Annotated in this window: 49 protein-coding genes, 1 other RNA gene and 2 pseudogenes (1 of these 52 running past the window's edge); 13 read left to right on the top strand and 39 right to left on the bottom strand. The window is 37.4% G+C overall.

Annotated elements, in window-relative coordinates:
* The 10 genes from dnaX to H4J52_RS19345 form a co-directional block, all read right to left on the bottom strand.
* On the bottom strand, nucleotides 1-700 hold the 5' portion of the coding sequence (gene dnaX / locus H4J52_RS19385; protein ID WP_182225406.1) for a DNA polymerase III subunit gamma/tau. It extends 1,373 nt beyond the left edge of the window; the window shows 700 of its 2,073 coding nt (coding positions 1-700); it begins with the start codon at nucleotides 698-700; its stop codon lies off the left edge, out of view.
* Between the two features lie 8 nt (nucleotides 701-708).
* Nucleotides 709-1,260, bottom strand: coding sequence for an adenine phosphoribosyltransferase (apt, locus tag H4J52_RS19380; protein ID WP_404851850.1), 552 nt, complete (start codon nucleotides 1,258-1,260; stop codon nucleotides 709-711).
* A 55-nt stretch (nucleotides 1,261-1,315) separates the two neighbouring features.
* Nucleotides 1,316-1,699, bottom strand: a complete 384-nt coding sequence (locus tag H4J52_RS19375) for a response regulator (RefSeq protein WP_182180208.1) — start codon at nucleotides 1,697-1,699, stop codon at nucleotides 1,316-1,318.
* Between the two features lie 40 nt (nucleotides 1,700-1,739).
* Nucleotides 1,740-1,865: a hypothetical protein gene (locus H4J52_RS20200; protein WP_259366550.1), complete on the bottom strand. Its 126-nt coding sequence runs from the start codon at nucleotides 1,863-1,865 to the stop codon at nucleotides 1,740-1,742.
* 190 nt (nucleotides 1,866-2,055) lie between these two features.
* A complete protein-coding gene (locus H4J52_RS19370) occupies nucleotides 2,056-3,327 on the bottom strand; it encodes a lipopolysaccharide assembly protein LapB (RefSeq protein WP_182180206.1) in 1,272 nt (423 codons plus the stop codon).
* A gap of 5 nt (nucleotides 3,328-3,332) precedes the next feature.
* Nucleotides 3,333-3,947: an energy transducer TonB gene (locus H4J52_RS19365; RefSeq protein ID WP_182180204.1), complete on the bottom strand. Its 615-nt coding sequence runs from the start codon at nucleotides 3,945-3,947 to the stop codon at nucleotides 3,333-3,335.
* Nucleotides 3,948-3,950: 3 nt separating this feature from the next.
* Nucleotides 3,951-4,352: a biopolymer transporter ExbD gene (locus tag H4J52_RS19360; protein WP_182180202.1), complete on the bottom strand. Its 402-nt coding sequence runs from the start codon at nucleotides 4,350-4,352 to the stop codon at nucleotides 3,951-3,953.
* A 12-nt stretch (nucleotides 4,353-4,364) separates the two neighbouring features.
* The gene (locus H4J52_RS19355; protein WP_182180200.1) at nucleotides 4,365-4,889 is read right to left on the bottom strand and encodes a MotA/TolQ/ExbB proton channel family protein; all 525 of its coding nucleotides are present in this window, start codon (nucleotides 4,887-4,889) and stop codon (nucleotides 4,365-4,367) included.
* Entirely contained in the window at nucleotides 4,889-6,232 is a 1,344-nt protein-coding gene (locus H4J52_RS19350; protein ID WP_182180198.1) for a MotA/TolQ/ExbB proton channel family protein, read from the bottom strand. The genes H4J52_RS19355 and H4J52_RS19350 overlap by 1 nt, the downstream gene beginning before the upstream one ends.
* Nucleotides 6,232-7,011, bottom strand: coding sequence for a DUF3450 domain-containing protein (locus H4J52_RS19345; protein WP_182180196.1), 780 nt, complete (start codon nucleotides 7,009-7,011; stop codon nucleotides 6,232-6,234). The genes H4J52_RS19350 and H4J52_RS19345 overlap by 1 nt, the downstream gene beginning before the upstream one ends.
* 447 nt (nucleotides 7,012-7,458) lie before the next feature.
* On the opposite strand from H4J52_RS19345, the gene H4J52_RS19340 reads away from it, so the two are divergent.
* From H4J52_RS19340 to H4J52_RS19330, 3 genes are all read left to right on the top strand, one after another.
* Nucleotides 7,459-8,244 (top strand): TSUP family transporter, encoded by a 786-nt coding sequence (locus H4J52_RS19340; RefSeq protein ID WP_182180194.1) that lies wholly within the window; start codon nucleotides 7,459-7,461, stop codon nucleotides 8,242-8,244.
* A 21-nt stretch (nucleotides 8,245-8,265) separates the two neighbouring features.
* The gene (gene priC / locus H4J52_RS19335) at nucleotides 8,266-8,871 is read left to right on the top strand and encodes a primosomal replication protein PriC (RefSeq protein WP_182180192.1); all 606 of its coding nucleotides are present in this window, start codon (nucleotides 8,266-8,268) and stop codon (nucleotides 8,869-8,871) included.
* Between the two features lie 98 nt (nucleotides 8,872-8,969).
* Nucleotides 8,970-9,233 (top strand): late competence development ComFB family protein, encoded by a 264-nt coding sequence (locus tag H4J52_RS19330; protein ID WP_182180190.1) that lies wholly within the window; start codon nucleotides 8,970-8,972, stop codon nucleotides 9,231-9,233.
* 381 nt (nucleotides 9,234-9,614) lie between these two features.
* Here the strand turns inward: H4J52_RS19330 and H4J52_RS19325 are convergent.
* The 12 genes and pseudogenes from H4J52_RS19325 to pspA all read right to left on the bottom strand — a co-directional run.
* Nucleotides 9,615-9,854: pseudogene (locus tag H4J52_RS19325) on the bottom strand (flagellar brake protein); the annotation flags it as partial.
* 510 nt (nucleotides 9,855-10,364) lie between these two features.
* Nucleotides 10,365-10,461, bottom strand: an RNA gene (ffs, locus tag H4J52_RS19320) — signal recognition particle sRNA small type.
* A gap of 149 nt (nucleotides 10,462-10,610) precedes the next feature.
* Nucleotides 10,611-11,468, bottom strand: a complete 858-nt coding sequence (locus H4J52_RS19315; RefSeq protein ID WP_182180188.1) for a DUF3014 domain-containing protein — start codon at nucleotides 11,466-11,468, stop codon at nucleotides 10,611-10,613.
* A gap of 147 nt (nucleotides 11,469-11,615) precedes the next feature.
* Complete coding sequence (maiA, locus tag H4J52_RS19310; protein WP_182180186.1) at nucleotides 11,616-12,269, bottom strand: maleylacetoacetate isomerase; 654 nt, start codon at nucleotides 12,267-12,269, stop codon at nucleotides 11,616-11,618.
* Between the two features lie 35 nt (nucleotides 12,270-12,304).
* Entirely contained in the window at nucleotides 12,305-13,855 is a 1,551-nt protein-coding gene (gene tyrR / locus H4J52_RS19305; protein WP_182180184.1) for a transcriptional regulator TyrR, read from the bottom strand.
* 112 nt (nucleotides 13,856-13,967) lie between these two features.
* A complete protein-coding gene (locus H4J52_RS19300; RefSeq protein ID WP_182180182.1) occupies nucleotides 13,968-14,306 on the bottom strand; it encodes a 4a-hydroxytetrahydrobiopterin dehydratase in 339 nt (112 codons plus the stop codon).
* Nucleotides 14,307-14,315: 9 nt separating this feature from the next.
* Nucleotides 14,316-15,128, bottom strand: coding sequence for a phenylalanine 4-monooxygenase (gene phhA, locus H4J52_RS19295; protein WP_182180180.1), 813 nt, complete (start codon nucleotides 15,126-15,128; stop codon nucleotides 14,316-14,318).
* Between the two features lie 230 nt (nucleotides 15,129-15,358).
* Nucleotides 15,359-16,402, bottom strand: a complete 1,044-nt coding sequence (locus H4J52_RS19290; RefSeq protein WP_182225405.1) for a YcjF family protein — start codon at nucleotides 16,400-16,402, stop codon at nucleotides 15,359-15,361.
* Between the two features lie 60 nt (nucleotides 16,403-16,462).
* On the bottom strand, nucleotides 16,463-17,893 hold the full coding sequence (locus tag H4J52_RS19285) for a YcjX family protein (RefSeq protein WP_182180176.1): 1,431 nt from the start codon (nucleotides 17,891-17,893) through the stop codon (nucleotides 16,463-16,465).
* A gap of 225 nt (nucleotides 17,894-18,118) precedes the next feature.
* Nucleotides 18,119-18,565 carry an envelope stress response membrane protein PspC gene (gene pspC / locus H4J52_RS19280; RefSeq protein WP_182180174.1) on the bottom strand — a complete coding sequence of 149 codons (447 nt, stop codon included), beginning with the start codon at nucleotides 18,563-18,565 and terminating at the stop codon, nucleotides 18,119-18,121.
* Nucleotides 18,562-18,774 carry an envelope stress response membrane protein PspB gene (gene pspB / locus H4J52_RS19275; RefSeq protein ID WP_182180172.1) on the bottom strand — a complete coding sequence of 71 codons (213 nt, stop codon included), beginning with the start codon at nucleotides 18,772-18,774 and terminating at the stop codon, nucleotides 18,562-18,564. Before pspB ends, pspC begins: the two co-directional genes overlap by 4 nt.
* 52 nt (nucleotides 18,775-18,826) lie before the next feature.
* Nucleotides 18,827-19,498 (bottom strand): phage shock protein PspA, encoded by a 672-nt coding sequence (gene pspA / locus H4J52_RS19270; protein WP_182180170.1) that lies wholly within the window; start codon nucleotides 19,496-19,498, stop codon nucleotides 18,827-18,829.
* 191 nt (nucleotides 19,499-19,689) lie between these two features.
* On the opposite strand from pspA, the gene pspF reads away from it, so the two are divergent.
* The 6 genes from pspF to H4J52_RS19240 are packed head-to-tail and all read left to right on the top strand — an operon-like array spanning nucleotide 19,690 to nucleotide 26,103.
* Complete coding sequence (gene pspF, locus H4J52_RS19265; protein WP_182180168.1) at nucleotides 19,690-20,781, top strand: phage shock protein operon transcriptional activator; 1,092 nt, start codon at nucleotides 19,690-19,692, stop codon at nucleotides 20,779-20,781.
* A gap of 49 nt (nucleotides 20,782-20,830) precedes the next feature.
* Nucleotides 20,831-22,417: an ABC transporter substrate-binding protein gene (locus tag H4J52_RS19260; protein ID WP_182180282.1), complete on the top strand. Its 1,587-nt coding sequence runs from the start codon at nucleotides 20,831-20,833 to the stop codon at nucleotides 22,415-22,417.
* 1 nt (nucleotide 22,418) lies between these two features.
* Nucleotides 22,419-23,447: an ABC transporter permease gene (locus H4J52_RS19255; RefSeq protein ID WP_182225404.1), complete on the top strand. Its 1,029-nt coding sequence runs from the start codon at nucleotides 22,419-22,421 to the stop codon at nucleotides 23,445-23,447.
* The gene (locus H4J52_RS19250) at nucleotides 23,437-24,330 is read left to right on the top strand and encodes an ABC transporter permease subunit (RefSeq protein ID WP_182180164.1); all 894 of its coding nucleotides are present in this window, start codon (nucleotides 23,437-23,439) and stop codon (nucleotides 24,328-24,330) included. Before H4J52_RS19255 ends, H4J52_RS19250 begins: the two co-directional genes overlap by 11 nt.
* Entirely contained in the window at nucleotides 24,330-25,319 is a 990-nt protein-coding gene (locus tag H4J52_RS19245) for an oligopeptide/dipeptide ABC transporter ATP-binding protein (RefSeq protein WP_182180162.1), read from the top strand. Before H4J52_RS19250 ends, H4J52_RS19245 begins: the two co-directional genes overlap by 1 nt.
* Nucleotide 25,320: 1 nt before the next feature.
* A complete protein-coding gene (locus tag H4J52_RS19240) occupies nucleotides 25,321-26,103 on the top strand; it encodes an ATP-binding cassette domain-containing protein (RefSeq protein ID WP_182225403.1) in 783 nt (260 codons plus the stop codon).
* Between the two features lie 94 nt (nucleotides 26,104-26,197).
* Here the strand turns inward: H4J52_RS19240 and yeiP are convergent, their stop codons facing one another.
* The 4 genes from yeiP to H4J52_RS19220 form a co-directional block, all read right to left on the bottom strand.
* Entirely contained in the window at nucleotides 26,198-26,770 is a 573-nt protein-coding gene (gene yeiP, locus H4J52_RS19235; RefSeq protein WP_182180158.1) for an elongation factor P-like protein YeiP, read from the bottom strand.
* 203 nt (nucleotides 26,771-26,973) lie between these two features.
* Complete coding sequence (locus H4J52_RS19230) at nucleotides 26,974-29,373, bottom strand: ABC transporter permease (protein ID WP_182225402.1); 2,400 nt, start codon at nucleotides 29,371-29,373, stop codon at nucleotides 26,974-26,976.
* Nucleotides 29,363-30,070 (bottom strand): ABC transporter ATP-binding protein, encoded by a 708-nt coding sequence (locus tag H4J52_RS19225; RefSeq protein ID WP_182225401.1) that lies wholly within the window; start codon nucleotides 30,068-30,070, stop codon nucleotides 29,363-29,365. Before H4J52_RS19225 ends, H4J52_RS19230 begins: the two co-directional genes overlap by 11 nt.
* Complete coding sequence (locus H4J52_RS19220) at nucleotides 30,063-31,340, bottom strand: HlyD family secretion protein (protein WP_182225400.1); 1,278 nt, start codon at nucleotides 31,338-31,340, stop codon at nucleotides 30,063-30,065. The genes H4J52_RS19225 and H4J52_RS19220 overlap by 8 nt, the downstream gene beginning before the upstream one ends.
* A 360-nt stretch (nucleotides 31,341-31,700) precedes the next feature.
* On the opposite strand from H4J52_RS19220, the gene H4J52_RS19215 reads away from it, so the two are divergent.
* Nucleotides 31,701-32,171, top strand: coding sequence for a hypothetical protein (locus H4J52_RS19215; protein WP_182225399.1), 471 nt, complete (start codon nucleotides 31,701-31,703; stop codon nucleotides 32,169-32,171).
* A gap of 203 nt (nucleotides 32,172-32,374) precedes the next feature.
* Here the strand turns inward: H4J52_RS19215 and H4J52_RS19210 are convergent, their stop codons facing one another.
* The 10 genes and pseudogenes from H4J52_RS19210 to mgtE form a co-directional block, all read right to left on the bottom strand.
* Nucleotides 32,375-33,295 carry a M14 family metallocarboxypeptidase gene (locus H4J52_RS19210; protein ID WP_182180148.1) on the bottom strand — a complete coding sequence of 307 codons (921 nt, stop codon included), beginning with the start codon at nucleotides 33,293-33,295 and terminating at the stop codon, nucleotides 32,375-32,377.
* Between the two features lie 199 nt (nucleotides 33,296-33,494).
* The gene (locus tag H4J52_RS19205; protein ID WP_182180280.1) at nucleotides 33,495-36,035 is read right to left on the bottom strand and encodes an exo 1,3/1,4-beta-D-glucan glucohydrolase; all 2,541 of its coding nucleotides are present in this window, start codon (nucleotides 36,033-36,035) and stop codon (nucleotides 33,495-33,497) included.
* A 46-nt stretch (nucleotides 36,036-36,081) separates the two neighbouring features.
* Nucleotides 36,082-37,359 (bottom strand): sugar MFS transporter, encoded by a 1,278-nt coding sequence (locus H4J52_RS19200; protein WP_182180146.1) that lies wholly within the window; start codon nucleotides 37,357-37,359, stop codon nucleotides 36,082-36,084.
* A 151-nt stretch (nucleotides 37,360-37,510) separates the two neighbouring features.
* A complete protein-coding gene (locus H4J52_RS19195) occupies nucleotides 37,511-40,486 on the bottom strand; it encodes a TonB-dependent receptor (RefSeq protein WP_182180144.1) in 2,976 nt (991 codons plus the stop codon).
* A 107-nt stretch (nucleotides 40,487-40,593) separates the two neighbouring features.
* Nucleotides 40,594-43,197, bottom strand: coding sequence for a glycoside hydrolase family 16 protein (locus tag H4J52_RS19190; protein WP_182180142.1), 2,604 nt, complete (start codon nucleotides 43,195-43,197; stop codon nucleotides 40,594-40,596).
* A 269-nt stretch (nucleotides 43,198-43,466) separates the two neighbouring features.
* The gene (locus H4J52_RS19185; RefSeq protein WP_259366553.1) at nucleotides 43,467-44,300 is read right to left on the bottom strand and encodes a LytTR family DNA-binding domain-containing protein; all 834 of its coding nucleotides are present in this window, start codon (nucleotides 44,298-44,300) and stop codon (nucleotides 43,467-43,469) included.
* 13 nt (nucleotides 44,301-44,313) lie between these two features.
* Nucleotides 44,314-45,426 (bottom strand): sensor histidine kinase, encoded by a 1,113-nt coding sequence (locus H4J52_RS19180; protein WP_182180139.1) that lies wholly within the window; start codon nucleotides 45,424-45,426, stop codon nucleotides 44,314-44,316.
* A gap of 153 nt (nucleotides 45,427-45,579) precedes the next feature.
* Nucleotides 45,580-47,334, bottom strand: a complete 1,755-nt coding sequence (locus H4J52_RS19175; RefSeq protein ID WP_182225398.1) for a nitrilase-related carbon-nitrogen hydrolase — start codon at nucleotides 47,332-47,334, stop codon at nucleotides 45,580-45,582.
* A 246-nt stretch (nucleotides 47,335-47,580) separates the two neighbouring features.
* A pseudogene (locus H4J52_RS20195) lies at nucleotides 47,581-48,362 on the bottom strand (phospholipase A).
* A gap of 342 nt (nucleotides 48,363-48,704) precedes the next feature.
* A complete protein-coding gene (mgtE, locus tag H4J52_RS19160; RefSeq protein ID WP_182225397.1) occupies nucleotides 48,705-50,060 on the bottom strand; it encodes a magnesium transporter in 1,356 nt (451 codons plus the stop codon).
* 336 nt (nucleotides 50,061-50,396) lie between these two features.
* On the opposite strand from mgtE, the gene H4J52_RS19155 reads away from it, so the two are divergent.
* The gene (locus H4J52_RS19155) at nucleotides 50,397-51,098 is read left to right on the top strand and encodes a hypothetical protein (protein WP_182225396.1); all 702 of its coding nucleotides are present in this window, start codon (nucleotides 50,397-50,399) and stop codon (nucleotides 51,096-51,098) included.
* Nucleotides 51,099-51,123: 25 nt separating this feature from the next.
* Here H4J52_RS19155 and H4J52_RS19150 read toward each other — a convergent pair whose 3' ends face one another.
* Nucleotides 51,124-52,080: an alpha/beta fold hydrolase gene (locus H4J52_RS19150; RefSeq protein WP_182180127.1), complete on the bottom strand. Its 957-nt coding sequence runs from the start codon at nucleotides 52,078-52,080 to the stop codon at nucleotides 51,124-51,126.
* A 187-nt stretch (nucleotides 52,081-52,267) separates the two neighbouring features.
* Complete coding sequence (locus tag H4J52_RS19145; RefSeq protein WP_182225395.1) at nucleotides 52,268-52,936, bottom strand: glutathione S-transferase family protein; 669 nt, start codon at nucleotides 52,934-52,936, stop codon at nucleotides 52,268-52,270.
* A gap of 177 nt (nucleotides 52,937-53,113) precedes the next feature.
* Between H4J52_RS19145 and H4J52_RS19140 the strand changes: the two genes are divergently transcribed.
* On the top strand, nucleotides 53,114-53,932 hold the full coding sequence (locus tag H4J52_RS19140) for an AraC family transcriptional regulator (protein ID WP_182225394.1): 819 nt from the start codon (nucleotides 53,114-53,116) through the stop codon (nucleotides 53,930-53,932).
* A 364-nt stretch (nucleotides 53,933-54,296) separates the two neighbouring features.
* Here H4J52_RS19140 and H4J52_RS19135 read toward each other — a convergent pair whose 3' ends face one another.
* Nucleotides 54,297-54,980: a glucosaminidase domain-containing protein gene (locus H4J52_RS19135; RefSeq protein ID WP_182180120.1), complete on the bottom strand. Its 684-nt coding sequence runs from the start codon at nucleotides 54,978-54,980 to the stop codon at nucleotides 54,297-54,299.
* 791 nt (nucleotides 54,981-55,771) lie between these two features.
* Between H4J52_RS19135 and H4J52_RS20190 the strand changes: the two genes are divergently transcribed.
* Entirely contained in the window at nucleotides 55,772-55,996 is a 225-nt protein-coding gene (locus H4J52_RS20190; RefSeq protein WP_310650000.1) for a tyrosine/phenylalanine carboxypeptidase domain-containing protein, read from the top strand.
* Nucleotides 55,997-57,671: the final 1,675 nt, after the last annotated feature.

Here is a 57,671-nt window from a genome sequence, read left to right as displayed (position 1 = left end):
AGGTAATACACCCCTGGCCTTGTGCGATACTTTGGTCAGTTAAGCTTAAACAGTCACGCATACTGCCGCGAGCGGCTTTTGCTAATAACGTTAAAGCGCCCTTTTCAACTGAAAAATTTTCTGCATCAAGTATCTGCTGAGTCTTTTGCTCTATTTGACTCACCGTTAATGCTTTTAAATGAAATTGCAAACAACGAGATAACACAGTAACAGGAAGTTTTTGTGGATCGGTTGTCGCCAAAATAAACTTCACATGCTCAGGTGGTTCTTCAAGCGTTTTCAATAACGCATTAAAACTACTGCGAGAAAGCATATGAACTTCATCAATTAAATAAACTTTATAACGGCCTCGTGTAGGCGCGTATTGTACGTTATCAAGAATTTCACGGGTATCATCAACTTTTGTTTTAGAAGCCGCATCAATTTCGAGTAAATCGATAAAACGGCCTTGGTCGATATCTTGACAAGTATCACAAACGCCACAGGGTGTTGAAGTAATGCCTTGTTCGCAGTTCAAACTTTTAGCAAAAATTCGAGCTATCGTCGTTTTGCCAACTCCACGCGTACCCGTAAATAAATAGGCATGGTGCAAACGCTGTTGTGTTAACGCATTGACTAAAACAGTAACGACATGTTCTTGACCCACTAATTCTGTAAACTTTTTAGGGCGCCATTTACGTGCTAATACTTGATAACTCATATTACTGCCTAATCGTCGTTATATTGCAATAAAGAGTGAATAGATAACCCTAGATCTGTTAAACGTTTTTCTCCGCCCAAATCAGGTAATGAAATCACAAATGCAGCATATTTCACTTCAGCCCCTAGCCCTTTAGCAAGGCTCATCGTTGCTTCAATTGTTCCACCCGTTGCAAGAAGATCATCTACTATTAAAACTTTATCGTTGCTTGTTAATGCATCTTGATGAATTTCTAACGTATCAGTACCATATTCTAATTGATAGCTTTGGCTATTCCTAGCTCTTGGAAGCTTGCCAGGTTTACGAACAGGAATAAAGCTTATCCCTAGCGCTAGGGCCAAAGGAGCACCAAAAAAGAAGCCACGTGCTTCAGTACCAATAATTTTAGTAAAGCCGTGATCTTTATATTTAGCCACGAATAAGTCTATCGTTAACTGGTAAGCAGCAGGGTTATCGAGCAAACCAGTAATATCACGAAATAAAATACCCGGTTTAGGATAGTCAGGAACAGCATGAATTGAATTTTGTAAAAGTAAAATTTGTTTGTCAGTCATCGTCAGCATATCAAAAGTATAAATTTATCAAGTCTAAAGAATAAAGCAAAAGGAGGATGATTTACAGTGAATAACGACTTGTATTGTTTTTATTTATTAGATTTACAGCACTAAGCAAAATATTTTCGTCAATTGGCTTCGCTATAATGGCTTGAAAAGAAAAGAAGCGGGTTAGCGCGATCACATCAGTTGTGTTTTGCGTCGTCATAAAAATAATAGGAATATTAGCCGTATTTGGTTTTTTAAGAAGATTTCTACTTAGTTGAATACCATTCATAACAGGCATGAGATGGTCAATAATAAACAAGTCAAACGATTGTTGTTGCGCCTTTTCAAAGGCATCTAAACCGTTTAAAGCGGTATCAATGGTATTGCCCTGTTGTTCCAGCAGTGGTCTAATAAAATCTAAGACCTTCTTTTTATCGTCAACAAGCAATATATGCATAATGTTAATTCTTCGTAATTTTTAGTTAAACAAACAGAGACTAATTTGAAAGAAGTGTAAACCAACCCATAACCATGGGTAAAAGAGGTGCAGAGAATAAAGCAATAACTGCTACCAATAAATGGCGTTTCGATGTACTGTCTTTAAAGTCTTCGTTATCTGACATTATTATTCCTGTAACTGCAAAATTATGAGGCAGTATTTTAGCCGAGAACGTAATTTATTTCTAGATAAACTTGATCTAGATCAAACAAAAACGGCTTCATTCATCCACTCCCCTCTTTTATAAGCAAAAAAATAAAACTTCAGATATAAAAAAACCAGCCAAAAGGCTGGTTTTTAAGAAAACACAAAAACTAAATAGAAACGTTCTTACGTGCCGCTGTATCTTTTATGTAATTAACCCAACCTTTAGCTGTTCTACGAGCCTTAGGGTCTTTTAATGCTCTTTGAACATAAACATAAGCTTGTTTGTATTCTCCAAGATAAAAGTAAGATTCTGCAATACTTTGATTAAGTCTACCTTCGTTTGATACACCTATTTCAATTGCTTTCTTTAAAGCAGCTATCGCTTTAGAGAACTGTTCATCTTGATTTAGCAACATACCTTGCTTGCTATAATGCTTGGATAGATTAGTCATTTTAGCTAATTCGCCATAATAACCGGCAGCTTTGCTAATATGCTGAGACGCATGCCATGTATTTGCTAGCGTGAAAACGTTCTTATCATCACGTTTAACAACACCTGAATCTATATATTTTTCCAGTAAAACCGCTGCTTTATGAGGGATTTCACTTTGCGCATATAAATTCGCAAGCATAACTATCTCGCTTTCTTTATCAAGAAAACCTTTCTTATAAGCTAATTCCAATGTTGATAAACTTTTTGGATAATTCTCAGTCATCGCATAAAATGAAGCTAACTGGGTCCAAAACAATTTAATATCAGGAAGTACTTGTACTGCAGTTTCTAAAACCCCAACACATTCCTTATACATTTTACGTTCATAGAACGCATTTAACTTAAGAACATAAGGATTCTGATTAACTTTATCACCTAATTCAGCGATAGCATTATCAGCGGCTGGAACCACTTTAGCGTACTGTTTAAGTTCTAGATTAGCCTGAGCTATTTTCATCCAAACATTGGCATCAGATTTCCCAGTAAAGTCCATCCAAGCGTCATATGCTATTAAAGCTTCTTTATAACCTTGCACTTGCATTTGCAAATCACCAATGACTTTTAATGCATCAGCTTGCTCTGTTTCGTTGAGAATATCAGGAGCAACGGCTTTATTAAGATAATCAATTGCATTTTTTTCATCACTTTTTTGAGCATACATCATACCAATAAAGCGATTTAAGAAAGCAACGTCGTAATCTTTTTTTGCATTGATGTCTAATAGCAGCACTAACGCATTATCAACATTAGAACCATCATCGACTTCAACACCGTAAGCTTCAAATGCTTTAGCTACCTTTTTACCAACAGATTGACCAACAAGCTGAGTCTTACGCTGTGGCTTTTCTACTTGGTCTGCTCCTACAGCATAAGCTGTAGAAGACAAAGGTAAATGAGCAATCGTTACTGAACCTATGATCAATATAGATATAAAAATCTTATTCATTCTGATTACCCCTTATTCATACTGAAGTCTAGTTGCACAGTTAAACCAGGACGACGCATAGCTTTACCATCAACAACTTTCGGTTTGTAACGCCATTTTTTCAAAGCACGTTTAGCCGCTTTGTCAAATATACGTCTAGGATCTGCATCCATAACCTCAACATCTTCAACACCACCGAGTTCGTTAATAGTAAATGAAAGCTTAACCCAGCCCTCTTTACCGTCACGAGCAGCCTGTTGTGGATATTTAGGGTCAATACGTACAATTGGCGATGCATCACCATCACGTCCAAAACCAGCTCCCGGAGGAGACATACCCGTATTTGCACCAGATAACTGCACACTCGGCATGTTAAAGGTTAAGCCACCTGAATTGTTATTCACTTCAGGTTCTGGAGCCTGAGGCTTAGGTGGCGTTTTTGGCGGCGGAGGCGGCGGCGGCGGTACACGCTGTCGACGTTCAGCTGCTGACTTAGGCGGCGTAGTATTAACTTCTACAACAATATTATTCAATGACTCTTGTTTCGTCATGTCTCCACTTGAAACAAGAAATGCCATAAAAGAAAATAATGCAAAAGTTACCGCTGCGCCTAGTAGTAATGAAACTAAAAAGCGAACCATAAACTACCCCTTAGCTGCAGCAATAGAGATTCTATCTATACCTGCATCTTTAATCGCATCCATCACTTTAACAACAATGCCATGTTTTGCATTTTTGTCTGCTTGAATGATAACAACATCAGTTGGTTGCTCTGCTAACAATTTTTCAATGTTTGCTGCAACACGCTCGACATCAACGCGACGTTTATCTAACCAAATTTCACCATTTTCTCTAACAGCAATAAAGATGTTAGCTGACTTTTGCTTGCTTTGGTTAGCCGCTTTAGGTTTGTTTACTTCAATACCAGCTTCTTTTACAAATGAAGTGGTTACAATGAAGAAGATCAGCATGATAAATACGATGTCAAGCATCGGTGTCATATCAATTACTGCTTCTTCGTCTTCACGAATACGTTTACGTGCCATTCGAATATCTCTCTAGTGATGAGGTAAACTGTCAACCAGTTTAGCCTTTGCTAGTTTAACTTTAGCGTCTAACCTTGAACTGAAAAACACTCCTGATAATGCAGCAACCATTCCCGCCATTGTCGGGATAGTAGCCATTGATATACCAGCAGCCATCAGACGCGGATTACCTGTTCCTTGTTGAGCCATTGTCTCAAAGACACCAATCATACCGGTGACCGTACCAAGTAAGCCAATCAGTGGACACATTGCCACTAAGGTTCTAATTGTGAGCATACGCTGCTCTAGTAATTCTGTCGCTTCGGAGATCCAAGTATCTCTAATCCGATGGGCATACCAAGATGTAGTATCTTGGCGTGCATCCCAACGATTGACGATATCGTCTTTCATTGCAGGATAAATTTTTGACAAGAACCAGTAACGTTCAATCATCATTACCCACATCAGTAAGAGAGCGAAGGCAACAACATATAAAACGTTACCACCTGTCGCAATAAAACTCCTGACAGATTCCCAAAGCTCTATCAGGAATAACATTATTTAGACTCCTTCTCAGCAATTGAGGCGATTAGTCCTGCAGTTTGCTCATCAAGCTTTTGCAATACAGACTTACTTTTACCCGCAACAACACTGTGGATTAAAATAAGAGGTAATGCACAAATTAGACCTAATGCAGTTGTTACAAGTGCAAGAGAGATGTCACCTGCCATAATTTTCGGGTCACCAGTACCAAACAACGTAATCGTTTGGAAGGTCATGATCATACCGATAACCGTACCTAATAGACCCATTAAAGGAGCAATAGCAGCGAACATCTTAATCAAGTTAATACCACGATCAATTTTTGGTGTTTCGCGTAAAATAGCTTCATCAAGTTTAAGCTCAAGTGTTTCAGCATCAACATTTCTGTTTTCGTGATAAACCTTAATTAAACGGCCTAACGGGTTATTGTCAGTTGGATTTTCAAGGTCTTTTTCTTGAGTCTTAATACGTGAGCTAACCGTACTTAAGAAAATCATACGTTCTAAAGCGATTAAGAAACCAATAACTAACAATACTGTAATTGCGTAACCAACAGTGCCACCTTGATGATAGAACTCCATAAGTACTCTTTTACGAGTTTCAAGGGCTAATATACCACCACGTGAAGGATCTATGTATAGAGGATGATGACCTGAAGTTTCTGTAAAGAAATCAGAAGCAGTGTCAGTAATGTACCCAGATGGTTGTTTAGCCAAAGGCTGAACTTGACCAACTTCATCATTGTAGTTTAAGAAACCGTTCGCAGAAACTAAGTTAAAAGTACCGATACGTGTAATAGTTTCCGTAGACGTTGAACCATCTAGGCTCGTTACATCTGAGCTAAACTGAGACACTTTACCTGATTGAGTCATTTCGGTTTGCAATGCAATCCACAATTCTTCAAGTTGCTCAAGTTCAGGAATTTCTTTTGAGTTAGCGATAACATCAAGAACTTTGCCACGACCAGGAAATTCAGCACTTACAATTGAAGTAACTACTTGACCATAAGCATCAGCGGCAGCAGCACGAGTAACGCCGAACATTTCGCCTAAAGTACCTGTAGCATTAGCGAGTTCTACAGACTTCTGTGCGAGAGTGATCTCATTAGCTGCATACTCATTAGTTAAGCGATTGTTACGAGCATTTTGATTAGCTAATTCTTTTTTAGCTTTATTCAAAAGTGCTTGTTTATCAGCACGAGCCGATGTGAATTCTGCTTCACGCTTTTTATCAAGCTTTCCTTCAGAGATTCTATCGTTTTTAACTTGCTTTAATAAATCATCCAAATCATTAGCTAGGGCTGATGTTGCTACCGTCATTGAGGCAGCAAGCATTATAAAGTTAATAAATTTTTTCATTATTTAGCTCCTGCTGCAAATACTGGTAATTTAGTTAAGTTCTTAGGTAATTGATTACGCGCCATGGCGATAGCATCTTTAATAGGTTTTAAATATTCGTCACCTAATGCTTCCCAACCGCGAGTTTCATTGTTCCAAACCCAAACATTTTTCATGTCTAGTGATTGTGCAACTAAAGAAACACGTCCCATATGAACAAAATCAGCAGTGATTACACGGTCGCCTAAATCAAGTTCACCTTGGTAAGCTGCAAAAACAGTACCGTAGTTTGCTTCAATTTCATAAGCTTCAAGTACCATGCGGAACTGTTCTGAAACTGATACGTCTGATGAACTTAATAAATCACGTAAATTTGCAACACGCTCTTTACGAGATTCAATGTTCACAGGAATATCTAATTCAACAAATTTATCTAATGTATCAATCATCTTATACATAAGAGGAACAATACCTTGCTTAGTTTTTTCAATGCCCGCGATTTGAACTTCTAATGACTTAATATTCGCGAGTTGGTCATTAACCATTAGCTGAATGTGATCATTGTACTGAGATAAAGTTTCAGCTTCATCAACCGTTAAACGATATTCACCTAAAAGTTCAATAGTTTGTTCATAAATGCTATTGATTTTTAGTTGTGATCTTTTAGAAGCTTTAAATGTAGTAGCTTCTGCTTTTTGTAGTTCTTTTAATGCATCTGCAGAAGCAAAGTTGCTTGCTGTTAATGCTAATGTGCCAATTATCGTTGAAGCGATAAGGCTTTTCTTGCTAAATTTGGACATAGTTCCCAACCAATTGCTATTGAATGTGGATAACATGGAGATGTTAACGCAAATCTAATAATCTGCCATTTTAAGTTTTTATTTCTCTAGAATAAAACCATGCAATATTCCCAGACGACAGCGTTGCTGTCAACTAGGTACATAAAAAAGGCTGCTAATTACTGGCAAATCACGTGAATAAGCCAGTTTTGTTAAACGAAATAAACATCCGGTTAAAAAGCCCCTAAAAAACCAAGGCAACTTTTTGATTAAATCGGTTAACAAACAAACACAATTCTCTGTATATATAATTGCTCCTATTAGTTTTACTAATTCATTCGTACTAAGTCAAATTTATTTATTAAAATATTCAAAATATTTAGACAAAAAATATGAATAAATTGACATATTTACTGTTAATAACCGTGCTACTATTCAGCTATAGCACTAATTTACCTATATTTAATTATGTTAATTGATTCAACTTTTAATTTTGAAATTTGGTTCACACTATGCGCCATCGGTTTCATTGCCGGACTCATCGATGCGATAGCGGGAGGTGGAGGTATGCTAACTGTCCCAACTTTACTTTCTGCTGGTTTGCCTCCTCATATTGCGTTAGGTACAAATAAACTAGCTGCTTCTTTTGGCTCACTGACAGCCTCAGTAACGTTTTATCGTAAAAAGCTATTTGATCCCTATTTCTGGCGACTTTCTATTTTATACACCGCAATAGGTGCTGTTTTAGGGACCTTAGCTGTTGGATACTTATCAAATGATTTTCTTGAAAAATCTATACCCATACTTATTGTGATTACGGCTATTTATACTTTGCTTTCAAAAACAGTTGTGACCGAAATTAAAGGCCTGCCGCCCTTATCTATCCGTATAAAAAGGATACAAAGCACTCAAGGCTTTATCCTAGGATTTTACGATGGGTTAGCCGGTCCTGGCACGGGAGCATTTTGGACAGCTTCTTCAAGTGCCCTATACAAAATAAACATTTTGCTTAGCTGTGGTTTAGCGCGTTCAACCAATTTTGTTAGTAACATATGTAGTTTATTAACCTTTGCTTACTTCGGATATGTTAACTTTGTTATTGGTATTTCGATGGGAATATTCATTATGTTAGGTGCTGGTGTAGGCTCACATTGGGCAATAAAATTTGGTAATCGTTTTATTCGCCCCGTTTTTATCGTCGTCGTTATTTCTATGTCAGTAAATTTAACTTATCATGCATGGTTCTCTCAATAACAATATTTATAGGTTGTCAAAATGCAATTATCACTCGACAGAATTACTGCTGTTTTAGATAGCCTAGCAGAACAAGCTAAAATTATAGATGCTGAAAATCAGCAAACCAAATCTCATTATTTATTAAAAGACAAAGATATATTTTCAGAAGCCTTGTTTGTTACTAATAGTGATAAAATACAAGCATATGTAGATGAGGTGCGTGGTAAAACCATCGAATTATCAAGATTACTTCACAGTGGAAAAAAAGAACTTTCGCAAAATAGATTACAGGGCATTGAACAACAAATTTCAGCTATTATTAATGCCATAAGATCAAACAAAGGTATTCACCAAGAAGCACAATATAGACTCACAGCTATTAATGCCCGTCGGTATAAAAAAGCAGCAAAAGAGCTCTTTAAATCCAGTCAGGCGCTTTACCAGCGATTATCAGAGCACCACGAGTTTGAGCGACGATTACTTGTTATGCTTGAAGAGAGAGAACTTTTGCGCAAAAGCGCAACACCAAGCAAAGCTAATAAATTATCAGAGGAAGTGCTTGCTCTTCATCAAAGATTAGGTCGCTGTCGGCAAGCTATTTCAAAAATAGAGCGTCAAATAGAAGTTTCAGAAAAACCTCGTTGATATGACTAAATAACTCGCTTTTTACCTCATCTGGCATTAATCTTAAATGACAATAAAAAATAAATTTAACTGCTTGTTAATTGTAAAAGAGGATTGGAATGAGAATATCTGATGACATTCATAATTATTATGAAAAATTAGTCGTACAACATTTTGCTGCACTGAAATTGGAAAAAAAATATGAAGATGATTTTATTGCTGATTTAACTTGTGTGGTGCTAAATCAATTACCTACTCGTTATATTAGGCATGAAGTTGATATGTCTTTCTATTTGCCTGCCTCTGAACGTTTTGAAATGGAAAACAACGTCAAAGTGGCGATCAGCAAAGCCTTAGAGTTTATGAAAACACAACAGGCTTAATACCTATAAGATACTTTCATTGATAAACAATTGTTCAAGTAAATTGCTCACTTGTTTATCATTATCAAAAAAGCTTATACCCACACTGACCTTACCTGCTTCATTCCTCCTATTACAAGCTCTTGCAGGTATTTTAATCTCTTCTGAACTCGGGTGCTGAATGCATAAAAATACGTCGCATTTATTAACCGCAACCTTAACGTTATCGGCTTTAAATATAAACCACACCCTTTTATAGATATGTCGGCAATAATGCCATTTAAACACACTTCTTTTTCTCTACCCCTTCCACATCCAACATAATAGATGCAGGTAAATAGCCGGTAATTCCGTGTTGTAAGCGAAGTTGACGACTTTCTATTTTTTTGGGTAGTGTAAAATTTAGCAGCTTTCTGGATAATAGGTCATATGTTTAATGTCAGAACGAAAAGCAAAACACTCGCCGTGCTCTCCCCCTAAGATATAGCGAACAATAACAACATTACCTTCCACTAAAACATCTTGATAAGAACTAACACGATGAGTAACTCGATATTTGAGAATAATATTTTTCCCCATTTCATAGCCAATTGAAAAGACTTTAAAACGAAGTTTTACCGGGTGATTAATTTTTATATCAACAGGCTTCCCTGGCTATAATTGAAACATATAAAATTTTCGGCTAGGCCAATGATTCAGACGATCTTTTCTTGTTACTAATTCACCCGTTATTGAACATCAGTGGCTGTTGACATGCTTCAAAATAATTATAAATTTATCACTCGATTAAACCTACCTAGGCACCCCCAGTGTCCCTTTGCCCTTGGACTCCAAACGAATACAGACACAGAAGATCACAGCGATCATCTAACAGACTTTGAATTCTTTAGGGTAGTAATGGCATGGTGAATTAGAGTGTTGTTCTTAATTGATCTTACAGGAGCCCTGAAGGGCTAAAGATAATTAAATTACTATGAAATGATTAATGTTGCAGATTCTATCGTTTATATATGCGGTACTGAAAGTGTGATTTAAGACTGTGTACCTAAATGGATACTAGAATGTGTAACTATTATATGATCTAATGATTGTGAACCTGTTATAACTAACGATTCTACAGGGCTTCTAGGGAGTTTTAAGATTGGGTGGCAACCCTAGCAGCCACACCTCGGCACATGAGTCACCTGCTGCGGTTGCTTCCTTCCGGATCTGGCCGAGTTCACAGAGTATCATTGCGAGGGGACCGAAAGGGTCACCATAGAAAGTTGTGCTTCTCACTACAACGCCGCGAATTATGGCTAAAGATTTAGCTTGATGCAAGCCCTAGTTATATAAATAAAGTTGTTCGCTTGTTTTTTAAACATATAAGCAAGTAAACAACTAATTTATCACCTATATCTATGAACCTTGACGCGCTAACCGCTCATTAATTTCTAATAAGACTGACTTAATAACGAGTAAGTTTTCTTTTCCTAAACGAAGCAGGAGTTTGTCTGCATCATCGAGTGCTTCTACTTGCTCGTCTTTATAACGAAACATTACACTTGGACGAACTAAATCTAATGATTCCTTTGGAATTTCCATATCGAGTACTTTAGTAATGGCATCATGTAATACATCAGTAAAGTTGTCCTCTGGATAACCTAGCTCAGCATAAGCTTGGTCTATCAAGGGTTTCATTTCAAAGTACCACTGCACCAGTGTTTCACTGTCAAATGATCTCAATAAATCGACATAGAGTGTGAATCTCTGTGTTGTAGACTCATTCCATTTCCAATCGGTAGTTGTGCCATTATTAATTTCATTAGCTGAAAATTTAGTACTAGGTTTAACAAGAGGGCTGTGTGCGTACGCAAGATTTCCTTGCGCAAAGTTGTCGGTAAAAACAACAAAACGACGAACCATATCTTTATTAATCACGAGTTTTAAAAGCTCTTTACGCCAGGTATAGTTTGGTAATTTTTCTTGTACCCAAACGTCACTCTCATCTAAGCTGGGTAATATAATCTCGGGGATAGTTTCAACAAAAGGTTCAGGTTCTACCACAGCTGCGATTTCTGGTTCAACTGACTCTTTTTCAGGTATTGGCTCGGCAGCAATTTCAGTCTTAATAACAGGTGTTATAGTAACATCGGCTATTTTTTCTTGTTCAGTGGATGAAATATACAACCAAGATAGACCTGCTATCACTATAACAATAATTACGGCAATAATGCCCCAAGAGGTTTGTTTACCTTTTTGCGCTTGATCTTCCATAGGTACCTATAATTCAATTTATCTTAAGAAAAAATGATAATAACTCATTGCAACGCGTTTTCATGTCAGTTGCAAGGGAAATACGTGATCTAAAATAACTTTTATTCAAGATTAAGTTTTATACTTTATATTGCCATTACACAATAATTATAAAATAGCATCTTCTTGATTTTCAGGCATTGCTTTTATAAAAGCAGGTAACTGATTACAACGTTCAACAATAGCATTAATAAGCGGAAATGCTGACATGTCTACCTTGAATCGATTAGCATTATAAACCTGGGGAACAAGACATAAGTCGGCAACGGTTACATGGTCGCCATAACAATATTCTCCTGAGACCTTTTGAAGTTTTTCTTCAAATGCAGCAAAGCCAAGGCACATCCAGTGTGGCCCCCAGGCTGATTTATTAACATCATCAACACCCAGCGTTTTCACTAAATATTGTTGAACACGAAGATTAGTTACTGGGTGAACCTCACAAGCAATATCTAAAGCAAGTGCTTGTACCTGAGCTTTATCAACTATACTTTCAGGATAAAGCGCAGGTTGTGGCTGTTTACTCTCTAGGTAATCAAGTATAGCTATACTCTGATTTAACACCAGCTCACCATCAAGCGTGTCGTCAATTAATGTCGGTACTAAATGTGTTGGGTTCAATGCAACATATGCTTCACTGTGTTGCTCCCCTCCGTTGTTAACTAAATGGACAGGAACAGATTCACAATCGATATTTTTTAAATGCAGAGCGATTCTTACTCGATAAGCTGCGGATGACCGCCAATAGCCAAAAAGTCTCATTTTATCTCTCTCTCTTCGTTATATTTATGAATTATTTATATTTTTACAGTTTTTTTGTTAATATCGTATTCACGTAATTTATTCGCAATTGCGGTATGACTTAAACCTAGTTTTTTAGCAAGTTGTCGTGTGCTTGGGTAGGCTGGGTATAGTTTTCTCAATAGATTAGCTTCAAAACCTTTAACCGCAGCATCTAATGTGCCTACAAACTCTTGTTCTAAGTAGCCATGTTCACGTGTATACGCTGGTAATTGCAAATGAGAGGTCATCACGATACTCCCTTCCATTAACGATACAGCGCGGATTAGAACATTCTCAAGTTGGCGAACATTTCCAGGCCAAGGATAGTGTTCGATAAAATCTCGACAATCATCAGACATAGTAACAATGGTTTTACCAATGCGTTGACCAAATTTCACAATAAAAAACTCTGCCAGTGGAATAATGTCAGAACGTCTATCACGTAAAGAAGGTATATTTAGGCCAAGTACATTGAGTCGGTAATATAGATCTTCTCTAAATTGACCTGCAGAGACCATATTAAGTAAGTCACAGTTTGTTGAACTGATGATCCTAACATTTACTCTTATTTCGGCTTCATCATTAACGCGGCGAAAAATACCATCTTGAATAACGCGTAGCACTTTAGTTTGTAATTTTGGCGACATTTCTCCCACTTCATCAAGGAAGATAGTGCCACCATCTGCTGATTCGAATAATCCCCGTTTTGCTTTAATATCACCTTGTGAACCCGCACCAAATAGCTCGGTTTCTGCTGCGTCATCAGGCAATGCGGCACAACTTAAGGTCATAAAAGATTTATTGCTGCGATCGCTGGCTGCATGGCATGCATGAGCTAAAAGTTCTTTACCTGTACCTGTTTCACCAACAATGAGCATTGAAGAGTCGAGTAACGCCATACGTTTTGCTTCACGAATAACTTTGCGCATAGTGCCACTACTCGCTTGAATGCCTGCAAAATTATTTTCATTAGCTTGTTTAAAAGCACTTATTTGCTGACCTAAACGCGCTTCTGATTTTAGAATTAATACCGCTCCTGCCAATACAGGTATTCCGCTTTGATCTGTGACATGGATAGGCATTATATCAGCTACAAAATCATCATCTTGAAACTTTAATCGGCGAGTTTGTGCAAGGACTTCATCGGCATCTAACCAACGGTTAAAATTAAAACCTTTCAGCCAATTACTGACATTATCACCAACGATCTCGTGCTCCTTACATCCCATAATACCGGCAGCAACCGTGTTAACAATACGAATATCACCCTTTGCATCGATAGAAATAAAGGGGTCGGGGAACGTTTTAATCAGGGTTGCTAGCTCATTTCGCTCACGTTCAGATGGCATAAAAGGTGTGGTTTTTACATCATTAACACCTTCAATTAAGCGCAAGCGCGGCATAAAAGTTTGTAACTCGCTAAATGCTAAATCAGGGATATTTATAAAAATTTCTCCTGGCTGTTTTAGTTCGATACCACGTAAATTTATCTTATGTTCAACAAATATTTCTAATACTTCTTGTGCAATGCCAACTCGATCACAACAAACAATTTCTAAACGCATTTACCTTACTCTACTATAGCCAAGTGTACCTATTTGCTATTGTAAACTATTTTGTACAACAAAAAAAAGCCCCCTGAGGTAGGAGGCTGTTATTATCTAATGTAAGCAAATATTACAAAAGTTTATCGGTTTTTGCTGCACAAATAAAATCATTACGGTGTAGCCCTTTAATAGCATGCGTCCACCAAGTTATTTTCACTTTGCCCCACTCTAATAAAATAGCAGGATGATGAAACTCTTCCTCAGCTAATTCAGAAACTTTATTTGCAAATGCCCATGATAACTTGTAATTTTTAAACTTATATTCACGCTCAAGCATCATGACACCATCACGAACTTCAGGGATCCAATCAGGTATTTGTGACAATAATACCGGTAATTCTTCATCGCTAACTTGTGGCGCGCCTACTTGGCATGCTTCACATTTTTGTACAGATAATTGCTCAGTCATCTCTTTTCCTTAACTTTCATTATTAATTTCTTTTGCCGGAAACTTGGCTGGATATAAGCCTAACGCTTTTGCTTGCTCAACCAACTCCATAATATCAGACACTTCATATTTTCTAAGATTGTCTAAATCACTCACTTTATTCAACATATAATAAATAGGCTGAATAACATCAATTCGATAAGGTGTTCTTAATACATCAAGTATTTCGAGTTTTTCACGCACTACATGCTCATTTTCTGTGGCATGAATCGTTTCACTGGGTGAAGATAAAATACCCCCACCATAAATTTTAATACCTTCTGGGGTATCCAATAAACCAAACTCAACGGTGAACCAATATAAACGAGCTAGAAAGACTCTTTGCTCTTTCGTTGCATTCAAGCCCATTTTTCCATAAGCCTCAGTAAAATCGGCAAAAGACTTATTGGTTAACAAAGGACAATGGCCAAATATTTCATGAAAAATATCAGGTTCTTGTAAATAATCAAACTCTTCTCTGCTACGGATAAAAGTAGCAACGGGGAATTTCTTCTCTGATAGCAGCTTAAAGAAGGCACCAAAACCAATCAATGCAGGTACTGGCTCACACTGCCAACCGGTTGTTTCTTTAAGCACTTTACTGACTTCTGCAAGTTGTGGAATCCGGTCATGTGGTAAATTTAATAATTTTGAACCAAATTTATATTCGTCACACGCTTTGTCTTCAACACATTTTAATTGACGAGTGATCAATTCTTGCCAGACGCTATTTTCTTCATCTGACCAATGAATGTGACCATTTTCATCAGCAACTCGCGAAATATACTTCGTCGCCATCCCCATGATATTACCTTATTTTAATTTCTATCATCATTCACTAACCAATGAGTGAGCAATGTTCTTTACTGATAATAAAACAAGCTTGCTGGGAAAAATACCAAACGCCAACTGGCTATTATTTAGCCAGACAATAATAGCGTATAGAAAAAATTACAAAAATGTAAATATAAAAACAATGGCTAATTAAATCATAGAGATAAAAACAAGTCATTTAAGGTTCGCACAGATTAAAACTACCTGATTAGTAACTTTTTTACTTGACTGAGTATTTTTTTTCTCACTTGAGCTACTTTGGGTGTGTTTTCTTCAAAAGGAATAGGCCGACAAAGCTTAATGGTTTGGATCCCTAAACGTGACGTTAGCATACCCGCACCGAGCCCTTGCGCCATTCGCGCAGATAGTTTTCCTAACAGTTCAGCCCCAACCAAATCAGCGCCTAGATCAATCACTAACTCGCTTGCGCCAGCGTAAGCCATATTAACAAATATCTGTTTAATTAATTTGATCCTACTCCAATAGCCGATTTTTAAACCATAAAGAGCGGCAATTTTGTCTATCATGCGTAAGTTCCGCCAAAACATCAGCATCATATCAACAAGTGCAATCGGACTTAACGCAACTAATACCACCGCCTCAGTTGAAAACTTAGCCACTTCAGCAAGCGCTTTTTCATCCACCTTTGTTAAGACTTCACGAGAGTATAATTGCAGTAGCTCTTCGTCACTGTATTCTTCTTTAATCAATGATTGCCAGCTTTTTTCATGTTCAGACATTAAGTCACAAGGTAAATTGGCTGAAATACTTTCACATAATGCTTTTGCATTAACCTTACTGTTTGAACCTAATTCAGCTGATAATATGTTTTGGGCGTTAGCTTTCGTACGTTGCTGCCTTTTGAATTGCCTTAGCGCTGAATATTCTCGTATTGCCGTGGAACCAACGACCACTGATAAGCCAAATAACAGAACGCCATACATCGCGGCTAATATCGGCGATTGGGCAAAACCCTGTTGAAAAAAATTAAACGTTTCTACAATAACAACGCCTGCAAAAACACTGCCAATAACCCGCCATAGCCAACGAGGCTTTGATTTTTCTTTCGGGTTGTCATCATTTAAATAACCTTGCTTTACTAGCGATAAGTCTTCTATTGCTTGCCAGTCGTCATTACCTACAATGACTTGTTGCCCGTTTGCAGGTAGATTATTAGTCTTTGTGATTAACTCATCATTTTCAAAAAGAATTTGCTGTTGATATTTTTCATCAAGTTCATTCAATTATTTTATCTCCGAGTAAAAACCACATCACTTGATCCATATGAATTATTTGAGGGTCTATCATCTCATTTTATCTCCGAGTAAAAATTGCATTACTTGATCCATACGCAGATGAGGTAGGCACTCATGCTGGCCAACAGGTTCTAAAGGAGCAAATTTTATATAGTTAAAAGTCTCTTTCTGCCAAAAATCTTGCTCGGGTAATTTACTCGGTACCGCGCCAGGAAAAACGGTAATAAGTTCACCGTTTTCAGAACGTTTGCCGCGAAGTACCGGAATGTCTTGTCCCTGATAACGACTCGTACCTGCTTGTGTCGTTTTAACGGATGCGAGTGCCAGCGTTTTCATTTCTATCACATCATAATTTAACTGATGCTTAGTTTGATAAACCAACTGGTCGAGTAAGCGCACTAAATTCTTATGTTGCTCAGGTGTCACATGATCCGCTTTAGTCGCAGCAAATAATAATTTATCTATTTTGGGTGCGAACAATCGAGAGAACAAACTGCTTTGACCATAACTGAAACTTTCCATGATCATAGTCATTGCCATTTTCAAATCAGCAAAACTATCAGGGCCATTGTTCAGTGGTGTTAAACAGTCAGCCAAGACAATTTGTCGGTCGAAATGAACAAAGTGTTCTTTATAAAAAGCTTTAACAACGCGCTCTTTGTATTCGATAAACCTTGCTCTTAACATGCCTATTAAGCAATCGTCACTGGCATTTTGATAAGCATTTTTATCTATTTTCTCAAAGTGTGTAAAAGGAAAAAACTGCAAAATAGGGGCATCTTCTAATTCACCCGGTAAAATAAAGCGACCTGGCTGAATAACCGACATACCTAGTTCGTGGCGAAAGTGTAATAAAAGCTGAGTATATTCTTTGGATAGATCAGCCAGCATTTGCTCATCAACGGTTGCAAAGGGATCTATTTGATTAATTTTCTCGATAAAACTTTCAGCTGATTTAAATCTTGGCTCGGTAAGTAATAATGCGGTTGTTTGTTTTGACCACTGTTCAAACGTTTGATTTAACATCGGTAAATCAAGTAACCATTCTCCTGGATAATCGGTAATATCAAGGTATAAAGTTGCAGTATCACTCGCATATTTCAATAGAGAATCTTTTGGCTTATAGCGAATAGCTAAACGCATTTCACTGATACCGTGGGTAGGTTCAGGCCATGTTGGCTCAATTTGTGAAAACGCTGTCATAGCGCGGTCATATTCAAAGCGGCCAATATGTAAGTGTTTTTGAGGAACTCTTTTTGCCGCAATAAATCGCCCTTGATGAACAACATTAAAAAAACCTAATTGTGAGTTATTACCTTCATTAACAAGTTGATTGACTAAAGAAGTAATAAAGGCTGTTTTTCCACTACGACTAAGCCCTGTCACTGCTAAGGTAACATGTTGGTCAAGCGTTCGATTAAATAAGTCATTTGCTTTTTGTTTTAATTTATTTAAGTTTTTTTTATTTATAAGTGCCATGGATTATCTTACAGAAAGTTATAAACCTGTTACAACTCAAGATACAGGTTTCAAAGTGCTTGAGCAATTTCAATTCAAGGCACAGCCATAAAAGGTAGTTATTTAGCATATGTAACAACAACGATGAGTCAGGTTATCTGGCCCTTTTTCAATGAAACTAAAAATGATTTAATACCGTGTCAACTCGTAAAAAAGCGGCAAATGCCGCTTTTTATTTGAGTATATTTACAGCTTATTAATTTCTTGCGAAACAGTAAACTCTGGTGAGGTCACATAATGTTCCATCGCACGTACTTCTCTTTCTAATGATTTAAATTTTTGCCTAATATCTTGAAAAGCTTGCTTTGGTGGCTCTCCTGACTGCCAAATACGAGACTTTACTTTAATTGATTCAGAGGAAAGTTCAGCTTCTGCAGAGTCCCTTGGTGATGCATATTGAGAGTGAGTTTGTTGATTTTTTTTATTCAATGTCCCTGGCTTTTTATCCAAAATAAACCAGCCAGCAATGTAAATAACAATAAACCATCCCATACCTAATAAAACACCTGACACAACCAAAATGCGCACTAACCATGTTTCCCAACCAAAGTAATCAGCTAAGCCAGCACAGACACCTGCAATTTTTCCTTGGCTTGAATTTCGGTATAATTCACCTCGACGCTTGTCTGTCATACCTTATTCCTCCAGTCTGGTGTTTCAGCATCTAAAATGGCTTCAAGCGTTTTAATTCTATCGGTCATTTTATCCGCTAATTCGGAGAGTTCTGATAATTGCTTGTACTCTTCCTCACTAAAACCTTGGGTTATTTGACGTTTACTTCGGTAATGTAAAATCAACCAAATAGGGGCAACCAGTAGCATAAAAATGATGACTGGAATCATAATAAGTTGTTCCACGATACTTCTCCTTATTCGTTATTCAATACAAACTAAATTACTTAGTTTTCTTCTCTGATTTCATTCTAGCTTTTAATTGTGCTAATTCATCGTCAATATTTTCATCAGATTCTAAGTCAGCAATTTCATCGGCTAACGATTTGCTGCCTAAATCAAGAGATTCAACTTGTGATTCAATGTCATCAATTTTACGTTCATAACTATTAAAACGACTCAATGCGTCATTAACGCGGTCACTATCGATATTCTTTTTAACCTTTAAGCGAGAAGTTGCTGTTTTCTCACGCATGATTATCGCTTTTTGTCTCGCTTTCGCATCAGCTAGCTTTTCTTGTAACTGTGAAATCTCACTTTGTAACTTCGCAATATGGTCATCAACGTGTGTCAATTCATCTAAAAGTGATACTGCGTTTTCCCCACACTTTTTCTTTTCGATTAACGCAGATCTTGCTAAGTCTTCTCGGCCTTTACTTAACGCTAACTCTGCTTTTTCCTGCCATTGTTGTTCGTCTTTTTCAAAACGACTAGCTTGGCGAGCTAAATCTTTCTTATCCGCTAAAATTTTAGCTGATGAAGAACGCACTTCAACTAAAGTGTCTTCCATTTCTTGAATGATCAATCTAACCATTTTTGCAGGATCTTCTGCTTTATCTAACAGGTTGTTAATATTCGAATTAATAATATCTGTAAACCTAGAAAAAATACCCATAATAACTTCCTCATTCAATTATTTTATTTAATTTTGCTAATATGCTTTATTCATGTTCTGCGCCAAGTTTTATTATTAACTTAACCCTCTGTTTTAAATAAAGTTATTATAATTAAAAAAAACACTTCAAACCTGATGATTAATAAAATACACTATTTGTTAGTGAAATAAACCAATTATTAGGTCAAGCGATGTCGCGTTTTAACCAAAAGGATAATCTTCTTGGACAAGCAAATAATTTTCTTGAAGTTTTAGAGCAAGTATCACAAATAGCTCAACTGAGTAAACCGGTGCTTATTATTGGTGAAAGAGGTACGGGTAAAGAGCTTATAGCTGCTCGTCTCCATTACTTATCTAAACGCTGGGATCAAAATTATTTAAAGCTTAATTGCGCAGCATTAAATGAAAACTTATTAGAAACAGAGCTCTTTGGTTACGATAGTGGCGCATTCACCGGTGCAGGAAAACGCCATGAAGGTCGTTTCGAGCGAGCAGACAACGGCACATTGTTTCTAGATGAAATAGCCAATACGTCGGGTCTGATTCAAGAAAAACTCTTAAGAGTTGTTGAATATGGAGAATTTGAACGCGTTGGGGGATCAAGAACTATTCGCACAAATGTTCGTTTAATTGCCGCAACAAATGAAGACTTACCCACGTTAGCGGATGCGGGTGAGTTTAGAGCAGATTTACTAGACCGCCTTGCCTTTGACGTTATCACCCTACCGCCACTTCGTGAACGTATTGAAGACATACTTTTGTTGGCTGAAAGCTTTGCGATTAATATGGCCCGAGAGTTAGAATTTGAGCTTTTTAGTGGTTTTACCGAAAAAGCAAAGCGTTCAATGCTTGAATATCATTGGCCAGGTAATGTGCGTGAATTGAAAAATGTTGTTGAACGAAGTGTTTACCGTTGTAATAATCCACATTTACCCGTTCATGATCTTGTTATTGACCCCTTTGAATCGCCCTATCGACCTTCTCAGCGTATCAAAACTCAAGATAGAGTAACGGTACCCGTTCAAAATATTGATGAAAGTAATAGCGAAAAGAAATGCAAAGAAATCATTCAGCAACAGTTGCCAGTCAGCAAATCTTTAGCGTTTCCTTTATCATTAAAAGACCTCTCACAGGATTATGAGATTGACCTAATTCAATCCGCTTTAGAGAATTGCCAATATAATCAAAAGAAAACTGCCGATGCACTCAAATTAACCTATCATCAACTAAGAGGTTATTTAAAGAAATATAACTTATTAGAAAGTGCTGTAGACGAAGGGTAGTTAAGTTTATATGTCGATATTCGCTGTTAGAAAACGCTCATTGAAGGCCATGTTCTTGCCCATTTTATGCCTAGTTTCGGCATGTAATGTCGACAAGGATCAATCACTGAGTGACCATAGTATTGTCTATTGCTCAGAAGGCTCTCCAGAAAGTTTTAACCCACAAACGGTTACCTCAGGTACAACGGTTGATGCAACCTCAAATCAATTGTATAACCGATTAATTTCATTTCGGGGTGAAGATAACACCATCGCACCATCGCTTGCTAAGTCTTGGCATGTGACACGTGACGGTAAAATGATCACTTTTTATCTACGTAAAGATGTCGCCTTTCATCAAACAGATTATTTTACACCAACACGATTCTTCAATGCTGATGACGTACTTTTTAGCTTTAACCGAATATTATTACCTAAACATCCTTTTCATCAAGTTTCGGGGGGTAAATATCCCTTTTTTCAAAGTGTAAGCTTTTCTACTGTTGTTGAGAGTATTGAAAAAATCAATGACTATACCATTCGCTTTAAGTTTAAGTATGCTGACAGCTCAATTTTAGCCAATATAGCAAGTGACTTTGCCATTATTTTGTCAAAAGAATATGCTGATACATTAGTGTTAAAAAATATTAAGCGGGACATAGACACCTTACCTATTGGTACGGGTCCTTTTAAACTAAAAGAATATCGCCCTGGCGCCTATATTCGATTCGCAACCCATAAAAAATATTGGGATACGCCCAGTACACTTGAGCAACTTGTGTTTGATATAACCCCTAGTAACACTAGTCGATTAACAAAGTTATTGGCGGGTGAATGTGATGTTATTGCTTTTCCTATTGCCCATAAAAAAATAAAGAGTAAACCTCAATTACAGCTTGAAGCCGTCACGTCTTTTAATGTTGGCTACCTTGGTTTTAACACACTCAAACCGCCCTTTAATGATGTAAAAGTTCGACAAGCTGTCGCACTTGCAGTAAACAAACAAGCTATTATTGATACGGTTTATCGCTCAAAAGCTGATATAGCAAATAGTTTATTACCAAAAACTTCATGGGCTTATGACAAAAATACCCGGCCTCAAACTTACGATTTATCCCAAGCAAAAAAATTAATAATCGAAGCAGGTTTCCCTGATGGTTTTACCATGAATTTATGGGCTTTACCTGTCCAGCGAGCATACAACCCTGACGCTGTTACTATGGCAAAATTGATTCAAGCCGATCTAAAGAAAATAGGCATAAAAGTACTGATTGAAAACTCTCTCGATATGGGTTCTTTTCTGGAACAGTTGTCAAAAGGTGAACATCAAAGTGTATTATTAGGCTGGTCGGCAGATCACCCTGATCCTGATAATTTTTTTACCCCCTTATTAAGTTGTTCTTCGGCTAAGAGTGGTAACAACAGAACGTTTTGGTGTAATGAGGATTTTGACAACTTAATACAACAAGCCTTAGAAACGACTAATGTAGTTCAAAGAAAGCAGTTATATAGCCAAGCGTTGGCGATTATTTCTACTGAAGTGCCACTAATTCCCATTGCTCACTCCAAACGATTTCAAGCGAGAAAAAACATTGTGAAAGGCCAATTATTGTCTCCCTTTGGTGGTATCGACTTTAGTAAGGTGAGTAAAAACTGATATGCTGATATTTACGCTACGCCGCCTTAATTTATTTATTTTTACTTTATTTTTACTGACGTTGCTGTCTTTCAGCTTAAGTTTTCTCTTTCCTGGAGACCAATTAATTAATATTTCTGGTCAAGTCAATGCAACACCTAAACAACTCATTGTTTTAGCTGAACAATACCAAACTAGCAACAATATTTTTCAACAGTACTTTGCCTATATAAGTCATCTTTTTCAAGGTGACTTAGGCATTTCAATGGCGAGTCAATTATCTATTAGTACCGAAATCATGAGCTTTTTACCAGCAACGATAGAGCTTACCTTAGTAGCACTCTTTATTGCCATGCTGTTTGGTATTCCTATTGGCTTTATTGCTGCAATCAACCATCGTAAAGCAACCGATAATATAATTTTAAGTATCTCGATGATTGGTTATTCGATTCCTGTTTTTTGGTTAGGCTTACTCGCGATCCTCATTTTTTCTATCCAGTTAGGTTGGTTACCCTCAGCAGGTCAACTTAGTTTACTTTTTGAAATTGAACATGTTACTGGCATACAATTTATAGATATATTGTTAAGTGATAGTCCTTACAAGTGGCAAGCCTTTCAAGATGCAAGTGCTCATATTTTTCTACCCGCTTGTGTCATTGCCTTAGCGCCTGCGACCATATTTGTTCGCTTAGCCCGTACGGCAATGATGGATGTATTAGACAGCCAATACATTCGTGCCGCTAAAGCAAAAGGGTTAAGCTTTAAGCAAATCATTTATCATCACGCGATACGAAATGCCATGGTGCATGTTATTCGAGATGTTGGTTTACAATTCGCGAACTTAGTGACCATTGCAATGGTCACTGAAGTTATTTTTAGTTGGCCAGGTATTGGTCGTTGGTTAATAGAAAGTATCTTTCAACGAGACCACACCTCAATTCAAGGTGGGCTTTTAGTGCTTTCTAGTTTTATTTTTATCGTGCATATTGTCATCGATTTTATCTATGCAGCACTTAACCCGTTAGCAAGAGAGAGTCGTCATGGCACGTGATAAAATATATTTAGAGGAAGAGTTTCCTTCTCCCTTGCTACAGCTTTGGCATAACTTCAAAGAAACACCCGTGGTGATGATTGGCTTTAGTTGTTTTATTTTCTTAACCATATTAGCTCTATTCTCCCCTTTATTAACGCCCTATACATCGGTTGAAAATCACTTGGATTTTTTGCTGTTACCACCAGCCTGGAACGACGATGGCAACGTGAGTTTTTTATTAGGGACTGACAATTTAGGCCGAGATATGCTGTCCCGTTTAATGCACGGCACTTCACTCACCTTTGGTCTAAGCTTTGTAGTGGTACTTATCTCTTTAGGTATTGGCTTAGTGATTGGCTCTTTATCCGCGTTAACATCAGGCATAAAGTCGAGTTTTCTTAACCATTTTCTTGATGTCATTCTGTCTATTCCTTCTTTATTGCTTGCGATTGTCATTGTGGCTATTTTGGGGCCAGGCTTAAGCAACACCTTATGGGCAATAATAATAGTGTTGATCCCACAGTTTGTGCATATAACCCGTAATGCGGTTACCCAAGAATTCAGAAAAGATTATGTGCTCGCCTCTCGTTTAGATGGCGCAAGTTCATTTAGAATTTTATATCATTCCGTATTTCCAAATATTCTAGAGAAATTGATTAGCCAAGCAACACTGGCCCAGTCTGCAGCCATTCTTGATATTGCGGCTTTAGGCTTCCTAGGTCTTGGCGCACAAATTCCTATGGCTGAATGGGGCGCGATGCTAAAAAATGGTATTGATTTATTCTACATTGCCCCGTGGACAGTATATTTACCTGGGTTAGCGATTTTGTTTGCCGTGGTTGCAACCAATTTAGTCGGTGAAGGTATGAGACACGCACTTAAAGTCAGTAAGGAAGCTTAATGAATCTTTTAGATATTAGAAATCTTTCTATTGTGCTTAAATCGGCGACTAATCCTATTTTAGCTGTTGACCGTGTCAGTTTAACGATGAAAGAAGGCGAAGTTCGTGGATTAGTTGGAGAATCTGGATCAGGGAAGTCATTACTTGCACAAGCTATTATTGGCGTACTTGATGACAAGTGGCAAGTAGATGCAGATAGATTTCACTGGCGAGGCAAAGACTTGATGCGTTTATCGATAGATGAACGCAAAGCCATTATTTCAAAAGATGTGGCGATGATATTTCAAGAACCGATGGCCTGTCTAGATCCAACAATGACGATAGGAAAGCAGCTTACTGAGGCTGTTGATGGCGAGCAGTTAAGTGGTTATTTTTGGCAGAAAAACCGACAACGTAAAGAAACAGCCATGACTCTGTTGCATAAAGTGGGTATAAAACAGCACAAAATTTGTTTAAAAAAATATCCTCACCAGCTTAATGATGCTTTATGTCAGCGAGTGATGATCGCTATGGCGCTAGCTAAACGCCCTATTTTGTTGATTGCCGATGAACCGACTACGGCAATGGAAAGTACAAATCAAGGACAAATCTTTCGTTTGTTGGCCAGTTTGAATCAACTCAAAAATATGTCGATATTATTAATCAGCCATGATCTTGAAAATGTCACTCATTGGACAAATACCATTACAGTGATGTATAGCGGGCAATTTGTGGAGGCGGGAACCACTAAACATATATTTGAACAACCTTTCCATCCCTATACCCGCGCGCTTGTCGACAGTAGCCCAAAATCAAACAGGGGCTTACCTGCCAAATCGCGGCTCATGGCATTACCCGGTAGTATCCCTATTTTACAACATTTGCCTATCGGTTGTAGACTAGGACCTAGGTGCCCCAGAGCTCAACAAGAATGTGTAATAGCACCCAAAGTCACTAATTACCATGGACATCAGTTTAGTTGTCATTTTTCATTAAAGGACAGTTATTAAAATGCCGACACTCTTAGAGGTTAACAACTTAAGTAAATCTTTTAAATTGAACCGTAATTGGTTTGATAGAAAAGCCTTTACCGCATTAGAACCGATATCATTTGAAGTACAAGCCCACCAAACATTAGCTATTGTTGGTGAAACAGGCTCAGGAAAATCAACCTTAGCAAAGTTATTAGTAGGTGCTGAACTTCCCACTACGGGCAGTATTAAACTCAATGGGCAAACATTACAGCCGGGAGACTTTAAACAACGATGTCAGCATATTCGGATGATATTTCAAGACTCCGGTACAACGTTAAACCCAAGTTTAACCATCGGACAACTACTCAACGAACCTTTACTGCTCAATACAAAATTAAATGAAGAAGACCGTCACTGTTTAATTCGAGAAACATTACAAAAAGTAGGCTTACTGGCTGAACATATGAATTTTTATCCACACATGTTCTCTGGTGGTCAAAAACAACGTATATCGTTAGCTAGGGCTATAATACTGCAACCGCAGGTCATTATACTAGATGAAGCGTTAGCTTCACTAGACCCCTCTCTACGCTCACAAATGATTAACTTATTACTCGACTTACAAGAACAGATGGGACTCGCTTATATTTTAATTTCTCATAACTTAGGTATTGTTAGACATTTCAGCGATAAAATAATGGTCTTAAGTAAAGGGCAAGTGATGGAGATGGGCGAAACCTCGGTTATTCTGAAGAAGCCAAAACATCAATATACTAAAAAACTTATTTTAAACCAAAGATTTCAATTACTGCATAAGTAAAAAGTTAGCGTGTGTTAAATAGATTTTTAACAAAAATAAAGCCAGCGTAATGCTGGCTTTATACGTTAAATAATGAGTAAAACGGGTTAGCTATTTACTTTTCTGCGCGACCCATAAATTTACGTTCTTCTGTATTTACTTTAATTTTATCACCTGTAGAAATATGCTCAGGTACTTGAACCGTTAAGCCCGTAGATAAAATTGCGGGCTTAGTACGTGCTGTTGCTGACCCACCTTTTATAGACGGGTCAGTTTCTGTAATGACTAATTCAACACTTGGTGGCAAATCAACACCAACCGCAACACCATCAACAATAATCACTGACAAGCCCATGGTGTCTTCACAAATAAATAAAGCTTCTTCAGCAATACTCTCTTTATTTAGGTTATATGGCGTGTAATCTTCATTGTCCATAAATACATATTCGTCACCATCTATGTATGAAAACATAGCAGGACGACGGCTTAAGTCAGCAAAATTAAGCATATCTGAGTCTTTAAACGTCTCATCAATCTTACCGCCAGTGACTACGTCGTACATACGCATGCGATATAGACTACCACCAGCACGACCTTGAGGAACTGAACGCTCAATATCTCTTACAATAAATACTTTTCCGTTGTGCTCTACAGCAGCATTTTTCTTTATATCACTGGCCTTTGGCATTGATAATAATTCCTAAAATTAAATGTGGAGACAAATATCAAGAACTTCACAGGATAAAAATGTTTAGCTCGCCAATTTATCGACTTTTAATGATTATAAACTGAGGTTTAACGATTTCCAAGAGTTTCCCACACGCATGGTAACTATATATTTACCTGCCCCTGGTATTCTTCACTAATTTTGTATCAAAACACGGTGTTTTATTACTCTTGTTGTGTCAGTAAAGTGCTTATTGGCAAACGAATTAAAGTGATTATTGCACCACCACCAAAAAGTAAAACGAATAAGAACACTAAAAATGAACACGCTAAAAAACTGCTCATCAGCAGTAGCGAAATTGACAAGTAGCTTTGAGTTACACTTTCTAGGCTTTGCAAAACCATCCAGGCCATGGGTAACGCCATCGTTAAACTCAATAATAGTTTTTTAAAAATACGTAAAAATAACGCAGGTTGGTTAATACCTAATGCCAGCATCACCCCGTATTTATTTTTTTCTCTCATTAAATTTGCTTTAACCTGATAATACAAAGTTAAGGCGAGTAACACTAAAATAATAAGTGCCATAAAGCCACTGGTGACAAATAACAGCCGCCCCCCTAAATTCAAAGCAAATATTTGCGCTTTTAATGTTGATTGTAGTTGATATGGATTTACATTAACCGTTTCATGCTTTACCCAATTATTAATAACGTTTAATGCTTCTTGAGTTGACTTTTCTTTACTAAAAAAAATCGGTAACACTTTATAAATGATCATTGGATGGATATTCGCGTAATGCAGATAAACAACAGGGTTACCCTTTCCAACACCATGATGTGGCGCATTTTCGGTGATCATCGCAATCGGGTAATATGAAGCACTTGGAAATGAGTTTACCTGAATAGGCATACCGATAAGTGCAGATAAAGGTTGTTCTGCTGCAATCATTCCTTGAGATTTTAGTTGCTCAGCAAAAGCGATATTAATAGCAAAAGTGTTTTTAGTAAATATACCGTTTACCACAATAGGTATGTCTAATACCGAAAAGTAATTGCTAGAAACGTAAGTACCGCTGACATTAAAACCATCATTTGTAGCATCCGCTGTTAAGTTATAACTGAGGCTACTGTCATCTAAGTTAGTAAAGGGATTATAAGCGATAGCTAATTCAACCTGCTTTTGATTGCTCCAATCACCTTTTTTTTGTTGCTCACTCAGGTAAACTTGTGCATCTTTTATTTTGTTAGAGTTAAACGAAATAACAGCTGGGTTCACAAAATCTATTTGTTGTTTTTGCCATTCGCTGATAAAAACATTGGTCGTAAAAACAAAAGCTAAAGTAGCAATACACAGTTGTAACACTAAATTACCTTGAGAAAACAGGGTTTGTAACTTTGTTTTACTGCCTAGTGACGAGCGACTAAAGCTATTATTACGGTTTAGTTTCAATAGCGGCAATAAGGTACAGCTGAAAAAAAACAACTGAGAAATAACCAGTGATACAAACCAGTTAAACCAATTAAGTTCAAAATCGCTAGAGAAATAACGTTGATATAAAATCCCATCTTGTAAAATAGATTTAAGTAAAAAAATAAAAAAAATACTAAAGACCACAGAGGTTAATGCCATCATAAAATTTTCAGCAAGACAACGTTTTACTAAATCAGACACTTTAGCGCCTAGTGCTATTTTTAAAGAAAACTCTGCTTTTCGGTCAATCAATTGTTGGCTATATATTGAAAATATTGTACTAAAAATAATAAAACCAAAACTGGCGATCAAAAAAATTAATGTCCAACATTGAACGATCAATACTTTTTTTGCTTCAGGGTCTAATTCTATACCCGCAATTAACCACGGGGCATCATGCTCTTTAACAAATATCGCTTCATGATTAGGATAAGTGTCAATTTGCTCACGAAAATATTCTTGTAAATCAGTTGTATTTACTGATTTAGACAACTCTGCAAAACCAAAATAGTCAGGTTTACTGTTTAAAAAAGGTTTTGCATCGGGAATAAACTCTGGCACATAAAGCGATAAAAAACTGTCAGGCAGCCAAACATCCACTCTATACTGATTCACGTTATTCATATTGGCGGGCATAACTCCTGCGACCAATAATTTCTGCCCTTTTATTAGCAAAGTTTTACCAACAATATTATCTTGTCCATTAAGCTGATACTGCCAAAAAGCATCGCTAATGTAGACGTTGTTTTTTACAAACGAGTCGGCTGAAAAAGGCGCTGGCAGTTCCAGTAGTACAGGTAAGTTAGTTGAATAAAAAGCCAAAGATGTTTTTTGAAACGCTATATCGTTAACAGTAATGTTTTTTGTTTGAAAAGAAAGACTCGCGATATTGTTTACCGCTGGGTGCTTGTTAAGTAAGTCAATATTATAGCGTGTTTGCTTTTTTATTTGCCCTGAAATACCTATGGCGGCAATCGTGACTAAAGGCTTGGTATTTCCCACCCAGCTAGGGCTTTCATTATTTATCTCTCTGAATAAGTTAAGTGTTAAGCTAAAAAGCGCACAAAACAAAGCTAAGCCAAGCACTAAAGTAAACCATTTTAACCGTTGCCCTTGCCACTTGCGCCAACCGTAAACAATATCAAACAACATTTTGTAATCCTGTTGCTGGCGTTAACACTAATTTCCCGTCATTAATGCGATATATTTTTTGGCACTGCTCTGAAATTTCAGCGCTGTGGGTTATCAATAAAATAGTACAGTTTTCTTGATGAAATTCATGAAAAAGTTGCATCACTAACTCAGCGTTTTCACTGTCAAGATTACCTGTCGGTTCATCACAAAGCAGTATTTCTGGTTCGGTAATAAGCGCGCGAGCAATAGCGACACGCTGTTGTTGCCCCCCCGAAAGTTCACTTGGGAAACTACCTGATTTTTCGAGTAAGCCTACTTTTTTTAGTACGTTTGAAACTTTTTCACTGTATTGAGATTTTTTAAGCGTTTTATCAAAAGTTAACGGTAAAACAATATTTTCAGCAACGGTCATATCCCCAACTAAGTTGAAATTTTGAAAAATCCAACCGATATGCTTATTTCGTAATACAGATTTCTGAAAAGTAGATAACGTATCAATGGCTTGACCACATAATTGATAGTCCCCACTCGTTTGCTCGTCAAGTAAACCTAAAATCGACAGTAATGTAGATTTACCACTACCTGACGGCCCCACTATTGCGACCATTTCTCCAGGGAAAATACTAAAATCAACATTGTTTAACACTTGCTGTTTGTTATTGCCACGGCCAAAGACTTTACACAACTTATCCGTAGCAATAATGGGCTTACTCATAAACATGCTCCACGCTTATTTTATCTTGTAGACTTAACTGTGCTGGCATCGTCAATAAAATTTCATCTCCGATGTTGATATCAGACAAAATTTGCATAACGTCTTGAGTAATTTCGCCAATATTTACCTGCTGACGATAGAAGAAGCTGTCGCCTTTAGGGCGAACAAATAAGGTTTGCTCAGAGCCGGGTTTGACAATTAACACACTGCGTTTAGCTATAAACGTCTTTTCAATATTAACTATATTAACTTCACCGGTAACATCAATATTAGGCATGGCACTGTTCGGTAAAGCTTGTTTAAATTCTACATCTATTTTGACACTCCCATTAATAACCGTAGGTGCAATTCGGGAAATATAACCGACAATTTTTTCACCTTTAATAAACAGATTAACCGTTTGATTAAATCGAATTTTATCAGCTTCACTCGCACTAACAACGAGCTCTGCATATAAGCTTTTAGTATCAACCACGGTACCTAAGTGGCTACCCGCCATTATTTGCTGCCCTATTTCGAGCTTGTCATCTAACTGAATAAGAATACCCGCCATAGAAGCGGTAATTGACAGGTTATCAATGTCATTTTTTAGCATATCTACGGCTGATTGTGCACGCTTAATTCTATATGAGGCGGCCTTTCTGGTCGATTGATGCGTTTTTGTTAAAGTAGATAGTTTCTTAGTTTCAATATTGAGTTTTGTTTGCGCTTTGTTACGCTGCATTATTACTTTTTGCAACTTTAGCTCAGAAACCACATTGGTTTCTCGTAACTTGAGATTCGCTTTTAAATCAACATCATTGATAGAAAGATCGGCTTTAGCCAATTCAATATCAGCTTCTTGCTGAAAATAGGCAAGTGATAATTCAGCAGAGAGTTTCTCAATTTTTGCTTGTTCTTCTAATAAATCTAACTGACTATTTTGATAAGCTTTAATGAGCTTGGGATTTGTCAACGTAAGGATAGTTGCGCCTTTTTCTAACTTAGCGCCAGGCCTTAATTGAATATCGCTAATATGGCCTTGACTCATCGCGATAATACCGCGACGAACTTTGGCTTTAAGTCGACCATAGGTGTCGACATTGACCTTAATTTGACCGTATTTAATCACACTAATTTGTGCTTGAGTTTGTAAACGCTCTGCTTTGTCACTTTTATTGTTATCAGCATAAATCTGCCATAAAACCAAAAGACAGCAGATGCCAATGAAAAACGCTAACCCAAATAACCCTCGTTTTTTGTTATTTTGATCGGTGGGGATAGTAAGCATTCTTTATAAAATCCTTTTATTATTAAAAGTAATCGCACTGATATTGTTGCCTTACCGTTAAAGTACCCTAACTTTCGTTTAAGCACAACATGTTGACTTAAAGTAAATATATAGTTAACTTGTAATTTATTAAATGATGCAAATACGATATTTATCATCAATCAAGCTCGGCTGTATTTTATAATTAATCGGTAAACAAGCTTTATAAAAATTCAGTGAATCGGCTTTATTGTTGTGCAAAAATTTAAACTTAGTGGTTTTATTGTATTTATGAGCGCGTTATCAATGTTAAGTTCTGAGTTATCGCATATAGAGATGAATATATTTATTTTTAAATTATTTTATAAAAGGAATTACCTCATGAAATGTTTCATCAGTTTGATTGTTATCTTATTGTTCAGCCACTCAGCCATTGCGCAACAACCTGTAACTATCGCAAATGATATATTTAACGTTTATAAACTTCATGGTGAAGTTGCAGGTAAGCCGCCTATCCCTGCGTTATTTATTTATGATAGCCAAACGCAAAAAATAATGTCCCCACAAAAAGTATTGAACATTTTTTCAAGAGACAAAACGTTAACAACAATGGCGGTAAAAGGTATCACCGTTTTCACAAAAACAACCTCAACAGCTACAATTAGCCAAACTGAGTTAGAAAAAGCATCACGATTTATTAGTATAGATACTCGCTATGTCGCCTTTTTTCATAATATGGGACAAGGTATGGCTGCAGGCTTCCCTGAATTCCCAGAATTACTGGCCGCAGAAAAAGCTATTATTAAACACCTAAGCGCACAAGATGACGTGAGCTTATACACCTTGATGTGATTGTTATGGATAGATTAACGTTTTGAGCATTTACCAATGATATATATTGTTGGGTAATGTAGTTATACATGGTTTTAAGAACAACAGGTTTTGGCAGACTTGCTTAACAGTAAAAATAAGTGGCTAAGCTAATGGTACGAACTAAACATGGTAATAATGCTTAGTTCGCTAATATTAATGTTAGTAAAACACTAAATCATGAGTTAAGTATTTTTTAAAACATAATCTAAACCGCCGGTAATAGCGGCAACTTGTGCAAGATTACAATTCTCAGCATCTGATGAAGGGCTGTCTGGATAAACCTCTGTTGTGGTCATGTATTTAGCATCTGTTAAGCCCATGCATAAACCTAAATCGCGTGCCGCGTAATTAATAACACCTACCTGCTCAAGTGGTACGCCAATTAATTTACCACTTTCGTCTGCTGGCGCTATATGGGTGACTTTCTCAACGGCATCAATAATAGCCTTTTGAAAACCTATTTCTGGATCAACGCTATTCGCAACTAAATAAAAGCCATCTGGTATATCCCAGGCTTTTTGCTCTATCGCATCGCGCGCAGCAAGTGCCGGTCGGAAGGTTGAATTATCGGTATCCGTGGTTTCGTGTAAATCAATATGAACAAAAATATCAGTCTTGAGCTCAGCAACATATTTCATTATTGCTGCAGACTCCTCTGCGGGGCTATTTTGATAAAAAGAACGGTTTGGATCTATCGCTTTAGTGTTCCAACGGTTAACGGTTTCATAACCCCAAGGGCTAATACAAGGTGCCACTATAATATTGAAATGTTCAGCATATTGATTAGCTTTGGTTTCAACAAAACATAATGCGCCTTGCACACCACTGGTTTCATAGCCGTGAACACCACCCGTTACTAAAACTGTTTTTTTATTGTCATCCCAGTTTTTTGTTTTAATAACAAATAAAGGGTAGCGGTTTTCATCAAGTGAAAGTGCGCCATACTGTTGCACATCAAGATCTGTTTTTAATACGATTATTTTTTCAACCACTTCACTTTGGTATGAACGTTTAAGGGTTTGTGCTTCAAACCATTGAGTGTTTTCAGTTTCAGTCCATTTTTGACCCGGCGTGCCGATTGGATAGTTTTCTTCTTGATTCATTTTATTTTCTTTTGATGTTTTTAGATTAAGACCAAGTTTACACGGAGAAAGAAGTAAGGGTAAGCGTTAGATAATTAAATAACTTCAGCTATTGTTAAGTAGTCAGCCTATAGCTGAAGTAAAAAAAAGGGTAAAACTAACAATGTTAGTTTTACCCTTTTAGCTTGTTTTTATAAGGGTCCTTATAAAGGACTCTTTTTTAAAGGCAGTTAGAGACGGTATTTTCGACTTTACTTGCCGTTAAACGAATATGGTTAATAGACAAATTAACCATACCTTGGGTGCGAAGTTCAAAAGGCATAGCCACTTTACTGAGCTGAACACCTTTATCAGCGAAGCAATGTAAACTTATTGATATATCTTGCCATTCACCTAACGGTAAACTGGCAAGTTCTTTTTGAATATCAATACGCGCCTGACAACTTGATTGAGTATCACCAATAGTTTCGCAGTTCATCGACACATAAACAGGCTGGTCAATATTACTGTCTCTCAGCACAGTGAAAGTTAATGTTGCATTTCTTTCAAGCTCAGAAGATAAGTCTTCTCTAAACCCGTTACCACTAATGAATTTTACTCCAACGTTTTTGTTACCTGTCGATTCAAGGCGAAAAGAATCTTCTTGAACAAGCTTATCAACGGTTCGATAAGATATACCAGGGAGTGACTTACTATTGGCATCTATTTCAGTTGCTTGTTGATCTGAAACTAATAACATTTTCCATGGTTCTACTGCTTTTCCCTTAAATATATCGGTATCATGATTGGTATTCATCACCGCATCAGACTTTTCAGATAAGTCACCCAATAAAGTATCATCATCGTTATAAGTCAAACCATAGCCATAAGGAAATAAGGGTTGGTAGACATCGTCAAATCGATTAACAATTTGGGTAGGCGATTTAGGCCAAGAAAATGACAATTTTCCTTTAAAGTCATGTTTTACCTTAGCACTTTTATCTGTTAATAAAACATCAGCAACAGCCTTACCTTCTGAACCAGGTAACCATGCTGCCACAAAAGCATCGCTGGCATTAATCTCTGCATTTACCCACATAGGTCGACCACTAACAAAAACGGCAACAACAGGTATCCCTTTTGCTTTAAGCGATTTTAGTAACGCTAAATCTTTTTTATTACCGCGCTGATACTCTAAGTTATCGATGTCGCCATGACCTTCTGCATATGGCTCTTCGCCAAAAACGACAATCGCCACGTCAGGTTTTTCAGTATAGCTACCATCAACGCTTAGTGTCGTTTGACCACCCGCGTCATTGACCCTTTTTTCAATGCCTGAATAAATAGAAGATGCATCCGGAAAATCAGCATTTTTATTACCTGTACCTTGCCAAGTAATTGTCCAACCACCTGATTGCTTACCAATATTATCAGCAGCATCGCCAGCGACTAAAACATGTTGGTTTGGTGATAGTGGTAATAGGTGATTTTTATTTTTCAACAAGACTAAAGACTCACGAACAGCTTGTTGCGCAACATCGCGATGTGCCTTTGCACCGATTAAAGCCGTTTTACCTGAAAGGACACGATTGGCAGGGCTTGGTTTTTCAAAAAGTCCGGCACGTACTTTTACGCGTAAAACACGAGTAACCGCATCGTCTATGCGCGATTGAGCAATCACGCCTTTGTTGACTTGCGCGATAATATTTTCATAAAGTGGTTTCCATGCATCGGTTGGCACCATAAAAACATCCAAACCGGCATTAACCGCTTGTGAACAACTTTCATTTACACAGCCTTTTACTTGTCCGTGACCATTCCAATCACCGACTATAAAACCGTCAAAACCCATTCTATTTTTTAACACGTCGGTCAAAAGATACTTATGTCCGTGTACTTTATCTCCGTTCCAACTGTTAAAAGAAGCCATTACAGATTGAGCACCCGCCGTTAAGCCGCCAACATAACCTTGTGCGTGAATAGTAAATAGTTCTTGCTCTGAAACTAAATTATCACCTTGGTCGTCACCATATTGGGTACCACCGTCACCAATAAAATGCTTAACGGTGCTAATAACCCGTTTATTACCTAAAAAGTCTTTATTAGCATGGCCTTGTAAGCCTTTTACAATAGAAGCAGAATAAGTACGCACGATTTCAGGATCTTCAGAATACCCTTCATAAGTACGCCCCCAACGATCATCTCTCACAACAGCAACGGTTGGTGCAAAAACCCAATCAATTCCTGTCACCATAACTTCGGTCGCCGTTATTTCAGCTATTTTTTCAATTAGATCAGGATTGTTTGCCGCCCCTAAACCAATATTGTGTGGAAATAGCGTTGCTCCAACAACATTGTTATGACCATGTACAGCGTCAGTTCCCCACATAGTAGGAATAGTTGAACCGTCTACTGAATCATCAATTGACGCTTGATACATTTTCTCAGCTAAAGAAATCCAATCAGCAGGTGTAGAATGTTTATTATTATTTGGAAACGCACCACCACCATTTAGATAAGAGCCAAAACCATAGGTACGCATATCTTCAACAGTAATATCGCGAATTTCAGGTTGTATCATCTGTGCAACTTTTTGTTGCAAGGTCATTTCTGCGAGTAAACTTGCCACCCTAGCTTCGATGTTATCGTCTTTTTTAACTTCACTTTCAAGCTTAGGCCAAATATTATCTGTTTTATTTTCTTCAATAGATTGAGCACTTGCATCCGTTGAACGCGTAACTGATGACTGACCACACCCCAAAATAAAGAGAGGTAACGCCATAAAAATCAGGCTTTTTGTTTTTAATTTATAATATTTCATCTTTGTCTCATCCATTAACTGTACTGGCTATTTTGCTACCCTTTACACCATAATAAATGATGTATATATAACAAAATAAAGGCAATATGAAGGCAACCTGAACATTAGATATGTCAGCTAATATGCCTTGTAATACAGGAAGAATTGCCCCACCAACGATGGCTAAACAAAGGATACCGGCTCCTTGGCTGGTATGTTTTTCAAGACCACTTAACGCTAAGCTAAAAATAGTTGGGAACATAATTGAGTTAAATAACCCCACTAATAGTATCGCCCACATAGCAATACTGCCTGAACTAAGCACGGTTACGAGTATCAAAATGGCAGAACATACTGCATTAAAGGCTAATGTCTTACCCGCATCGACTTTTTGCATAACGGCTGCGCCAATAAAACGACCAACCATTGCTCCGCCCCAGTAATAGGTCAGGTACTTAGCCGCATCTGTTTCTTCTAAACCGGCAATATGAGCTTCACCTAAGAAGCTAACCAAAAAGCTACCAATCGATACTTCTGCGCCAACATAAACAAAAATACCAATGGCACCTAGGACCAAATGACGATGCTGCCATGCAGAGCCTTCAATTTTTTCACCTTCGACAACTTCAGCACTTTCAATATGCGGCAGTTTCAGTAAAGCAAAAATAGCGGCAAGTACGAGCAATGCCGCCATAAGCCCTATATAAGGTAATTGCACCGATTCAGCACTTGTTGCTGACATTGAATCAGTCACTTCATTTAAAATTAATAACGCGCCAAAATAAGGAGCGATAGTCGTGCCTAATGCATTAAACGCTTGTGTCATGGTTAATCGTGAGGAAGCAGTTTCTGTTGAACCTAATAAGGTTACGTAAGGGTTTGCAGAAACCTGTAAAATAGTGATGCCACTCGCGAGTACAAATAAAGCAGATAAAAAAACAGGATAACTATGTAAAGACGCAGCCGGATAAAACATTAAACAGCCTAATGCGGCAATAACTAAGCCAATAACAATACCTTTTTGATAGCCCATACTTTTAACAAGCTTTCCTGCGGGTAAAGATACAAGGAAGTAAGCGCCAAAAAAACAAAACTGGACGAGCATTGATTGTGCGTAACTTAAAGAAAAAATAGCTTTTAAATGAGGAATTAAAATGTCATTTAAACAGGTTATAAAGCCCCACATAAAAAATAATGAGGTTAATGAAAGTAAAGCAAAGCGAGTAGAGCTTTCTCCAACTTTCCCATTAGATAAATGGGTGTCAGAAGCTTTAGCTTGCCCTAAAGATGAGGGTGTTACAGCCATGAGGTAAAATCCTATACTTGTTTATAACAGATACGTGTGAACGACAGCTATGCTTAAAGCGTATCGTTAAGTTTGTATTGCATGCTGATGAAAGTATTGGCGCTCATAACTTATTAACTTAAAGCATATGAACGCCAATATTGAAGAACGGTTATTTAAAGCTATAACGAACGCCTAAGGTGTACCTTGAACCGTATTGACGAGCAAAAAGAAATTGCTCTTCATAGCGGCCATAACCCTGTTCTGTTTCGTTATTCAGGTTGAGTCCTTCAAAGAATACAGTGAAGTTTTCATCAATGTCGTAATTAACACTCATATCGACTTGACCAAACTCTTTAGCAAACTGTGGCGGATTATCTGAAGAACCTTGTCCTTGGCCTACACCAATAAGGTACTCGTCTCGCCATGCGTAAGTGACTTTTACCGACAAGCCATCTTTTTCATAGAACAGCTGAAAGTTAGCTGAGTCACTTAATCCGGTTAACGGTGTTTGTGGCGCTAAGTCTGCGACACTGTCAACTCGGGTTATATCATCAACATCAAACTCAACATCCCCGTCAACAAAAGTAGCATTTGCACCAAAACCAAAACCACTTTCACCAAAGAAATGTTGAACCGCTAGCTCGATACCATCAACCATCTTGTCATCTGGCGTGTTGAATGGACGAGTAATATCCCATTGCATCAGTGGATCATCACTTGTTGGTTCAATAAAGCCTTGAGCATTCAACGTAGCACCATTGAGCTGCATTTGAGCGAAGATTTCATCACTAGTTGGAGTGCCACCTAAATCTGTAACAGCTTGGTTCCAACGTGGGCCTTGATATATATCACGTATATCATCAACCGCTGTGGTAACTGTTTGGCTACTAATGAAGTTCTTTACATCTTTTCTGAAGTAACCCACTGCAGCATAACTGCCTTCTGCATAGTAATATTCTAGAGAAATATCAAGGTTAGTAGACTCATAAGGGTCTAAATTAGTATTACCTTCGCCACCAATACGAGAATTAGGTCTGGTACTTGCCCCTAACGAACGGCCACCCGCTAAATTTCCTAAAGGTGCACGAGCAATAGTTTTACCCCAAGATGCACGAGCAATAATTTCATCAGTAAGTTCAACTTTCATGTCAACCATAGGTAAGAGCACATCATGTTCACCTTCAAGCGATAAGATAGTATTTTCACCGGGTTGATACTGGGTAAGCCACTCGCTGCCACCTTTCCACCAAACTTCAGTGGGGATAGGTTGCAAGACATTACTGGTTACATCTGTTTGCTCATATCTAAAACCAACACTCACCTGTACGGGGAAATCAGCAAGTTCAAACTCAAATAAAGAGGATGCATAAATACTGGTGGTATCTTCATCGACCGAAGCTTTCGATTGAACACTTCCTTCTCGGTAAGCATCTGTACTAAAATAGTCATCGCCTAACACGTCAGTGTTTAAATAAGCTTGTGAACGGGCAACAGCTTCATCAAAATCGAAGCTGTAATAGTAACCAGCGCCAATTGGGTTGTCGCCATTAGAAAACTCATCTAAAAAGCCGTCAGTTGTGTTGTAAACAAACATTCCATCAGGAAAAACAGCAGAATAATTAGGGCTAAACAAGAAACCACCGATTAACCCACTCCATGAACGTGAACCGCCCATGGTTTGTTCGGTACGAGCAAGTCCAAATTTAACAAGCTTTAATGCTGAATCATCCGGGTTTTCCCATGAGCCATCAATTTGCAATTGCTCTATTTCAGATTTACCAGGTGTATGTTCAAATTGGCTAAAATGAGAGTCCATTTCACCAGGTGCAAGCGTTGTAGAGCCATTTTTCCAAAAAATTGTACCTTGAGGAATATCACCGTCTCTAAAGTCATAATGTTTATTAACCAGCTGATCTGAACCAAAGACTAATGATCCTGTACCATTCATCCCGGTATCTTTACCATTATCTGCCTTATTTTCTGAGTTATGGTAATCAACTGAAAAAATGAATTGATCATTCGCTTGCCACTCTACATTAAAACCCAATGAGCTTTCATTCGTTTCTGTAGTGTCACGATTTGCGGTGTATGAACCATCGTTGCCCGACAAATCAGCGAACATAACCGTGCCATTTTCATCTAATTCGTAAGCATCAATGTTACCGCCAAAATCATGCCATTGCCCCCAACCAATAGAGTTACGACCTGTAGTCGATTCTCCCATGGTGTAATCAAGTGTCAGTATAACGCTATCAATGGGCGCATATTGGAAAGTAACATTAGCGTTAGTTCTTTCACGTTCAATATTAGCAATAGCGTAGTTCATGTCACGAGGAAAAAATGCACCTGCCGCTGCATTAGCATCACGGTTATCAATCACTTTATTGGCATCTAGTTCTGGAAGTTGCCCGTTTGGCTGAAACTGCCAACCTTGAATGTTTGCTGATTGTTGTTGAAAATCACGCTCTTGATGAGAGAAGGATAAAGCAAAACCTAAGGTATCATCAGCAAAGGTATTGCTGTACAAGCCCGAAAACTCAGGTGTAACATCATCACCCTCTACATTTGACGAGTCATAAATGCCTTTACCTGAGATCACAAATTTCTCACCAGGGCTAGCAAAAGGTTTCATCGTAATGATATTTACGGTCGCGCCGAGGCCACCACTTGGGTTTTCTGCGCGTGCTGTTTTATGAACTTCAAGTGCGCTAACGCCGTCAGAAGATAAATTCTCTAAACTGTACGAGCGAGAGTTACCAGTACCCGGCATTTGACGTCCGTTCAAAGTAATTAAGTTAAACTCTGGCCCAAAACCGCGCACAGTAATTTGACTACCTTCGCCATTTGAACGGCTAACAGAAACGCCGGTAATACGTTGTAATGACTCAGCTAAGTTGGTATCTGGAAATTTACCCATATCTTCGGCCGAGATAACATCAACAACACCTGAGGCATTTCTTTTTACCGACATTGAACGCGATAGACTGCTCATAATACCGGTAACTTCGATCACTTCTATTGCAGCGTCTTTGTCACTGCTTTTTACTTTTGCTTCTTCAGCAAATATCGGTAAAGAAAAAGCGGTACCGATTAACATTGTTATAGTTGCCGCGATTTTTGTTTTTTTGAAATTAGTTGTTTTCATAACTTTCCTACCATTCACTTTATGTTATCGCTGTATAGAGATATTCAGTACATATACAGCTGGAAAACGGGCGCTGATGCGCCCAACACATTTAGGACTTAACGGCGCTATTTGTTCACATAACGAATATTATCGAACTTAACGGTCATAACCCCTGTAGGCTCCATAACAAATGGGTTAACTATGTTAGTAGGGTCAGCAAAACTACCTGCTGAAAATGCATTATCGTCAGCCAGTAAGGTTTGTAAATTAATTCTGACTTCTTGCCATTCACCTAACGTTGAAGAATCAACAATAACATCACTCACATTAGGCCAACCACTGTCTAGTTTGATATATAGATCAACGCCTGCATCAGCACTGACGACATACATATCGAAAACTAATTCACTGAAAACGCCATAACCACTGATATCAAACGGAGCAGCTGAACTATCAAGGTACCAGTTACCTGTTCCACCTGTTTTAACTATTTCAATCACATTGCCACGGTCAGCTTCAACCATCTCAGTTGCCGTAACAAAGCCGTCAGGGTTATAGCTATTAAAGATGAGATCGCCAGTAACAGCGTCGTCATACAAAGCTATTTCGTCTTCACTATCATCGGGTGATTCATAACGAATATTATCGAACTTAACGGTCATAACCCCCGTAGGTTCCATAACAAATGGATTAACTATGTTCGTAGGGTCAGCAAAACTACCGGCTGAAAACGCATTATCGTCAGCAAGTAAGGCTTGCAAATTAATTCTGACTTCTTGCCATTCACCTAACGTTGAAGAATCAACAATAACATCACTCACATTAGGCCAACCGCTATCTAGTTTGATATATAGGTCAACGCCTGCATCAGCACTGACGACATACATATCAAAAACTAATTCACTACCCACAGCATAAGCGCTAATGTCAAACGGAGCCGCTGAACTATCTAAGTACCAGTTACCTGTTCCGCCTGTTTTAACTATTTCAATCACATTGCCACGGTCAGCTTCAGCTATCTCAGTTGCTGTAACAAAACCGTCGGGATTATAGCTATTGAAAGCAATATCGCCGATAACAGTGTCGTCATACAAGTTAGCAATCACTTTGGTATTACCGTTACTATTACCTGCGGCAACGATACGAACGTTATCGAGTTGAGCAACAAAGCCATTCTGAGTTCCCCAAGTAGGGAAGAATGCTAAGGGTGTATTTATATTGGATATTTCTAACGTTGAACCTGTGTTAGCGACCAAGTCTGATAACAATATGCTGTAAGATGTCCATACGCCTTGTGCAGGTTTATCGATAGCGTAATCGCCCGAGCTACATGGGTGTACACAATCCATTTTGATAACAAAGCCTTCAGCGCCGCTATCGTTTACCACAAAAATATCAAACTCAAGAGCTGCATAACCTCTAAAGTCTTGCACACTACCTGGGACAAGTTGGAAAAAACCAAGAGCTTCATCCGAGTTGAAGGTGAACTGTTTCACGATGCCGTGATCACCACCAACATCGAGCTCTTCAATGACAATTTCACCACTAGCAGCATAATGGCCCGCTAAAAAATCGGTATCTGCATCACTAAATATGTCAAAGACAGAACCAGGGGCAACAGGAATAGCGGCTACAGGTGGATTAGGTGCTTTACCTTCAACCAACGCACCGTTAGGAAATTCGTCACTTGCAATTTGGTTGTAACCAGAGCGAATTGTTTCACAACCTTTCCCCGTGTCAGTGTCTTGATTACATTGATATACACGAATATAGTCAATTTCAAACGTTTGCCCATTAACAAAAGCTTCTGGATCAATACCTGTGTTATTGGAGTTCTCTGCCCAATCGCCACCAACAGCATTATTTAATATCATGAAGAACTCTTGATCAAAGGGTGCACTATCCCAATGGGTCGTCAATTCCCCGGTGGTTGCGTCAAAATACTCAGTGAACCAACCTCGATGATTCAAACCTAAGATTTCACCGTCAGGTTTAGTCTTTAGCTCAGATGCTTTTTGAGTTGCATATAAATAATCATCTACGTACCAACGGATCTGACCTTCTTGCCATTCTATAGCATAAACATGAAAATCGTCTGCAGGGTTAACGCCACCTGGTAAACTGTAAGCAGCACCTGAATATGCGTGATCTGCCACATTAGGTCCATAATGTAATGTCCCATGGACATTGTTTTCAACAACACCTTCTTCATTAACCGTTTTTAAATTAACGGTTTCAAGAATATCTATTTCACCTGAATAAGGCCAGCCACCATATACGTCATCTGAAGGCATCATCCAAAATGCAGGGAAGCTACCTTGTCCAAAGGGCATTTTAGCTTTAACTTCAAAACGACCGTATTTGAAATTTACTTTATTTTCGCTCACAATACGTGCTGAAGTATATGGCAGGACAGCACCTTCTGCTGCCGGTAATGCCACGAGTTTAAGTGTGCCATCGCTTACAAATGAGTTGTTCGAATCTTCGGTGTAACACTGTTTTTCTTGATTACCACCACCGTCACAGTTAACTTCATGCGTCCAGTTTTGAGTGTTTATATTAGTTCCATCAAACTCATCGCTCCAGACCATTGTCCAGTCACTGACTGGTTGAGCTGGGTCTACTTTACTTGCGTCTGTTTTGGTTTCTGCACCGCCACCGCACCCTAGTAACGATAATGTTGTTACCAAAGTAAACAACTGTGTCAGTGTTCTTGTTGCTTTCATCATAATTTATTTTCCAAATCGCCAACTACTTTACTATGCCACTTAACCCTGTTGTTTTAATTATCTTATTTATATTGATTACAGGATTAGGTTTCATCATAGCTTGGCAGTAAAACAGTTAGGCTTATTAACTGTTTATACTCCCCCCAAAATCATACTCGTATAAACGACAAATAGTTACAATTCAAATGCGGTATGACGGTTATTGAATGAGGCAATAGCAAAATCATAGATATTATTGAGGTGAAGCGAGACAAAAAAGAGGTAACAGGTTAGCTTTTTTTTGATTCCACTATTTGTTGAATAGCAGAGCTATAGTTTCGACTCACTTTAAGGCGTACCTCATTGCCTAATTCTAAAATACTTTCGCTGTTTCGCATTGCTCGAACGCTCTTAATACAATGAATGTTCACTAAAGTAGATTTATGTATGCGGGTAAATATAATAGGGTCTAATAATTCAACGAGTCTCTTCATCGTTATACGGACAACATGAGTATCTTCATTGGTGTGCACACACATATAATCGCCTGCAGCATCAATCCAGCGAATGTCTTTAACAGGCAAAAATACTTTTTCATGGTCACTATTTTTGATCACTAACTCTTGGTGAAAAGGGCTAGGAAAGGGTGAATCAGTTTCTAACCAATTTTCAAGCTCGCTAATGGCAAGGCCTGACGTTTCACCTAATGCTTTAAGTAATTTAAACTTTTCTTTATCTGAGTTTTTAGGAGAATAACGCTCCAAAATACGTTCAACTGTTTGCTTTAACCGCCCTAAATTTGCAGGTTTTAACACATAGTCAATAGCATTTAATTCAAAGGCATCGAGGGCGTATTCACCATAAGCACTTACAAAAACTATCATAGGTAATACATCAGACTGCAAAGCCTGAACAACTTCAATGCCATTTAACCCTGGTAAGCGTAGGTCAAGAAAAAGCACGTCGGGGCAATGTATTTGACAAAGCTGTATCGCTTGGTCACCATCACTTGCCTCAGCGATGACATTTATTTCTGGAATTTTCTCTAACCGCAACCTGAGACCTTCTAATGCAAGCGGCTCATCATCAACAATAATTGCGGTTAATGGTTTAGTTAGCGGCAAAAGTGTCTCCATTTTATGTTAACGTCACAAAAGGAATAGAAATAAAAACAGTTGTACCATCATTAACGCTCTCATTAATATCTACTTTAAAGTCTGCATTAAACATAGCATCTAAACGCGCTTTTGTATTGCTGATACCGATACCAAAGCCATCACTTACTTTTTTGCTAATCGCCTGCCCATTATCAATCACTTTAAGTACGAGTCTGTCGTTTACCTTAGTCGCTTTAATTTGAATAACGCCCCCTTGTTTTCGAAGCTCGATGGCATATTTAATTGAATTTTCTACCAATGGCTGCAGTAACATACTAGGTACCAGGCAATTCATAGCGTTATTACAAATATCAATATCGACAGTTAAACGAGCACCAAAACGAACCTTTTCGATACAGAGATAAAGATCGAGTAACTCCAATTCCTTTTTTAAGGTGGTTTTGCTTTTGTCATTTTTATCTAACGAATAACGAAAAAATTCACAAAGCTTGTCTAACATCTCATTCGCTTTATCATTTTCATTTTTATAGATAAGTGTTGATATCGCGTTCATGGTATTAAACATAAAATGAGGGTTTAGCTGATAACGTAACATTTCTAACTGCGCATCCTTTGCTGCGGTTTGAGCTCGAAGCAGCATTTCATGTTCTTTTTGCAACTTATTGTTATAGAGCATAATAAAAAATATTGATGTCCAAACAAACATTGTTGTTAATGAAAATAGCAACCAACCGCCAAATTCCAACATGTCCCATGCTTCATTCCATTGTTGCTGATAAATAATAACCTTATAAGTGCTTAACTTTATTATATTAAAAATAACACCAAAAGTTGCTGCTGATAAAAAACTAAAAAAGAGTGTTTTATTTAAAGGTAAGTGAACAATTCGTTGAATAAGCAGCCATTGTAAATAAGATAAAATAAAACCACTTAACGTTTCTAAAACTAGGTTAAGTAATTGTCCTGAAAGGTTGAAGGTCTCTTGACCTATTTGAGGACGAATAATCGCTAAAAAAACAACAACGGCATAACCTAGCCAACCCGCAATTTGTAATGTCCAAAATTGATGGCTTTGCTTTGAGAAAGCTTGATCTCCTAGCTCGAGAATATGGTGGTCTTTATTTACTGCCATTTTTTCACTTAACGTTAAATTGATCATTTATAAAGGTATAACAAATATAAAATAAAAAAGAGTTTTTGCGACAAGCCGTGCTTTTACAGCGTTAACTCATGCAATGAGAGCTTAGCCTTGTTATTAGCCAGCTTTAATTATCCATCATTTATGCTAATGCTTGGTACAAGCGGTAATAGGATGGATGATTGCTTTGGTTATTTTTCCATATTGGTATTTAACCAGTGGTTGGTTAATATAGCCATTTAGTCGTCCAAATTCACTCGAGGTTAATAATTCAAAATCTTTAGTTAAATTAACAATTAAGCCAGTAGACTTCTTAGACTTCGTTTTGTTTTTACCTTTATTGTTATTCTGGATATTATATTGACCACTATCGGTTGATAAACTATCAACCGATAGCTCATCAGGAAAACTCTGCTCACGACTCGCGGCAACAATACAGATCCTATGTTCAGCAGCACGAGACAATAAACAATATTCAACCTCACCCGGCTCTTGGATTTCAAAAGGCACCAGTAATAAATGCGCATTATTTAAAGCGGCTACCTTCACTATTTCGGGTATGTTGGCGTCGTCAGCCGTAAGCATAGCCACATTAATATTCCCTTGCTCTAAAGGTAATTCGACAATCGCCAACACATCGCCCAGAGAGGTCCAATGATATCGTTGACAAAAGTGTAATTGTTGCTGTTTAGCAAAAAGTCCATGCTCACTTATTAAAACGGCCTGATGCATGCCCTCAACCACTAAACTGGTACAAACATATTGAAAAGGTCTTAGTACCGAGCTAATTTGTTTAAGTAACTGTTCGCTTAAGCATTCAACCTCAATTAATTTCTCAGCATGATGGGTGATTTTTTTATCTGCAATAAAAAATAATTCAGGTAATTGAATAATATCACTGAGATTGTTTTCAATGTAAAAACACACATCTTCAATGGCCTCTTCATTTGATTTATAGGTTGCAAAAATGGCAATATTGGCGGTATCAGGTAGTTTATGAGCAGAATTATTGACCTGTTGATGCATAGGTTGTGTTAATCCTTGATAAAGTTCAGGACGTCGCTGTTTGAAAAGTTCTGTTCCATCAGGCCGACGTTTATTGCTCGCGGATATCTCTGCCTTAGCCAACTCTATATCAGCAAAAACAAAACCTTCTTCCTTATGGTCTATCTTTGCTAATACCTTGCCCTGAGGAGAAACTATTTGGCTTTCGCCTTCCCCAAAAATAGCGCCAGTTGATGTGAGTGCTCCCACTTTATTTGCTGCAGCCAAAAACACTTTATTTTCGCACGCGCGAGCACGATCATATAATTCGCTTTGGTCAATAGCGAATGAACTCATTGAATGACACAATAATTGTGCGCCCTGTAAAGCAAATTTACGTGGTGTCTCAAAGGTCATTGTATCGTTGCCTGCCAACAAACCAAGTTTTCCAAAAGACGTTTTGGCCTCGCCCAATTGATGACTTCGATACATAAAAAAATCATTTTCACGACCAACTAATGTTTGTTTATCTTCTTGGTGAACAAGCTCTCCAAGTGGTGAAAACAAACAGGAAGTGATACTAATGTTCCTTTTAATCACAGCATTTTGAGGTGCTTTTAACAAATCACCAGCACCACTTCGCCGTAAGGTAACGTTAAGGACAATATAACAGTTATGCTTTTTTGCTTGTTCTGCAATAGCATGCATAAAGGGTCCATCAATAATTAAAGCTTCATGCCATGCCTGATTATGATCACTGTAACAAGGCAACGTGTGGCAAAAAAGCGTATTACAATATTCAGGAAGCACGATAAGCGCTGGCTGACATACTGCCACCTTATTTATCATACGAATACAGGTTGCTAGATTTTCTTGTGCATTTGAAGAGGTGGCAAACTGAGAAACGGCGACGCGCATAATGTGTATATTCCAGGTAATTTGAGGTAAATGTTGCAATATTAAAGCATTATGCTTAATCGAGACATTATAATTTTAAACGTATTGCAGCCCAAACGTTTAACAAAATTAAGTTTGGGCCAATGAGTAATGGCTGGTTATCATTACGCAATGATAAACATAATAAACATACATTTCAGCTATTTATAAAAATCTCATTTGCATACCTAAACTGATGCACTGTTGATGGCGGTCATAGTCGATAAGTTAATCGCCATAACCATTAAAATACTGTATTAGAATATCGTAACCTTCGGGAAGTGCATAAGAAATATTGAGTTCGACACTGCCTTTATTATCATTACGTTTAAGGTTATTACGTACCGCAGTAAAAAAGTTAAATTTGCCTAACTGAGTACCAACCCCCAATTCCATATGTCCCAGATAATTTGTAATATCTGGATTGTCATCACCGACCACAGAAAGTGGCGTTTCTTTTCCATCTTCTACTAAGCGGTGCTAGGCTTTTAAATAATAAAAAGCACTTTCATCGCTAAAAACTAACGAAGCAAAAACTCGGTTCCAACTACGCGATGAAAGACCACTTTGACCATTAGATTGATGATTAATCCCTGGCTGGATTTGATTAAATTCAAAGCCCAATATACGGTTTTTCTGTTGCCGACTGTAAAATAATTTGGGTTCATAATTCGTTTATCTAAAGGCTTCGATGTTTCACTATTATACAATTGCCAATAGGATACCGCGGTAAAACCAACATAAAGACCTGAAGCATCAGTCGTTTTTGGCAAGTAAATTGGAAACTTGATGCTACTTTGATATTTCGCTTTTACCTTATCGACATTATCATTATTCAACTCTTCAACCGCGCGTGTGCCCAGATGCCTAATATATGAAACTGGTAGCAGGTAATTTAATCTATGTTGTGAAATATAAAATGGATTAGCCGCAGTTTTCAAAAGCGCCTTTTCTCTATTTCCCAGAATAGACTTTTCCTTTATAACAACGATAGGAGCTTCTTCTGCCATCAGTAACTCAGGTATAAAAAAAGAATGGTACATAAGATTTTAATGATGAGTGTTGGTATCTGGACGTTGTTCAAGTGTTATTTCTCATAAAAATTTAATCTAGAATCAACTTTTCTCCTATGTCTGAAGACATTGTCATTGTCGGTCGGTTTATTTAGCGTTATTTATAGTTTTGTTATTAAGTCGTTAAACGGGGTGATTAAATACAGGGTTAACTTTTATTTATAATAGCCATAATAACGGGTAAATCCAGTTTGGTCTGTCAATCTTGTTTTTAGACAAAATTTTAATGGGCAACCATACACTGCACATTTACCTACTGCGCTTTATAAAACAGTGCAATTAAATCAGAATATACGTCGCGGTACCCAAGAATATTAAAAAACCTACTGCGTCGGTAATCGTTGTCAAAATAACACCACCAGCAATTGCAGGGTCTACACCCAGCTTTTTCAAGGCAATTGGAATGAGTGCACCTGAAAGCGTCCCGGTTAGGCTAACAACAAAAAGTGCCAGCGCAAAAACGCCACCTAATCTCCAGTCGTTATACCATAAAATGGTGATTATAAAGACCACTGCAGCCCAGAGTAAACCATTAATAAAAGAGACTTTTAATTCATGAAAGGTCAGCGAAACAATATTCGCACTGCTCACTAAGTCGCGAGCAATACCTCGGGTAACAACCGTTAGCGTTTGGCTGCCTGTGACGCCTCCCATACTTGCCACTACCGGCATCAGTACAGCAAGTGCAACAAGCTGCTCTATGGAAGCTTCAAAAAAGCCAATCACCCAAGCCGCAACGAATGCGGTAATTAAATTAGTACCTAACCAAATAGCTCTATTGAAAGAGATATGAGCAACAGGGGCAAACATATCTAACTCTTCATTAAGACCAGCAGAGGCCAATAAACGTTGCTCAGAACTATTTTTTAATACATCAATAACATCGTCAACAGTTATCCGACCTAACAAATAATTATTTTGATCAACAACCGGAGCTGATATTAAGTCGTGGTCTTCAAAAATTTGCGCAACCTGAGTTGCCGATTGTAATGAATCGATTAACGGCACATCGTTTTTCATGACATCGCCAACTGACAAACTGTTGTCCATCGAAACCAAATCACTGAGGTATAAAGTGCCTTGTACTTTGTTATTTCTGTCAACGACGACGAGCTGATCAAGTTGTTCAGGCAACATGCCCTCTTTTTTTCTTAACTTGCACAAATACCGATAAACAGCCTTAAGGCTAACGTCCTTTCTTACGGCAGTGGCGTCAACATCCATCATCCCACCCGCGATGTTATCAGAAAAAGAAGCCACTGTCTGGTAGCGCTCTTTTCGTTGGCTGTCCATGGCTTCTACCATAGCGCTGACTACGGGTAGTGGTAAATCCGCATCAATATCTGCCAACTCATCCATTTGTAGCGTAGACAAACATTTAAGTAAATCAGCTTCACTGGTTTTTTTGATTAGAAGTTGACGCAATTCTCGATGTACAGAGAGTAAGACTTCACCTTTACTATTAACGGGGATCAAGCTCCAAAAGCCATCTCGATATTTATTGGGGAGTGATTCAAGTAAACGTCCCAATTTAGCTGGGTGATACTTTTCTATTGAAACCAGCAACTCTTGATCGTTTTCTTGCTCTAATGAATGCGTTAATTGACTGACAAGTTTAGTAAAAGTATTGCTCATAGTGCCTACTTATAATGGACGTTCGAGTGCTTATCGAAGAAGATAATTAATAACGAGTGCTGAGTGAGTCGCTTGCGCAGTAACTTAGACGCAATCAACGATGACATCAAGCCTTATTATTAGATTACCCATGAGTGAAAAGATAATATCAGACTTATTGTAGATAAATGTTAATTTTAAGTTGTTTAAGATAAGTCCCCAATAGTAAGCGTGCTAGTCACAATGAGTGTCATGACGGTTAATGTAAACAGATAATTTTATTCTTTAAGAAATACCATACAGCAAAACAATTAGCGTATACACTGAGGCAATTATTTGCGCCAAACAAGAGTTACAATGAAGCAACATATGCAAACATTCATCCATTTATTATCAAAAGGTGACAATGATGCCTTGCTCAACCATTACTTAACATCAGCAGAGTCTGAGAATATTGTTCAGTTAGCGCATCTATTTCAAGAAGGAATAAGCATGTTGGCTTCCTTTGATTTTTATCAAAAAATAGCCACAACATTAATAGAAAGCAAGTGCTTACCCAGCGCGCTTATCGCACAAATTAAAACAAATGATACCTTAAGCTTTTTTACACCCGCCTTGCAGTTAAAAGACAATTTCAAGCAAACAGACCATCAGCAACGCAATGCTTTACATTACTTATTAGCGGGTAATAAATTAGTTGAAAGCATACCTCCCTTTATTTATTTGCGCTCGATGATGTTATTTGGCAGTAATGAAACATTACGTGATGGCTTGTGTCAACGTGATTATCAAAACTTAACACCCATCGAAGTTTATTTATTTTCTCATCAAAATTTGACCACTTTACCCCCCCACGAACTTACGGCGTTATTGGCATTAATAGAAATTGAAAGTAAACAACAAACAATAGATACGACTAACGATCAACCAATCATACAAGCAGTTGCTAAGTTATATCGTAGTCAAGGCCAAGAATTGAACAGAGAATCACAAAGACTCGTATTAATTGCCATTTATTTCAAAAGACCCATTCAAGTGATCATCAATGAAATGAGCTAAATTTGATAAGATATATTCACAAAGGTTATTTAATCTTATTTTCTTGTAAAAATTGTTTAACGACCAATACTGTCGCCTGAGGATCTTCTTCGTGGGGTACATGACCTAGTTCGTCAAAAATAACCAATTCACTTGTTGTGATTTCTTGTTTAAATTTCAATCCAACCTCAAGGGGGATTAATTTATCTTTTCTTCCCCAAATTAAAAGTGTGGGTATATTTATTGTTCTGATTTTTTCAGCTAAAGGCCCTGGTAGTGTTTGCTCAAAACGTTCGGTCAAAGCGCCACGATTACCTTCTCGAAGTGATAGTTCATAGTATCGTTCAACTAATTCATCAGTTACCAAATCAGGGTTCCCATAAACATTTTCAACACTTTGTTTAACCAATGACATAGGGAGTACATCTTTTAATAAGCCACTCATTAACGGGCTTTTTGAGAGTTTAAAGGCAAGTGGCACAGACTCAGATTTAAAAGGATACCCACTTGCATCGACTAAAATCAACTGGGATACCCTCTCAGGGTACAATACAGCAGCTGCCCAAGAAATATACCCACCTAAAGAATTACCCGCCAACACACCTTTTTTAACATCTAATTTATCTAATACGGCGATAACAACTTCAGCATAATGTTCAATTGTGTAATCGTTTTTAGGTTCTGGTCCCGTTAAACCAAAGGCGGGTAAATCGAATCGAATAACTCTTCGTTGCTCTTTTAAGGCTTCAACCCAGCCGTCCCAAGTATGTAAAGAAGCACTCGTACCATGAATCAAAATAATAGGCTCTTCATCAGATTTGGGACCTTCGTCTCTTAAATGTATGTTCATACCGGCAATATTTAAAAACTGTGAAGGCTCCCCTGCCCACCGTGGCGTAAGCGCTGCCACAGATTTGTCATATGCTACATTTGAATAAAGATAAATAACGAGTAAAAACACAGCAATTAATAGTACATACACACTATTCTTTAAAATTTTCAAAACGTATTACACCTTATTATTTGTTATATCGAATGAGTGAATAAATTTATCATTATAAAAATCAAAATATTAAATCATAACTCACGTTTACCATCAGTAACATTTGATTTTCAAGCAGTCGACTATCAGAAAATTGTTAATATCAATAAACACTTTCGGTTTACTCGAAACGATTTAAGCACTGTGATTAAGCATAATCGTAAGTGCCTCCAGACTTTAAGGCCCTTTGATAAGAATCGCGTGCCTGAAATCGTTTTACATAAGCAATAATTTCAGGATAATTATTTTCACTGGTATTTCTTGAAACCCAAGCCTCTAAGGGGAAACTCATTTGTATATCGGCGCCTGATAGTTGGTGACCAGCAAACCACTCATTATTTTTTAAATGACTTTCGATGAAGTCTAAATTACCTTTAATATTTGGACCAACATAGCCAGTCATTATTTTTTTCATGATACCTTTGGCGATAGGTTTAATAAGAAATGGCATAGCGTGCTTGACTATTTTTTCAAAAATCAATTTTAATAATAGCTGTGGCATCAACGTTCCCTCAGAAAAATGCAGCCAATAAAGGTACTGACGATGAGCCTCACTTTGAGCCTCTGGAATAAAATCTTTCTGCCCATAGGTTTGAGCAAGATATTCGATAATCGCCCCTGACTCTGCAACTGTAATTTTACCATCGGTGATCACTGGAGATTTACCCAGAGGATGTATATTTTTTAGACTAGCAGGGGCAAGGTTTGTTTTGAGATCACGTTCATATCGTTTCACTTCATATGGAACGCCTAGCTCTTCCAATGCCCAAAGCACGCGTTGAGACCGAGAATTATTAAGGTGGTGTACAACAATCATATTTTTCTCCATTAAGATGAATAGTAAAGTGGGTACTACAGTTATTTATTGCTTGCGAAAAATTCGCTCTCCTAACTATCTAGAGCACAGTAGTGCTATATTTATGTTATTTTAGTAGCTTTATTAAATTGTGTCGCATACGATTGAATCACATAATTGTACTATCGGACTATTTTAATGCTTTGGACATCAAGTGTTATGCTACGTAGAGATATCGACCAACACCAACATAACCTACATGAGTTTATTGTCTGTTTAAAAGGGGCGGTAAATATTAGCCTCAATGGTGAAATGCATCATTTATCCGCGGGTGATTCTGTTTTTATCCCTGCTGAGTATTCACATTCAATTTGTATGGATCAAGAAATTGAAACAAAATTACTTTTTGCATGTATCGACCCTCTGTCATTTAATACTTTGTCAACTCATGCCAACAGCCTGTATTTAAAGACACTTTCCCAAGGGAGGTTTTTAACAAATAACGTTAACTTAAACACAATTCACTGCACTGAAGAAATGCAAAAAATAGCGACTGAAATCGCCACTTATCCTAACTCCAGTTCACCTTTACATGCGTGTTTGAAAGAAAATTTATACTTACGATTATTACTCATTCATATCAGTAGCGCCGGCTATGAGAAGAATGAAGACACCCACTCATCTCTGCGAATGACGAATGCCAAAAACTGGATAAATAACAACTACACAATGGATATCACCCTAGATAAGGTGGCAAATCACGTTAACATATCAAGAAGTCATTTCGCTCGCCAATTTCGACAACATACCGGATTCAGTGTCATTGAATATTTACTCAAAGTGCGTTGCGACGCCGGGGCTAAACTGCTTGCGAGCTCAAACACTGATATAACCGAAATTGCTTTCGCCTCTGGTTTTAGTAATTTGAGCCATTTTTATCGACATTTTAAGCGCCGCTTCGGTATAACCCCTGGCGCTTTTAGGCAGATGATTAGACATCAAGGGTTCACAGCTTAATGAGTGTTGCTTATCAACGTTATATTGATAACCCAATGAATATAAAATTCAATGATAATCTTAAGGTCGTGGACCTTGGTTTAGAAAAAAATGAATTGATATGCCAATGTTCTAAAAAAACTCCTGTTAAAAAGACAGGGAGTTCTCCGTATTTGAAATGTCGAACACTTGTTCATGAAGGGCGAAAAAGAAAAGATGTTTATCAAGAAGTAAGCGTTAGCTTGTAAGTTTAACTTGCCTAAAAACTGGGTTCACTTGAACCACAAACGACATTTATCGCCCTGACAAGCAATATATTATTAACTTATTTTATAAATTTTAAAAATATTATATGGCTTAGTAATGATAATAAAAGGGAAACCCACTATTCATCATAGCTATTAAAATCATTAAATTTAATAATTGATGTTAATTCTTCACCATATTCTGCACCCTTTTCAGAATAACGATCTAACCTTTTGACTAAAGAGAACGGGTTATCTGTTTTCAACCTTAATTGTCTGAACTTTTCAAATGCAGCACTGCGTCCAAGTGTTCTATAGTAATCTTTTACAGAGGCTTTAACCGAAGGATACTTTTTTAACCAAATTGTCTTATCACCCCGTTTTTTGAGTGCCGCTATTCTAGGTTCATCTTTATCAAATGACCAAACACCAAATATATTATTAGCTTCGTTAAAGAAGCGAGAGGTTGCCCAAGAACTTTCCATTGCGGCTTGTGCAATGGCAATACTCTTTGGATGCGGTTTAAGCGCCATTAATAGTTCGTTGTCACTCTCTGCTTTGTATTCTATTTTAAGCCTTTCTATCATATCGTTGTTACTCCCCGAAATAAGTGACTCTGAAACATCAAGGTATTGAACCGTAAGTTCATCATAGACTTCATTTACAGCTGGAATAATTAAATTTTTAAAGCGAGCTTTTTTCTCTTGTACCGTCATTTTGGGCAGAGCAACCTCTTTGGCTGAATAAAAGTAAATAGCGACAGAAAGTAAGAGTAGGGAAAAAAGTGCTAATAATATTTTAGATTGCAAAGCCGTTAATTTCATATAAAACCTTTCTATTGAATGTAAAGGGATAGTTAGCTACTAAAAGTATAGCATAGAGACTTTTCTGTTTTAAAAACAAAATGGCTCAGTGCATTAACATTTAAAATTGGTTATTAATTTTCATTCTAAAGTTACTTGTACATTAGCTTTTTTTTTTTAAAAACATCTATAGATATTTTCTATTTGTCCATATTCACTCGTCTATACTTGTTATATTTTTTTATTTTATAGTTTTAATTAAAATATGGAGCTAAAAACACTTTTATTCATACTCTTTTTTCATTTTATTTGCTCTACTTTGCTTATAAAAAGATTACCGTCGCATTCGTTGACGCTCTTGCACCTTGGATAATGCCTGAAACAAACAATGGTATAATCATCACCTGATAAAAAAATTATTATAAATTTACCCACCTCAATGAGTTGGTTTCATATTCCTTGATGTCCAGGCAAAGAGCAAAAACTGATTTAAGTGCGGAATATGCAGAAATGGCGAACTAAAACACTCTTTACGTTGAAAATCATAACCAATAATTGCAAGTTAAAATGTTATTATAGAGCGTTTTGATGTTATTCAGTTAGATTTGCAACTATTTAAACATTACCGTTCTAAAATTAAAAAAGAAGTTAATATAAAGACCTCAATGCTCGTTGATAAGTATCCACTGTTTGGACAAAGTCCTAGTAATATTCTTTTTCATGATGAAAAAGTTAGAGAGGCCTTTAACAAAGGCCTAAAAAATTAAAAAGGAGCTGACTTCTTAGGGGGTTATAACTATTTCCTAGGTCGTATAGGAAACGAATCACAGGCTTATAAAAATAGCCAAAGCGTTTTCAGAGGTGGCCTATTAACCGGTGGTGCGCCATTCACTAAAGACGGTGTCTATTTAGACGGGCTTATACGAGTACATAACTTCTTAAAAGCTGTTGCTGCCAATGGTAGAGCAGATTGCCTTAAATTATTATTTTGTGGGAAACTCCATATTGAAGACATCCCCGTATTGTATAAATTTTAAAAATGCGACTCTGCCAACTTGGTAAGTACTTACCCCTATGAGTTGAAGATGCTCGCTACCTATTGGCTTACTTAACTTGCTCTGATTTTTTGAATAAGACGGATATGCCTAATATTTACAAGCATAATGATGAGTTATTGCATGGTATCCCAAAAACATTTAATTAGTGCTAAAGCACCTGTCATTGAAAATTACTGCTATTTGATTTTAGTACAGTGGCAGTAAAAATTTTGCATAAAATACGATTAACTAAGCGCCACTTTCTGTTTGAACTTGTAGAAGCTAAATAAAGATCAAAACAAAAATCTCGAGCAAGCCTACTTATTCCGTTGAGCAAAAAATGAGCTTTGTGAATTAAGATAGAAAAAAATGTGCTAATACCTTTTATTTAATAAAAAGTACCAAAACACTTCAAATAAAGTTAGAACCTGACTTAAACTGGCATAAGTGAACCTTAATAGTCATTCGATGACATATCATAAAATGACTGTGTTAACGTCTGATTTGTGCGCTTACGAGTTGAAAAAATTAATATATTCTTAGAATGAGGAAGTGTCCATACTTCCTGAGTTGTTTGTAATTTAAATATCTATGGTTGCCTTAGTTCGCCTCATTCAATGAGTGACATAAGGTGTCACATCCAAACCAATACTAGCAATCCCCTTTTTAACAATTCTGGCATACCGCCTAGTCGTTAAATGAAAATCATCTTTTACTCTACCTCCGAATAAATAATCATTTGAACGAATAGATTGAAATGAGATCCATTTTTGTAAAGCGAATCTCGTTTTTTGGGTTATTTAAAATTGAACAGGAATTCCTGTCTTTTGTTGAATTAAGATCGCTCGTGATTGAATATTTCTCCCATGTGCAATATCCAACACTTTAAGTTTAATGACATCGTATGCTCTTTATTTACAATCTAGCGCCAAATTAAACCTTGTTCTAATAGACCAAACCTCTTCAAGCTTAAGGGAAAGCTTTTGACCTACTAATTTACCTTTATTCCAGCTAGGTTTTTGGGGTAAGTAATAATGTCATACATGATAGTTATCTTTTAGTTAAAGGAACTATAAATATGTGATATTTGAAATGTTCAAAATTGTGCGTAGTGTTGACGATAGCTTTTACTTTATTAACGGCAGCTCCAAGGCTTGATTCTAACTCTCAATTTTAGACCACTTCATGCCCTGAACAGCCATTGAATAAATTAACGAATGACCGTTTTATGGAATTATTGATATTTATTTAGTGACTAAACTGTATGTAATTGAATGGCAATACGAGATGTAAATGGGTGGCACAGCCATATGTTATTTTCCATATAGAGAGGTAGATGGTATAAGTTGATAATTTAACCTATGCGCAACTGTAAAATCTCGATAAACCTTTTCACATATTAACATTGTTAAGGATAAGCTTGATAACCAGAGACATCATTATGAGTATAATGCCCTGAATAACAATAAATCTATAGACATTTTAAACCTCTGAAAGCACCTATCTATGCAACCCTCAAGGTATGTCTATACCTATGTTGGTAGACCGTTTTTTTTGTCAAAAAGTCAATATGAATTCAGTCAATTTTACCTCTTTATATGCAAATTTTAGCTACTTAGCGTTACCTTTATTTTGTGAACATTGCCTATATTTTATTTTGTGAACATTGCCTATA

The sequence above is a fragment of the Colwellia sp. MB02u-14 genome, assembly GCF_014076915.1.
Taxonomy (GTDB): Bacteria; Pseudomonadota; Gammaproteobacteria; order Enterobacterales; family Alteromonadaceae; genus Colwellia_A.
The sequence above is the reverse complement of the archived record's forward strand: the minus strand, read 5'-3'. Positions and strand labels throughout refer to the sequence as shown.

What these genes read in the sequence shown, in the direction of transcription:
- mgtE (WP_182225397.1), bottom strand. Translation starts at nt 50,060, where the DNA reads ATGAGCAATACTTTTACTAAACTTGTCAGTCAATTAACGCATTCATTA.
- pspF (WP_182180168.1), top strand. Translation starts at nt 19,690, where the DNA reads ATGTCGCGTTTTAACCAAAAGGATAATCTTCTTGGACAAGCAAATAAT.
- H4J52_RS19300 (WP_182180182.1), bottom strand. Translation starts at nt 14,306, where the DNA reads ATGACTGAGCAATTATCTGTACAAAAATGTGAAGCATGCCAAGTAGGC.
- H4J52_RS20200 (WP_259366550.1), bottom strand. Translation starts at nt 1,865, where the DNA reads ATGTCAGATAACGAAGACTTTAAAGACAGTACATCGAAACGCCATTTA.
- H4J52_RS19255 (WP_182225404.1), top strand. Translation starts at nt 22,419, where the DNA reads ATGCTGATATTTACGCTACGCCGCCTTAATTTATTTATTTTTACTTTA.
- H4J52_RS19145 (WP_182225395.1), bottom strand. Translation starts at nt 52,936, where the DNA reads ATGATTGTTGTACACCACCTTAATAATTCTCGGTCTCAACGCGTGCTT.
- pspB (WP_182180172.1), bottom strand. Translation starts at nt 18,774, where the DNA reads ATGATTCCAGTCATCATTTTTATGCTACTGGTTGCCCCTATTTGGTTG.
- phhA (WP_182180180.1), bottom strand. Translation starts at nt 15,128, where the DNA reads ATGGGGATGGCGACGAAGTATATTTCGCGAGTTGCTGATGAAAATGGT.
- H4J52_RS19260 (WP_182180282.1), top strand. Translation starts at nt 20,831, where the DNA reads ATGTTCTTGCCCATTTTATGCCTAGTTTCGGCATGTAATGTCGACAAG.
- H4J52_RS19340 (WP_182180194.1), top strand. Translation starts at nt 7,459, where the DNA reads ATGTTAATTGATTCAACTTTTAATTTTGAAATTTGGTTCACACTATGC.
- H4J52_RS19195 (WP_182180144.1), bottom strand. Translation starts at nt 40,486, where the DNA reads ATGAAAACAACTAATTTCAAAAAAACAAAAATCGCGGCAACTATAACA.
- H4J52_RS19370 (WP_182180206.1), bottom strand. Translation starts at nt 3,327, where the DNA reads ATGAATAAGATTTTTATATCTATATTGATCATAGGTTCAGTAACGATT.
- H4J52_RS19355 (WP_182180200.1), bottom strand. Translation starts at nt 4,889, where the DNA reads ATGTTATTCCTGATAGAGCTTTGGGAATCTGTCAGGAGTTTTATTGCG.
- H4J52_RS19330 (WP_182180190.1), top strand. Translation starts at nt 8,970, where the DNA reads ATGAGAATATCTGATGACATTCATAATTATTATGAAAAATTAGTCGTA.
- H4J52_RS19215 (WP_182225399.1), top strand. Translation starts at nt 31,701, where the DNA reads ATGAAATGTTTCATCAGTTTGATTGTTATCTTATTGTTCAGCCACTCA.
- H4J52_RS19205 (WP_182180280.1), bottom strand. Translation starts at nt 36,035, where the DNA reads ATGGCGTTACCTCTCTTTATTTTGGGGTGTGGTCAGTCATCAGTTACG.
- pspC (WP_182180174.1), bottom strand. Translation starts at nt 18,565, where the DNA reads ATGACAGACAAGCGTCGAGGTGAATTATACCGAAATTCAAGCCAAGGA.
- H4J52_RS19285 (WP_182180176.1), bottom strand. Translation starts at nt 17,893, where the DNA reads ATGGCACTTATAAATAAAAAAAACTTAAATAAATTAAAACAAAAAGCA.
- H4J52_RS19345 (WP_182180196.1), bottom strand. Translation starts at nt 7,011, where the DNA reads ATGTCCAAATTTAGCAAGAAAAGCCTTATCGCTTCAACGATAATTGGC.
- H4J52_RS19240 (WP_182225403.1), top strand. Translation starts at nt 25,321, where the DNA reads ATGCCGACACTCTTAGAGGTTAACAACTTAAGTAAATCTTTTAAATTG.
- H4J52_RS19200 (WP_182180146.1), bottom strand. Translation starts at nt 37,359, where the DNA reads ATGGCTGTAACACCCTCATCTTTAGGGCAAGCTAAAGCTTCTGACACC.
- maiA (WP_182180186.1), bottom strand. Translation starts at nt 12,269, where the DNA reads ATGAGACTTTTTGGCTATTGGCGGTCATCCGCAGCTTATCGAGTAAGA.
- H4J52_RS19350 (WP_182180198.1), bottom strand. Translation starts at nt 6,232, where the DNA reads ATGAAAAAATTTATTAACTTTATAATGCTTGCTGCCTCAATGACGGTA.
- H4J52_RS19175 (WP_182225398.1), bottom strand. Translation starts at nt 47,334, where the DNA reads ATGCGCGTCGCCGTTTCTCAGTTTGCCACCTCTTCAAATGCACAAGAA.
- H4J52_RS19245 (WP_182180162.1), top strand. Translation starts at nt 24,330, where the DNA reads ATGAATCTTTTAGATATTAGAAATCTTTCTATTGTGCTTAAATCGGCG.
- H4J52_RS19210 (WP_182180148.1), bottom strand. Translation starts at nt 33,295, where the DNA reads ATGAATCAAGAAGAAAACTATCCAATCGGCACGCCGGGTCAAAAATGG.
- tyrR (WP_182180184.1), bottom strand. Translation starts at nt 13,855, where the DNA reads ATGCGTTTAGAAATTGTTTGTTGTGATCGAGTTGGCATTGCACAAGAA.
- H4J52_RS19190 (WP_182180142.1), bottom strand. Translation starts at nt 43,197, where the DNA reads ATGATGAAAGCAACAAGAACACTGACACAGTTGTTTACTTTGGTAACA.
- H4J52_RS19315 (WP_182180188.1), bottom strand. Translation starts at nt 11,468, where the DNA reads ATGGAAGATCAAGCGCAAAAAGGTAAACAAACCTCTTGGGGCATTATT.
- priC (WP_182180192.1), top strand. Translation starts at nt 8,266, where the DNA reads ATGCAATTATCACTCGACAGAATTACTGCTGTTTTAGATAGCCTAGCA.
- H4J52_RS19360 (WP_182180202.1), bottom strand. Translation starts at nt 4,352, where the DNA reads ATGGCACGTAAACGTATTCGTGAAGACGAAGAAGCAGTAATTGATATG.
- H4J52_RS19225 (WP_182225401.1), bottom strand. Translation starts at nt 30,070, where the DNA reads ATGAGTAAGCCCATTATTGCTACGGATAAGTTGTGTAAAGTCTTTGGC.
- H4J52_RS19375 (WP_182180208.1), bottom strand. Translation starts at nt 1,699, where the DNA reads ATGCATATATTGCTTGTTGACGATAAAAAGAAGGTCTTAGATTTTATT.
- H4J52_RS19230 (WP_182225402.1), bottom strand. Translation starts at nt 29,373, where the DNA reads ATGTTGTTTGATATTGTTTACGGTTGGCGCAAGTGGCAAGGGCAACGG.
- H4J52_RS19250 (WP_182180164.1), top strand. Translation starts at nt 23,437, where the DNA reads ATGGCACGTGATAAAATATATTTAGAGGAAGAGTTTCCTTCTCCCTTG.
- H4J52_RS19135 (WP_182180120.1), bottom strand. Translation starts at nt 54,980, where the DNA reads ATGAAATTAACGGCTTTGCAATCTAAAATATTATTAGCACTTTTTTCC.
- H4J52_RS19365 (WP_182180204.1), bottom strand. Translation starts at nt 3,947, where the DNA reads ATGGTTCGCTTTTTAGTTTCATTACTACTAGGCGCAGCGGTAACTTTT.
- H4J52_RS19180 (WP_182180139.1), bottom strand. Translation starts at nt 45,426, where the DNA reads ATGGCAGTAAATAAAGACCACCATATTCTCGAGCTAGGAGATCAAGCT.
- pspA (WP_182180170.1), bottom strand. Translation starts at nt 19,498, where the DNA reads ATGGGTATTTTTTCTAGGTTTACAGATATTATTAATTCGAATATTAAC.
- yeiP (WP_182180158.1), bottom strand. Translation starts at nt 26,770, where the DNA reads ATGCCAAAGGCCAGTGATATAAAGAAAAATGCTGCTGTAGAGCACAAC.
- H4J52_RS19220 (WP_182225400.1), bottom strand. Translation starts at nt 31,340, where the DNA reads ATGCTTACTATCCCCACCGATCAAAATAACAAAAAACGAGGGTTATTT.
- H4J52_RS19155 (WP_182225396.1), top strand. Translation starts at nt 50,397, where the DNA reads ATGAAGCAACATATGCAAACATTCATCCATTTATTATCAAAAGGTGAC.
- H4J52_RS19140 (WP_182225394.1), top strand. Translation starts at nt 53,114, where the DNA reads ATGCTTTGGACATCAAGTGTTATGCTACGTAGAGATATCGACCAACAC.